The organism is Pseudoalteromonas sp. NEC-BIFX-2020_002, assembly GCF_013002825.1.
GTDB classification, from domain to species: Bacteria; Pseudomonadota; Gammaproteobacteria; order Enterobacterales; family Alteromonadaceae; genus Pseudoalteromonas; species Pseudoalteromonas neustonica.
Genome location: NZ_JABEPJ010000008.1, coordinates 173014 through 215025, shown reverse-complemented (window position 1 = coordinate 215025; position 42012 = coordinate 173014). Strand labels below are relative to the sequence as shown.

Genomic DNA, 42012 nt, shown 5'->3' with positions numbered 1-42012 from the left:
ATTTATTTAATATCTTTCGATATTGAATTGACTGTGCCGAATAATTATTAAAAATAACTATTCTGTTGGTCACTCAGTTTCTCTTTCGAGAAATCACATTGAGACTCTAAATTTTTTGCCTTGCTTACCTATCTAAAAAGAAAGTTAAGCTCGGCTGTTAGAACTCAATCTGTACGAGTGCCCACACAGATGATTGCTTTATATTGTTAAAGAACGTTGCGATTAAAGTTAAACTTTATCTCGCTAGGGCTGCGGATATTACGCTTTCCTATTTTTTTGTCAACACTTAAATTTAAACTTTATAAAAATTCAAGTTTTACTCGACTCACTGATTAACTCTTGCCCCGCTAAGCGTTGCTGTCTGCCGTCTCAGTGGGGTCGCATTATAGGGCGCGGCTGATTTTACGCAAGCGTTTTTTAAAGAAAACTTGAAATAACACACCGTTCGTTCAGTTTATGAGCTAAACAGCATGAAACCCTAAGTTATCTGTATAAAATACATACCAACGTTCTCAAAGAGGATCTTCAGTATTGTCGATTATTAGTATTTCGCAAGTTTTTAATACAAAAAAGCGCCATCCACTTTGGCGCTTTCTAAAATTCAGCTATAAATTGATTAATATAAGATACTGTATAGCTTTCTTCTGTATTTAGCAGCCAAACTATCACCATCGGGTAAAGAGGCTATAATAGCTAAGTAACTTACTTTGGCATCGGCAAAGTTCAAATCTCTTTTCAATACAGTAAAGAGTAATTCTAATGCAGGCTCTTTCTTGCCAGCTTGATCGTATACTGCACTTAACTCTACTTTTAATTCAAGATCATTTGGGTATTTTTCAACTTTCGCTTGAAGTGCTTTTAGCTCTGGCGATTCTTGTGCTTGAAGAGCTTGCTCACACTTTGCTTGAATATTTGTAAAATATGCATCTCGGTCTGTTTCGTCCACCGAGCCTAATAATGCATGTGCATCATCGAGCTTATGTATTTGAATGCAGATATCTGCTAATACTAATTTTATACGCGCATTGGTGTTATCCAATTCATACGCTTGTTTAGCAAAATTAAACGCTTGATTTAAATCTTGTGCAATGAGTGCTTGCTTGGCTTGTTCTAACAACATTTCGTGAGGTTGTGGTAAGTGCTTACTTAATGCTTCTCTTATTTGAGTTTCAGCTTGTGCACCAGCTAATACATCGACTGGGGCTGAATCTTTCAATAATACTAATGTTGGTAACGTTTGCAGCCCAACTTGCTGTGCTAGTTGTGCTGCGAGTGCTTGCTCTGCATCACAATCTAATGTGGCGATCAAAATATAGTCACCATAATCTTTTGCTATTGTTTGTAAAATAGCAACTTGAGACTGACACTCAGGGCTTTGTGCTGAGAAAAAGCTTAATAGAACTAGTTTTTGTTGTGATGTTTCACCCAGAACTTGCTGAAGATTTTGCGGATTAACATTTACCATATTATTCATTGCGATTGATTGCCATATCAGACTATTTAGGGTTTTATATGGAGGCAAACATAATAATTACAAGCCATAAACCAAAAAGGTATTTTATGAAATTTCATAGTCTATATGCTGCACTTATACTGCTTAGTCCACTTGCAAGCTCAACAACGTTAGATCTGGAATTAGATAAAACGATGCCTGCTATTGAAAAGTTTTACTTAGATTTACACCAATCACCCGAACTTTCATACCATGAACAACAAACGGGAGCTAAGCTTGCAAAGAGATTACGAACGCTTGGCTTTGAAGTAACCGATAACATAGGCGGCTACGGTGTCGTTGGCATGTATAAAAATGGTGATGGCCCAACAGTTATGATCCGTACTGATACCGATGGCTTGCCAATTACAGAACAAACGGGCAAAGCTTACGCATCAAAGGTCACAGTAATAAATGACGAAGGGGCTAAGGTTGGAGTAATGCATGGTTGTGGTCACGATATTCATATGAGTTCGTTTATCGGCACTGCACAACAGTTAATGCTGCATAAAGGTGCTTGGCAAGGTACTTTGATGATGGTGGCACAACCTGCAGAAGAAGTAGGTGGCGGCGCAAAAGCGATGCTTAAAGAAGGTTTATTCACCAAATACCCTACTCCTGATCATGTAATTGCTTTACATGTTAGTGCCGGTGTTCCTGCTGGTAAAGTAAGCATGAAGAATGAATATACTATGGCAAGTGTAGATTCAGTGGATATAACTGTCAAAGGTAAAGGTGGTCATGGCGCTTATCCACATTTGACAGTTGACCCTGTGGTGATTGCATCACGAATAATTTTGGCGCTGCAAACAATTACTAGTCGTGAATTATCTCCTCTTGAACCATCAGTAATTACGGTAGGCTCAATCCATGGTGGATCAAAACATAATGTCATTTCAAATGAGGTGAAACTACAACTAACATTACGTAGTTATAACCCTAAAATTCGCGAGCAACAAATTGCAGCGATCAAACGTATTAGTAGTGGTATTGCGTTTAGTGCGGGCTTAACTGAAGAGTTATTACCCGTTGTTTATGTACACGAAGATGAGTCGATCCCTTCAACTTATAATAATCCAGCTCAAACTGATCTTGTACGCAGTGCGATTAGCGCCGCAATTGGCCAGAGTAATGTACTAGAAACAGAAGCGGTTATGGCTGGGGAAGATTTTGGCTTATATGGCCGCACAGATAAAAAAATTCCTATTACCTTATTTTGGTTAGGTGGTGTAGAGCAAGGCCACTATCTAGCAGCTCAAAAATCAGGGGCAACTTTACCTTCTCTGCATTCCAGTAAATTTGCTCCTGACTATAAAACTGCAATCCCAACGGGTATTACCGCGATGAGTAATGCAGCGGTGGCTTTATTTAACCAATAAACTTATGCAGTTTTGGCTTTTCTTTTAAAACGTCGCTTTGGCGACGTTTTTGGTAATTGCGCAAACACGTTGCTGTTACAATTTTTGGCTAATTCAACAAATCCTACTAAATCAGCTAATAAAGGATTTAAAAATTGTTGATAACTCATTTGTTGTTCTGCAATATTGCTCAGTGACGCTTCCCATTTTGCAGTTAAATCTGGACTGGCTAAACCGTGTGGCAACGCACTGATCAATGCCTTACCTGTATCAGTTGCTAAAATAAGTTTGCCTTGGCGCTTTAAAAATTGCCTTTTAAATAACAATTCTAAAATACCCGCTCTGGTTGCTTCGGTTCCTAAGCCATCCGTTTCTTTTAATATTTTTTTAATCTCTGGATCTTTAACATAACGGCTAATGCCTGTCATCGCGCCAAGCAATGTAGCATCATTAAAATGGGCCGGTGGGCTGGTCATTTTATCGATAACTTCGCCCCGCTCACAATGTAACTTTTGACCTTTTCTTAAAGGAGGTAAGATCTGCTCATCTTTTAATGCTGTTTTTCCCATCAGTACTTTGAAACCTAAACTCACATCTTGCTTTGCGTTAGCTTTAAAAACACCACCATTAATTGTTATTTCTGCTTTTGTTTCGTTATAAATATAGTCAGGATAAAATTGGATTAGATAATGACGACAGATCAATCCATACACTTTACTTTCTTCCGCATTCAAACTTACTGACTTTAGCTGCTTAGCTGTAGGAGTAATGGCATGATGCGCCGCAACTTTACTGTCGTTAAAACACTTACCGCGTTTGCTAATATCAGCGCCTTGGCAATTTGCATCACTTTGACCACCATTAATAACAATTGCCTTTATTATACTCGCAGCTTCTTGATGATGATCTTTAGGTAAATAACGATTATCTGAACGGGGGTAGGTAATGAGCTTATGACGCTCATATAAATTTTGGCAAATATCCAATACCTTTTGTGCAGGCATTGAAAATGCTTTGGCAGCATCTATTTGTAATGCTGATAAATTATATGGCAAAGGGGCCTGTTGTTTTTTCTGCTTTTGTTCAAGCGCTGTAATTTCACCAGGTTGATTAGAAATACGTGACGCAACATTTTCAGCAAGTCCACGGTGAAGTACTCTTCCCTCTTCATCTTGATAAGGTTCACAGGCTTTACTTGGTTGCCACTTTGCAGAAAATATCTCTTTATTTTCTGTGCTTAGATGGGCAAATACTTCATAAAATGGCTTCGCTATAAAGTTAGCTATTTCATTATCGCGATTTACCACTAAACCTAAAATAGGCGTTTGTACTCTACCTACCGATAATACATTACCAAACCCTGCTTTTTGACCTGCAAGTGTATAGGCACGCGTTAAGTTCATACCGAACAGCCAATCTGCTCGAGAGCGGGCTAAAGCAGACACACTTAACGGAATAAAATCTCGATTTGAGCGCACATTTTGCAATGATTTTTTAACTGCGCTCACATTCAAATCACTAATCAATAAGCGTTGAATACTCTGCTTTTTAGTTTGTGATAATTTTACTTGTTCGATTACTTCATCCACCAGTAACTGACCTTCGCGGTCCGGATCGCCAGCGTGAACAAGCTGTTCAGCTTGTTTGATTAACTTTTTAAGTATCGTAAGTTGTTTGCGGGTTTTTGGTTTAGCTTTTAATTGCCATTGTTCAGGGACTATGGGTAAATCATCAAAGCGCCATTTTTTATACTGCTCGTTATAATCATCTGGTTCTGCTTGCTCTAGCAAATGGCCTATACACCAAGAAACACAATCACCATTAGCAACTTCAATATAGCCGTCATGTTTTTTATGGGGTTTTGGCAACGCATCGGCAATTGCACGACCAAGTGAGGGTTTTTCAGCAATGTATAATTTCATAATAACGCGCCACAACAACTGTTTATATAAACAGTATTTTAGCACAGGTAAATTAGATGGGGAATTATTAAGCCTGTGAGGTCATATCGCGTTTTTTTAAAACTAAATATATTAATGGTAGATAACACACAACCACCGTAGCTATGTTTATAATAGGTAATAATGTTTTATACATCATAGTACTATATGAAAGATCCCAAAGGTGGCGATCAAGCAGCCTAAACAACTGTAAAATTGGGGCCCCTAAAACCACTAATTGCCCCAATATGCTTTGCCATAAATACACTTTATCTTTAATGGCTAGATATGCAATTAATGCCATCCAAGCTAGATCATTGAATGCCCAAACGACATACCGATATACATATATACCGTCATCTAAATTTTTTAAAGGATCGTGTATAAGCGTACCGTAAAGAAAAAAAGCGGCGGTTATCGAAACAAAACGAAGTGCAAAAAAATCTTTACGCAAATAGAAAACAAAAATAGCTGGGCTTAAAATAAACACCCAGCTATTTTCCAAAATTAAAATAAACTTCAAAAACCAATCAGCCATAGCTATTTTTTATCTGGTTTCTTATCATCATCGTCATTGCCACCGCCATTACCTGGCATATAGCTATACTTGTCTATTTTTCTCATAAGTCACTCCGTTACACTTGTTAAGGAAAATTTACTTTATGCTAAAAAAAGTACTTTGCCAAGTATCATTAACGAACTTCTATTGGATCTGATTCTTTCGCTTTACCTTGCATTATAGAAATCTCAACACGCCGATTACGGCGTCTATCAGTATCCGTTTCATTTGGCACTAATGGGCGGGTTTCTGCGTGACCAACAACCATCATTCTTGTTTTATCAAACCCTTGTGCTTTTTGCATTTCTGTGGCAACGGCAACAGCACGCTTAGATGACAAGTCCCAATTATTGGTATATAACTCATTAGAAACTTGAAAATCATCGGTATGCCCAGAGACTGTAATTTCACCTGGCACATCTTTTAATAACGTCGCAATATCACGAATAATTGGTTTAAATTTAGGTTGTAAAAATGCGCTACCTGAAGGAAATGAACCATTTTCACGGATCCGAATAATAATTTGCTGACCAAGTGATTCAAGCTCTATTGCACCATCTATGATTTGCTGCTCCAACTGTTGAGCAATTTTTTTAACGAGTTCATTTACTTGTTCTTGATCAGCCGCCGCTGTTGATTGCTCTGATGACTGCTCTTGTGCAGTACTTTGAGATTCACCACCACGCTTATCGCCGCGCTGCTCTTGACGACCACCTGCAGAGCTTTCATCGCCCGCTTGAAACTCTAGCATTTGCTGTGTCATTTCGACGGTTTGTTGCTGAATTGTCTCTATAGGTGTTGGCTCAGGTTTACCGGGGGTAAACTCCATGGCAATCACGGACGTTCCTTTTGGAATATCTTTAACTTCTATTTTATTTTGAACACCAAAAGCAAACTTCATCGAACCCGCAATTTGCTTAAACTTGAGGACATCCATTTCTGAAAACGCGAGCAAAAGTACAAAGAAGCACATCAACAATGACATTAAATCAGCAAAGGTTCCCATCCATGCGGGCAGACCAGGTGGTGGGCATTTGCACTCTTGATCAGACATGCTTACTCCTCAGTATCCACTTTACGTTTTGACTCTGGTAAGTAGTTTTTCAAAATACCTTCTATTACTTTTGGGTTTTGGCCATCTTGAATACCCAAAACTGCATCTAGAATCAAACGCTGGTTCATTGCTTCTTCTTCTTTACGCAGCTCTAATTTCACTTGAATTGGAATTGCTACAACGTTCGCTAAAAATGCGCCGTATAATGTGGTCAAAAGCGCTACCGCCATTGCAGGTCCTATCGCTTTTGGATCATCCATGTTTGACAACATTGCCACTAACCCAATGAGCGTACCAATCATACCCATTGCAGGGCCTATATCAGCCAGTGATTTAAATAAACCGGCCCCCGTTTCATGGCGAGTAAGGGTTAAAGAAATATCTTTTTGTAATGTAGCGCGTACAACATCAGCATCGTGGCCATCTACAAGCATATCGACACCTTTGCGCATAAATCCGTTAGGGATTTCAGCCTCTTCAAGCGCTAAGAACCCTCCTTTACGTGCTGAATCAGCAAGTTCAACTGCTTTTTCAATAAGTTCTTCAGGAGATTCAATCTTAAACATGAATGCTTTGGTTACAACTTTACCTATTCCAAGAAACTGAGACATTGTAAAGTTAGATAAAACAATAAACAGTGAACCGCCAAATACGATAACCACTGACGGTGTATTGTAAAACATCGCCATTTCACCGCTACTACTCATAAACATGGACATGACAATTAAGCCAATAGCTCCGAGAATACCTATTATGGTTGCTAAATCCACTTATCCCTCCAGAGGAATCGATACATTGCTGCCACTGACAACAAATTTTTATTATTAAGCGCTTATCGGCAATTTATTGAAATACTTAAATCATTTCATATAAATAAATTAAGAATATCGAGCTGTATTTTGTTCAATTTAATTAAGTATTACAGTAAATCTCGCATTAACCTATTCTTATACTCCAATGTATTTACGAGCAAAACCAATTATTAATTAAAAAAAACACATCAGTCTTTGACCTAGTTTAGCATTCCCCCTAAAATTGGCCTCAAATTTCTATCATCTAAGTTAAATTCTGTATGGCGACTAAAAAACCAGAAAACCTCAGTTTTGAGCAAGCACTCGAAGAACTTTCATTAATCGTCACACAAATGGAGCAAGGAGAGTTATCTCTTGAGCAGTCATTAAAACAGTTTGAACGTGGGATTTCACTAGCGGGGGCATCATCGAATAAACTACAACAAGCAGAGCAAAAAGTAGCTATTCTAATGGGTAATAATAACCAATCAGCGCTTACAACTTTTGATAATGATTTGGATTAATCGGTGCCATTAAAAGAACAAATAAAACAGGCTCAACACGATGTTGAAACAACCCTTAATCAGTATTTTAAACAGCCTCTAGATACAGACGAAACCATTAAAAATGCAACTCATTATGGTGTTTTAAATGGTGGCAAACGTATACGCCCATTTTTGGTATACGCCACGGGGAAAATGCTAGGCGCAAACAAACAAGATCTTGATATTCTCGCAGCTGCCATAGAATGTATTCATAGTTATTCGCTTGTACATGATGATTTACCTGCAATGGATGATGATGACTTGCGCCGTGGTCGGCCAACATGCCATATAATGTATAGTGAGGCACAAGCTATATTAGCAGGTGATGCACTACAAACATTAGCATTTGAATTAATTGCCAATCATCAATTTAAAGTGTCTGCTCAGCAACAATTAAAAATGATTGCCGTATTGGCTAAAGCATCTGGAATTGAGGGTATGGTTGGTGGGCAAGCGTTAGATATTGCTGCTACGGATAAAGTGATTAGCTTATCTGAACTCGAACGCATGCATAATTTAAAAACAGGTGCATTATTAAACTGCGCTATAGCGCTAGGTGCCATGTGTTCTATAAATACAAATGAGCGTACACTACAACAGCTAAGAATTTTTGGAAATGCAATTGGGTTGGCTTTTCAGGTACAAGACGATATCCTAGACGTTGAAGGCGATACATACACACTCGGAAAACCACAAGGCTCTGATATCGCAGCAAATAAAGCAACTTACCCTGCAATATTGGGCTTAGATGGCGCAAAAGAAAAAGCACAATCATTACTCAATCAAGCACTCAATGCGCTAGCTGAAATTGATGCTGATACACGTGAGCTCGAAAACTTGGCAAAATATATTGTTGAACGCGATTATTAAATATAGCTCAACAATGAGTAAACAATGACGTACAAAATAACTAAAAAATCAGAGTAACATTGCGCTATAATGACCTCTGGTTAGCGAAGGATGTATTAAAAATCATGACACTTGATAGTAGCAAGTATCCATTATTAGGTTTGGTTGATGAACCAGCCCAACTGCGTGATTTAGCGCAAGAAAAATTACCTGCATTTAGCAATGAGTTGCGTGAATATTTACTTAATTCAGTCTCGCAAAGCAGTGGCCACCTTGCGTCAGGCTTAGGCACTGTAGAACTTACAGTAGCACTTCATTATGTTTATAACACACCTGATGATCGTTTAGTCTGGGATGTAGGCCATCAAGCCTACCCGCACAAAATTTTAACTGGTCGGCGTGACCAAATGCATACCATTCGTCAAAAAGATGGCTTACACCCTTTTCCTTTTCGCGAAGAAAGCCGATACGATACTTTTAGTGTTGGTCACTCAAGTACTTCAATCTCAGCAGCATTAGGAATGGCGATTGCTGCTCAAAAAGAAGGGAAAGGCCGTAAAACCGTCGCTGTTATTGGCGATGGGGCAATTACTGCGGGTATGGCATTTGAAGCAATGAATCACCTAGGTGATGTTAAATCTGACATGTTGATCATTTTGAATGACAACGAAATGTCGATTTCGGAAAATGTTGGCGCACTAACTAATCATTTTGCACGGATTTTATCTGGCAGTTTTTATACAAATATTCGCGAAGGTAGTAAAAAACTTTTATCTGGTGTGCCACCAGTGAAGGAATTAGCCAGTCGAATGGAAGAGCATCTTAAAGGCATGGTTATCCCGGGAACTTTCTTTGAAGAACTCGGTTTAAACTATATTGGCCCAATTGATGGCCATGATGTGAATATGCTGGTTGATACACTACGTAACATGCGTAATTTAAAAGGCCCGCAGTTACTGCATATTAAAACTCAAAAAGGCAAAGGCTATAAACCAGCTGAAGCTGATCCTATTGGCTATCATGGCGTACCTAAGTTTGACCCTGCTATTTCAAGCCTACCAAAATCAAAACCAAGCGCAGCCACGTTCTCTAAAGTATTTGGCGATTGGCTATGTGATATGGCAAGCCAAGATGAAAAGTTGATGGCAATTACCCCGGCCATGCGTGAAGGTTCAGGCATGGTTCGATTTTCAAAAGAGTATCCGGAACAATATTTTGATGTTGCCATTGCTGAACAACACGCTGTTACTTTAGCGGCTGGTTTTGCATGCGAAGGGCTGAAACCGGTTGTTGCAATTTACTCTAGTTTTTTACAGCGTGCGTATGATCAGCTCATTCACGATGTTGCGTTGCAAAATCTCCCTGTACTATTTGCTATAGACCGTGCGGGTATTGTTGGCGCTGATGGTGAAACCCACCAAGGCGCATACGATTTAAGTTTCATGCGTTGCATTCCAAATATGATTATCATGACACCTAGTGACACCAATGAGTGCCGTCAAATGTTGTATACCGGCTATCGTTGTAACAGCCCTGTTGCGGTTCGTTATCCTCGTGGTAGTGCTGGCACGACTGAGATCAGTGAGCAAATGAGTGAACTTGAGATTGGTAAAGGCCGAGTCATTAAACAAGGGACTAAAATCGCAATTTTATCTTTTGGTACGTTACTTGAAAATGCACAATTAGCCGCAGATGAACTAGGTGCTAGTCTCGTTGACATGCGCTTTGTTAAACCGCTTGATACCGTCTTAATAGACACATTATTAGCAGAGCATGATGTTATCGTTACACTTGAAGATAATGCGATTGTCGGTGGTGCTGGCTCTGCGGTTAATGAATATTTAGCAGCTATGAAAGCAACCGCTAACATTTTAAACTTAGGTATTCCAGATGAATTCATCAAGCATGGTACACAAGAGCAAATGCATGATGAAATGGGGCTAGGAGAGCAAGGTATTCTCACTGCAATTAAACAGTTTATTGATTAATTACCTGATTAATCTCCTCATGTCACAGAAATAAAAAAGGAGCCTAAGGGCTCCTTTTTTATATTTTAAATTGCCTTATCGCATCCAAATTTTTATATCGGCGAGACCATTTGCCTGTAAAACACTGAGTTGTTGTTCAACATTATGAGTTTGTTCAAATTCAAATGCATCAAGCTGTTCATCAAACGTAATATTAGCAGCCCCGTCACCACCACGCTTTTTGACCTGCTGTAGAGCAATATCTGCTAGATTGACAGAGGTTTCCCAGCCAATTACTTGCCCACCTAAAAGTGGTAATGGGTAAAATGAAAAACCGATTGATGCTGTTAAATTTATATTACTGCCATTGGGTAATTTAAAGGTATGAGAGGCAACGGCTTTGCACAACTCTGATACGTAACTATCAATTGATGCACGTTTGAAATCTCGTAGTAATAATAAAAACTCATCACCACTCCAACGAGCAACATAATCAGAGCCCTGTGTACGGGTATTCAATAATGCAGCCATTTGTTGTAAACAACTATCTCCACCTAACGGGCCATAAGCATCATTTATGCGGCTAAAATTATCAAAATTAATAATAAGTAAAACTAAAGATTTCCCCTGTGCTTGTAACGACTGAGAATTACGTTGGAAATGCTCAATATCTTTTGGTAATTGATCAAACAAAAAGCGACGACTCCTAAGCCCTGTAAGTTCATCTGAGTGACTTACAAGTTTTAGCTGGGAGTTAACTTGGTTAAGCTTATCATTAGCTTCACGTAGCTCTGTTGTGCGCTCAGTTACCTGACTTTCAAGAGCTGCTTGCTTACGTCGTTCTTGCTTTCTAAACACCCAGAACACAAGGTAGAATAACAAAATAAAGCTGCTGGTAATGAGTAACCTAAAATAAATGGTTTCATCAAAACGTCTTGGTACTACAAACGCGTATTCGGTACTTTGAGCCTTAACCCAATCTTCACCTTGTCGCTTTGCTTCAAGTTGAAATAAGAATGGCCCTGGCGGTAAATTAGTATAAATGGCTTCACGACGAGTATTGGCATAACGCCAATCACTATCTAAACCACTAAGTCGATACCTAAATTCAATACTCGTCGGCGCAGAATAATCAATCGCTGTGTATTTAAGCGTAATATCCCGCTCATCGGTTTCAAGCTCAGGATTATCTCCTAAAGCTGCCGTAGCGAGTGTACGTAACCCAGTATTTAAACTTTCGACTTTTGGACGTAAAGGTTTAATACCGAAGAGTTCAATATCTTTAGGTATTTCAACAACACCCTGTAAACTCGGATACCACATTGAATTACCTGATTCAGCAACAGCATCATGACCTAAACCAGTGCAACACTGACTTGCTTTACCATCTAATTGGCGATCAAAAGAAGATATCACTTGCTCTACTTTTAAACTTTCAATGTCGCCACTAAATTGCTCAACCGGCATTCGATACACACCTTTCATGGTGCTAACCCAAATACGCTTTAGTTTTTCATCGTAACGCAAACTAAAAATCGACCCATATGGTAAGCCATTTGACGCATCAAGTTGATGCCACTGCCCTTGAGTGCTGCGATAAAATAACCCATCATTTAACGAACCTATTAATATACCTACACCATCAATATGTAAGATACTCGTAATATAGGCGCTTTCTAAGCTTGTTTGATCACCTATTTTTTCAATACCACGATCGGTAAAATAATATGCCCCTTTACTTGTTCCTATAAGACCAAAGTTTGCCTTATCGAGCACATAAGTAATAAACTTACTGCCTAAAAATGCATTGTAAGCAAAGGGTGTTAAACCACCGTAGCTCAATCTATACATACCTCGGCCTGTCCCAATCCAAAAGCCTCCCTTGTTGGAGCGACTGATCGCAAATACAGGGTTATCTTTTAGTGCTCGCCCAGGGACTGTGTATAAGGTTTTATTTTCATAGAAAAAAACACCTCGCCCTGTCGCTATATAAAGTCTATCGCCATCAAACTGTAAATCATGAACTGCCGCGCGGCCATATTGATTGCTCGGTATTTTATTTATAAAGTTTTTATCTAAATCAAAGTAGCCTACGCCACTTCGATTAGCGACCCATAATCGTCCATCCGGTGCTTGGCTAATAGCCATAACGGCTTCTGTCATTTGTGATATTGCAGAATGACGTTCAATCCTCCCTTCATGAGCAAGCCATAACCCCTCACTAAAGCTGGCAAGCCAAATGTTGTTTTCTTTATCACGGTATAAGTCCGCAAACCAAATACTTTGGTCAAGCTGACTGGGTTCAACCCATTGCCAGTCGCCCGAATTATCCCTAAACAATAAACGTCCGTACGTTGAAATCCAGAGCGCCCCATCAGAGTCACTCATAAATTTATAAACAGCAGAATTATTTGCATTTGGGAGGGGAAAAGATCTTAGTTCATCATCAAGGTCTAAAAAGTAAGCGCCTAACTCGGAAGCCAAATACAAGTTACCTTCAAGCCAAGCTAAGTCGTGAATAATCGTTTGTGCTAATCGTTCAGGTAAGGAGACTTTAGCAGTAAGTTCTAAGCGTAATTTAGCAAAATCAGAGGATGAGTTAGTTAACCGTAATAAGTGACGTTCATTTACTAGCCATATCCCATCTGATGACAAGGCCATTTTACTGACTGAACCAACAATTTGTGTGATAGGGGTAGCGTTTGCTGCTAAGACTTGATTACTTGTATCTAGGCTTAAACTAATTTGGTTTCGAGGCACATAATATAAGCCATTAGCAGCAATCCAGATGCTCCCTTTACCATCTTCGAGTACATCTCGTACAGGGCCTTTAACATTAAATTGTTGCGCAGCCATGGTGGTTGGATCAATAACAACAATACCATCTTTGGTACCAATCCATAAATAACCATCGCTATCGACTAACAATTTATTAATACCATTACTTGGCAAAAAGTGGCTATTTAAGGTGTTGTAGTTGGTGAAGGTGTTACCATCAAAGCGGCTCAGACCAAATTGAGTACCCAACCACATATAACCCTGCTCATCTTGCACAACACTTTTAAGTGATTGTGAAGGCAAACCATTTTGTGTATTCCATTGCTTTACAACATAGTCTGTAATTGATGCCTTGCTCGGCATACTGCATAGCAGCACGGTAACAACCAATAAAAATCGCATCATAACGTCAACACCTTATTGCAAAGAACGAATACCAATTGTATTAAGCAAGTGGTCGATTATAGTGATCAAAAAATAATCCTAAAACAATTCGACTATTGCTCCTGCACCGCCATTTCCCCATCCATGTGATTCTATAAACGCCAACGCTGCTTTGTTTAATGAACTATTTAATATAAAGCTTTAAACCTAAGACGATCAGAGCGGTAAATAGCCCAATTTGAACAATGCTTGAACACAAATTAATGAAAATATACCCGCTAAAATATCATCAGCCATTATGCCAAAACCACCATGCACACGCTTATCAAGTAAACGAATAGGGCCAGGCTTAAAAATATCAAAAAAGCGAAACAATAAAAAACCAACTAACAGAGATTGCCAACTCAGCGCAGCACCAATCATGGTAATGTAAAACCCGGCAACTTCATCCCACACAATCGCAGGATGATCGTGCACACCTAAGTCATCTGCGGTTTTGCCACATGTCCATATCCCAAAAACACTTATAACTACAGCAAAAACTATTTGTAACCACAGTGGATAATGCATAGTGATAAAAATAAACGGCAATGCTGCAAACGTGCCAAAAGTACCGGGGGCTTTAGGTGCTAGTCCTAAGCCAAAACCCAAACCAAAAAATTGATGTGGACGTTTTAAATTAAATTTTGAGGGGTTATTCAAACCGACTCCTTGGTAAAGTGTTCAAAGCCTGTACGGTCATATTCTAATTTATTACCGTCGAGCATTAGCTCAATTAGCCCTTCACCACTTTTTATTTGACCAATACAGCTCGCATCGACACCATATTGACGTAATTTCATTTCTAGCATGCTTTTATTACTGTCAGGTACAGTAAATAACAACTCATAATCATCGCCATAATTAAGAATAAAAGGCAGCTGTTGATCTCGCTTTAAAGTAGCGCGCATTGCATCTGAGGTTGGAATATTATTAACATTAATGCTCGCATTGACCTGTGACATACCAACTATATGGCCAAGATCAGCTAATAAACCATCAGAAATATCTATCGCTGAAGATGCAAAACCACGTAAAACTTGACCTGCAGCAACGCGCGGAGTTGGATAATCAAACCGTTGATTAACATATCTTAGGTGTTCTGGCGCTATATTTAAACCTTGTTTTCGAGCCTCTATAGCCAAACCCGCATCGCCTAGAGGTCCAGTAACATAAATCCAATCACCTATTTTAGCACCACTACGACGTAGCGCTTTACCTTCTGGCACAATACCTTTGGCGCAAATAGTAATACTTAAAGGGCCTTGTGTAGTGTCACCACCGATAATTTGTACATTAAAGTACTCAGCAATTTCATGCATGCCCTCGGTGAACTCTTCCAACCACTCGACGTCTATATTTGGCAATGTTAAAGCAACCGAAACCCAGGTCGGCTCAGCGCCCATTGCCGCTAGATCACTTAAGTTTACAGCAAGTACACGATGGCCTAGCGCGCGCGGAGCTATATCATCAAAAAAATGCACGCCCGCAACAAGTGTATCTGTGGTAATAGCTAACTGGCAATTTTGCGGCACAGTCACCAAAGCACAGTCGTCACCAATCCCTAAATTAACATCGCGACGAGTTATACCGCGACCTTTAAAGTAGCGATTAATTAATTCAAATTCCTTCATACACAAAAAAGCCGGCCTATGCCGGCTCTCCTCTTTGCAGTCGCATTACTTACGTAAATGCTTTACTGCTTTATCTAGTACACCATTAACAAACTTATGACTGTCTTCTGCGCCAAAGATTTTAGCAAGCTCAATACCTTCGTTGATAGCAACTTTATAAGGTACATCTTCACGAAATTTCAGCTCATAGCTGCTTAAACGTAAAATAGCGCGTTCAACTTGGTCTAACTCGTCGAAAGGACGCGTTAAATGTGGAGAGACTGCTTCGTCTAGTTGCTTATGATTTATAGCAACACCACGCGAAAGATCTTTAAAGTATTCAACATCAATTTTAGTCACATCATTTTCGATCAACATTTGTTGTTCGATATCGGCAATTGCATTGCCACTTAATTGCCAAGAATAAACGGCTTGAAGTGCTAAAATACGTGCTTTACGCCTTGCTGCTGGTTTCACAAAAATTCCTTAAACTTAAATTTTATCTAACACATTAACCATTTCAAGTGCACCTAGAGCAGCTTCGCCGCCTTTGTTGCCCATTTTAGTGCCCGCGCGTTCAATCGCTTGCTCAATGCTTTCTGTGGTTAATACGCCAAATGCAACCGGGATATCATACTCAAGCGACACTTGCGCTAAGCCTTTATTTGATTCGCCAGCAACAAGATCAAAATGTGGCGTACCACCTCTGATCACGACGCCTAAAGCGATGATTGCATCATACTCTTTTTTTGCTGCAACGCGTTTCGCTGCTAAAGGTAATTCTACCGCACCTGGTACATAAACTACGGTAATATCATCATCAGATACACCACCTGTACGTTTCAATTCATCAACAGCGCCTGCCAAAAGGCTGCTACCAATAAAGTCATTAAAGCGAGAAATAACAATTGCGAATTTCTTACCCGGAGCGTATTTATTACCTTCAATAATTTTCATTCGATAACCCTAAAAAATAAGTTTAAGCGGCTGCGATTGCGCAAAAATTGCTGCGCATCATACCATATAAATAAAATAATAGCCTAGAGCCTGTTTGCCTTTCATAATTAAAGTTTATTAATCTAAAACCAGAAACAGGCCTGAGCTTATTCTGGTTCTACGTAATCAACTACTTCAAGGTGAAAGCCCGACAGCGCATGGTACTTTTTAGGGCGACTCATTAAGCGCATTTTTTCAATTCCCAGATCAGCCAAGATTTGTGAGCCGACACCTACAGTACGCGATGTACCTTGAAACTTACGGTGTGCAACAGTTTCGCCAGCATCTTCTGCTGCAAACGCTTTAACCGTGGCTTCTAATTCATCAGTGCATTCTTGCTTACCAAGAATTACTAACACACCTTGGTGCTTAGCAATATAGGCCATAGCATCTGATAAGCCCCAACTTCTATCTGCACTGCGATCTGATAACAAAATATCATTAAAAGTACTTTGCAGATGAACACGTACTAAAGTTGGTTCATTCGCTTTAACGTCACCGTTTAATAGTGCGTAATGCAGCTGGCCGTCAATAGTATCTTTATAGGTTACTAAATCAAACTCTCCATGCTCTGTTGGCAATTTACATTTCGCGACTTGTTCAATAGTGGTTTCGTTAATGTTACGGTATTCGATAAGATCAGCAATGGTGCCAATTTTGATGCTATGTTGCTCGGCAAATATTTCTAAATCAGGACGGCGCGCCATAGTGCCATCGGCATTAAGAATTTCAACAATTACTGACGATGCTTCAAGCCCAGCTAAACGCGCTAAATCGCAACCAGCTTCAGTATGACCTGCACGGGTTAACACCCCACCCGGTTGCGCCATAATTGGAAAAATATGACCCGGTTGCACGATATCACTTGGCACAGCACCTTTGGCTATCGCAGCTTGTACAGTACGCGCGCGATCTGCAGCAGAAATCCCCGTGGTAACACCTTTAGATGCCTCGATAGACATTGTAAAGTTAGTCGAAAATGCTGCACCATTGTTTTTAACCATTAATGGTAAATCAAGCTGCTCACAACGTTCTTGTGTCATTGTTAAACAAATTAAGCCGCGGCCATGAGTGGCCATAAAATTAATCGCTTCAGCACTTATATGTTCGGCTGCGATAATTAAATCGCCTTCATTTTCTCTATCTTCATCGTCCATCAAAATAACCATTTTACCGGCTTTAATGTCATCAATAATTTCTTGTGCGCTGTGTAAATTCATAATCTGCTCGTGTAAGTTGTGGAGTTGGGGCTACTTAATAAAACCCGCTTGGGCAAGTAAATTCATCGAAATATCTGAACCGGCAGGTTGTTCTGCCCCTTTGATCAAGCGCTCTAAATAACGAGCAATTTGGTCAACTTCTAAATTCACTTGGGTGCCAATTTTAAAATCAGCAATGGTTGTTTGTTCACTCGTATGCGGCACGATAGTCAGTTTAAATTTGTTATCTTCTATCGCATTAACCGTTAGGCTAATACCATCAATACATACCGAGCCTTTATACGGGATATACTTCATCAGTTGCGCATCGGTGCTTAACCAATATTCAACAGCGCGCGCATTGGGCGTAATAGCTGTAATAGTCGCAATACCATCAACGTGCCCAGAGACTAAGTGCCCCCCTAAACGAGATACAGGTTGCATGGCTTTTTCAAGGTTAACCGTTTGCCCTTGTTTATAATGAGCAAACCCGGTTAAGCTTATCGTTTCGTTTGACAAGTCAGCACTAAAACCATCACTGTGCTTTGCTACAACCGTTAAACATACGCCGTTGGTTGCAATACTGTCACCTAAATTCACATCGGCCATATCAAGGTTGCTACTTTGAATGCGAATGGCTAAATCACCTTGTTTTTGTTCTAATTTACTAATTGTGCCTGTTGCTTCTATTATACCAGTAAACATAAGGTTGCTCTTCAATAGTAGGTTAAGGCGCTGTATTTAAACACCGCGCAGCTGTGATACGAATATCATCACCAATTAGTGCACATTCGCTAATTGTTAAGTTGTCCACATCTTGCATATTTGTCTGTTCTGCAAAATTTAATAAACTTTTGGCATCGTTACCTAACAATTTAGGTGCGAAATAAATAATGTATTCATCAATAAGCCCCTGCTCTGTCATTTTTCCCGCAAGGGTTGCACCGGCCTCTAACCAAATATGATTAAATTGGCGTTGTGCTAAAAGCTTGAGAGCGGCCAGTACATCAACCTTATTATTTTGTTTTGGCACTACAATATGGCTTACGTAATAAGGCCATTGCTTTGATTTATCAAGCTCAGTGGTAAGAATAATTATCTCACTTTCTATACTAAACAAAGCCAGTTCAGGAGTTAAACGATTTTGTGAATCAATAATAATTCTTACTGGCTGACGCAAAGGTAACTCTGTGGGTAATGATTCTGGCAATTCATCAATACGAACATTAAGCTTGGCGTCATCAACTAAAACGGTATCTGCCCCCGTTAAAATAGCGCAGCTTTGTGCACGATAAAGTTGCACATCTTGACGAGCTTTAGAGCCCGTAATCCATTTACTTTGACCATTTTTAAGGGCCGTTTTACCATCAAGACTTGCCGCCATTTTACAGGTAATAAATGGCATGCCTTGTTCCATACGCTTTAAAAAGCCACGGTTTAATAGTTTAGCTTGTTGCTCTAATAGCCCTGATGCAACCTCAATTCCTGCATCAGCTAAAATTGCGAGACCTTTACCTGCCACTTGCGGATTTGGATCAACCATCGCGGCAATCACTTTTATCACGCCCGCGGCTTTTAGGCCTTCGGCACACGGAGGTGTGCGACCAAAATGACTACAAGGCTCAAGTGTGACATACGCAGTGGCACCTTTGGCTTGGCTACCTGCCATTGCTAACGCATTGACTTCAGCATGACCTTGCCCAGCTAATTGATGAAAGCCTTCACCAATAATCTGACCACCTTTAACTAGCACACAGCCAACATTAGGATTTGGTGTTGTTGTAAAGCGTCCTTGCTTGGCAAGTTCAATAGCCCGTGCCATAAATTGATGATCTTGCTCTGTGAATAATACGTTTTGACTCATTTTACTCCCCTAAACGGGCGATTTCTTCACCAAATTCACGGATATCTTCAAACGAACGATACACAGAAGCAAAACGTACATAGGCGACTTTATCGAGTTTTTTAAGCGCTTCCATAATACACTCACCAATTAAGTGGCTGGATATCTCACGCTCACCCGTTGCTCGTAGTTGAGATTTGATAATATTGACAACTTCGTCAACCTGCTCAGTACTAACGGGACGTTTTTCTAATGCGCGGTGTAGACCATTGAGAAGTTTATCTTCGTTGAAAGGTTCGCGACTGCCATCTTGTTTAATTACCCGAGGCATCACAAGTTCAGCGCCTTCAAAGGTGGTAAAGCGTTCATGACACTCATTGCATTCACGGCGTCGTCTAACTTGGTGGCCACCACCAACTAAACGCGAGTCAATTACTTTGGTATCTTTTGCGGTGCAAAATGGGCAATGCATAGGTATCAGCTTCCATTAAAAACAAAAAAGGCCGCTTTAAGGCGGCCTTTATAATAGCAAAAAACGTCGCTATTGTGATCTAAATTACAGTGGGCTTAATAATTAAGCGTAAACAGGTAATTTTTTACAGATTGCTTTAACTTTTTCTTTAACTTGTGCTTGTACAGACTCATCAGTGATGTTGTCTAGCACGTCACAGATCCAGCCCGCTAGCTCTTTAGATTCAGCTTCTTTAAAACCACGGCGTGTGATTGCAGGTGAACCAATACGCAGACCAGAGGTAACAAATGGTGAACGTGGATCGTTTGGTACTGAGTTTTTGTTCACTGTAATATTCGCATTACCCAGAGCTGCATCTGCATCTTTACCAGTGATGTCTTTATTGATTAAATCAAGTAAGAACAAGTGATTTTCTGTTTTATCAGACACGATTTTGTAGCCGCGCTCTTGCATTACTGCAACCATTGCTTGGGCATTTTTAACAACTTGAGTTTGGTATACTTTAAACTCTGGTTGTAGTGCTTCTTTAAATGCCACTGCTTTTGCAGCAATAACATGACATAAAGGACCACCTTGGCCACCTGGGAAAACAGCGCTATTAAGCTTTTTATAAATAGCTTCGTCGCCACAGGCTGAAATAATCAAACCGCCACGTGGACCTGCTAATGTTTTATGCGTAGTAGTAGTTACAACGTGTGCATGTGGTACTGGGCTTGGGTAAACGCCTGCAGCAATAAGACCAGCAACGTGAGCCATATCTACGAACAAGTAAGCGCCTACTTTATCAGCGATTTCACGGAATTTAGCCCAATCAACAATACCTGAGTATGCTGAGAAACCACCGATGATCATTTTTGGTTTATGCTCAAGTGCTAGCGCTTCAACTTGTGCGTAATCAATTTCGCCCGTTGCTTCGTCAAGTCCGTATTGGATTGCATTATAAAGCTTACCAGAGAAGCTCACATGTGAACCATGCGTTAAGTGACCACCATGAGCTAAGCTCATACCAAGTACCGTATCGCCAGCATCTAATAGCGCTAAAAATACAGCGGCATTTGCTTGTGAGCCAGCATGAGGCTGAACGTTTGCGTATTCAGAACCAAACAATTCATTTGCACGGTCAATCGCTAGTTGCTCAACCACGTCAACGTGCTCACAACCACCGTAATAACGCTTGCCCGGATAACCTTCAGCATATTTATTTGTTAACTGTGAACCCTGCGCTTCTAGTACGCGTGGGCTACAGTAGTTTTCAGATGCGATAAGCTCAATGTGTTCTTCTTGACGAGCAGTCTCTTTGTTGATTGCGTCAAATAACTCTGGATCAAAATCCGAAATATTCATGCTACGTTCTAACATGGGGGCTCCTAGGGCAACGTGTATGGTGTTTTTAAAGGCAATATTGTACGCTGAAAACGTCAATTTGACTACGGTGTAAAGATGAACATATTTAAACAGGGATTGAATTTAATTCACAGTGTTTTTGTAATGATATTTTTTTATAGAAACATAAATAATACTAATAAATAAAACAACTAAATATTTGTATTTTTAATGTGTTAATTTATTGCATTTGTTTCTATTTACACTACTATTGTACGAAATGTAATCATGGATGATCATAGGCTTATTATGTTAGCTAAACCTATTTACGAATTTATTCCCTACTGCTATTTTATTTTTGGTGGGTTTTGCATTCTTTTCTCGACTACCCTATTGCCGACGGCTATCGGCATTGCTTTGTTCTTAAATGGCGCAAACATTTGGCGTCTGCGATCTAATGCGCGCCGTATAGATCATAAAGTAAACCGAAAAAAAGTAAGGAAACACTATTATTATTATGAATTTAAGCCCTTCATTCTGTTGCTTACTGGTCTAATTCTAGTTAGTCGGGTACCCAATCAACTCGTTACACTTGCTGGCGCGATGATCTGTTTGATTGGCATTTTAATTTTATGTTTACGTATTTTAAATCGTCGTTCACGGTCCATGGTTTAAATTTAAATATTTTTACAATAAAAAAGCGATATACGTAATGTATTATCGCTTTTTTGTTTTAACTTTATCTAATTATAAAAATTAGCCTAATTTAGCTAATAAAATATCGCGAAGCACACTGTAGTCATCTGCAATATCTTCTGCCAAACATGGCTTAGCTAATGCATCCGCTAATGGTTTTGGCATATCGAGCTCTATATTTAAAATCTCTTCTACGCTATCTTTAAACTTAGCTGGATGCGCTGTAGCTAAGAACACCCCTGCCGCTCCTTGTGCTAAATTAGCTTTAAGTCCCTGATAAGCTATTGCTGTGTGAGGCTCTGCAACATAGCCCGTTTGTTGAATTTTTTTCATCACTGTTTGTGTATTGCTTTCATCAACGCTGGTTGAATAAAAGTCATCATAACTAAACCAATTATTATCTAACATGGTTTGCACTCGTGGCCAGTTATTAGGTTTGCTCACGTCCATTGCGTTTGAAAGTGATTCTATCGTCGCATTAGGTGCCCAGTTTTTATCATGGATAAAGCGCGGTACAGTATCATTCTGATTCGTTGTTGCACTGAGTTTAGCGACAGGCAAACCAATAACAGCACCGATCATTGCCGCACACACGTTACCAAAATTACCACTTGGCACAGAGATATGCGCGTTAGCACGTTTTTCTTTCGGTAATTGTGCAATTGCTTCAAAGTAGTAACAAACTTGTGCAACTAAACGGCTGATATTAATTGAATTAGCCGAGTTTAAACCTAGTCGAGATTTAATTTCCTCATCTAAAAATGCATTTTTTACCATCGCTTGGCAATCATCAAAACTACCATCAACTGCATAACAATGAATGTTATTCCCCAATGTAGTGAACAGTTTTTGCTGCGCTAGAGAAATTTTCCCTTTTGGATAAAGGATCACCACATCAATATTTGGTTTATTATAAAACGCATGAGCAACAGCTGCACCTGTGTCACCAGAGGTTGCTGTTAGTATTGTAGTTTTTTCACCTTGGCTAAATTGTGCTAAGCACTCAGCCATAAAGCGGCCACCAAAGTCTTTAAAGGCAAGTGTTGGACCGTGGAACAATTCCAAACAATAAATATTTTCTTCTACTTCAACCAGTTTTACCGGAAAGTTAAACGCATTTTGCACCATTTGCGCAACAGTATCTGCGGGCAACTCATCGCCAATTAAATGCGATAAAATTTTACTACTACGACTAACAAAGTCCATATCAAGTAAAGCATCAATGTCCGCCAGTGGCGCTAGGGATTCAGGAAAGAATACGCCTTGGTTTCGGCCTAAACCTGTTTTAACTGCATCAACAAACGACACTTTTTGTGAATCATCTTTTAAATTATGTAATTGCATTATTTATTCCTTAAATTCTTATAACTGACGCGTGCCGGCGTTATCAAGCTTACAAATGTGGCAAAAGCCTTGTTCATTGATATAATTTTGTTCAAGCCACTGTGCGCATTGCTGTGCAGCTTCAAGCGTTTTACACACGGTAAATAAAGTAGGGCCTGCACCAGAAATACTGACTATTTCAGCACCTAGCTCCGGCAGTGCCGCTTTCGCTTCACTAAACCCGGTAATAAGCGGTGCGCGATATGGTTCTGCTATTTCATCACTCATAATTGATAACGCGTTATCAAAACGACCGGTTAACAACAATGTACTAAACGCTGATAAGCGCTGTGCAAATTCAACACTGGCATGCATGCTTAGCTGCCTTGGTAGTACTGAACGCGCTTTTGCGGTATTAAGCGAAAAACCAGGAAAAGCGGCTACGTAGTACCAGTTTTTATCTACCGGTAAGCTAATCGACTTATCTGGGATCAAATCACCCGTCAACTGTAAACCACCTAAGTAACAAGGTGTGATGTTATCGTAATGACGACCACCACTTACAATAGCTTCAAAATCAGCCATTAATTCAATCAGCTCTACTTGGCTAAGCGCAGTGCCTGCAAATTGATCAAGTGCCGCAAAGGTCGCTACAACTGAGCACGCACTAGAACCGAGCCCTGAACCAATCGGTAAATTCTTTTTAAGCTCTAATTTTACGCATGGCATACTTGGCGCAACATGTGTACGAAAATGCACTAAACACTGATACGCTAAGTTTTCATTAGCGTCACTTGGCAATTTATGTGCATACTCGCCCGAGCAAATAAACTCATCTCTTGTTGCAGGACTTACTGCAACAATGTCGCCTAATAATGTGCCATCAATAGGCGCAAGTGCAGCGCCTAATGAATCAAAACCAACGGCAAAATTCCCAATAGACGCTGGAGCATATACTTCAATCATTGTCCCCTCCTAGCGCGATAACGTTTTTAAGATATCAGCAAATACACCCGCAGCAGTCACTGCAGATCCTGCACCATAACCACGAATTACAAATGGACGTGGTTGGTAATATTCACTCAAGATTGCTAAGGCATTTTCACCATCACGAATAACTGCCAATGCATGTTTTGTATCAACCGCTTCAATACCGACTTTGCAGTGACCCGCATTGATTGTGCCCACATAACGCAATACTTTACCTTCACTGGCTGCACTTTGAATGCGATCACTAAATGCGGCATCTAAACTCGGTAGTTTAGCCATAAACTCTGCAACATCATCACCTTGTGCAAAACCAACAGGCAGGACCGATTCAACTTCAATATCACTAAGCTCTAACTTCATGCCAGCCTCACGGGCAATGATCAGTAATTTACGCGCAACATCTGTTCCCGATAAATCATCTCTAGGGTCTGGCTCAGTAAAACCACTCTCTTTTGCTTTAATGGTTGCTTCAGATAACGATAAACCATCTTGCAAGGCACCGAATATATAAGACAATGAACCAGATAAAATACCACTGAACTCAAGCAACTCATCGCCTGCACCAAACAGCGATTGTAAGTTATCTATTACCGGAAGCCCTGCTCCTACATTTGTTTCGTATAAAAACTTACGGTTATTCTTTTGGGTTGCTGCAATCAGGTCTTGGTAATAAGCATATGAACTCGTTGTCGCTTTTTTATTTGCAGCCACAACGTGAAAACCCGCATTTAAAAAGTCAACGTATTGCGCAGCCAATGCATCTGATGAGGTGCAATCAACTAATACTGGGTTGATTAAATGGTTTTGCCTAACAAATTGCTCAACCAGTTTTAAATCAAAAGCTTGTTCAGATGCGGCTAATTTTTGTTGCCAATCATCAAAAGCAATACCTTCGCCATCTAGGTGTAATTGACGAGAGTTAGCAACACCGTATAGATTTAACTTAATATTGCGCTTTTCCAGCCACGTTTGCTGGCGCTCTAATTGCTTTATAAGTTCTTGACCAACTAAGCCGCAGCCTAATAAAAACACGTCAATTGATGGGATATGAGTAAAGAAATTTTCGTGACACACTTTTACAGCATCATTACACAGTTCACCGTCGATCACCGCGGAAATAGCACTTTCAGTTGAATCTTGTGCAATAGCAACAATATTCACTTGCGCTTGAGCAAGCGATGCAAAAAACTTAGCGGCCAAGCCTTTATGAGCACGCATGTTATCACCCACTAACGTAACAATGGCTAAGTTACGTTGTACTTGCACAGGCTCAATAAGCCCTGCTTGTGATTCAAGCTCAAACGCTGTTTGCAGTGCATCAAGCGCTAATGGTAAGTCCGATTCATGGACACAAAAGCTAATACTAAATTCACATGACGACTGAGTAATAAGTACAATCGATACATTATCATGAGCAAGGGCATTAAATACTTTTGATGCCATGCCTACCTTACCTTTCATGCCAGGGCCTGAAACTGTTAGCATCGCAAGGTTTTGTAAACTGGATAACGCTTTAACTGGCTCCGATGATACATTATCGTTACTGATCAATGAGCCTTGCGCCTCTGGGTTATGAGTATTTTTAATTTCACATGGCACGCCCGCTTTAGCACACGGTAAAATTGTTTTAGGATGAAGAACTTTGGCACCAAAGTAAGAAAGCTCCATCGCTTCTTTATATGATAAAAAATCAACCTTAGTGGCTTTTTTGATATAACGAGGATCTGCACTGTATACGCCGTCCACGTCAGTCCAGATTTGGCAAACTTCTGCTTCTAAACACGCTGCTGCAATTGCGGCTGAATAATCAGAACCATTGCGCCCGAGTGTAGTTAACTGACCTTGTTCATTGCTAGCTGTAAAACCCGGCATAATATAAATAGTTGCAGGGCTCACTTTTAAAGCCGCTTGGAAGCGAATTTTGCTCGCTACTAAATCAGCTTCCGCATCAATGTGGCCATTGGTTGATGCGATGCAATCAGTTGCTTCAAGGTAACGAGCGTTGTGCGAGCTTAGCAAACACTGCATCAGTGCCACACTCACGCGCTCACCAAAACTAATAATAAAAGCACGAACCTGATCAGGACAGCATTGGATTAATTTGACACCAGCAAGTTTATTTTTCAGCTCATCTAAATCAGGCCAATTTTGTACTTGCCCACATTCAGCTTCAACAGCTACTTTTAAGCTGTCACAACGAGACGCGAGTGCATCCCACTGTTCGCTATAATCAAATCCCTGTTCAGCGCTACTTGCAAGTGCGACTAACGAATCAGTCATTCCACCTGGCGCTGAAAGTACCAATAACATTTCATCTTTTAACTGTGCTTTAACTAACTGAGCTACCTGCTGTAAACATGCCAAGTCGGCAAGTGATGACCCGCCAAATTTTAATACTCGCATTTTTATGTTCCTCATCCCATAAAACGAAAAAAGGCCTGTGTTCGTTGTGAACACAGGCCTTTAAATTTGTTGCACCGACCTATGCCACTATCCAGTAAGAATGGTGGTTGTAATAATAATGGTCAGTACGTTTGTATTTATTTTCATAGCCTTTAGACTGCCTTAAACAAGGCTATTCTGTCAACCCCACATAAAAAGATAAATTATGCCATTTGGTTATAAAGAGCTCTAATGAATGCCAAATTTATGCAATATTTCATTAAGCCTTACTTTATCTATTGGCTTATTTATAAAATCGATAGCCCCTAAATTAGCGACTCGCTGTTTCATTTCAGCCTGAATATCCGCAGATATAACGAGAACAAAACATTCAATACTGCTTTTTTTAATGCATTCAAGCACCTGAACACCGTCAACTTCTGGCATAGTTAAATCAAGACACAATAAATCAAAGCTATGAATTTGCATTAATTCCAATGCCTCTCGGCCATTTTTTGCCTGCATAATATTTGCGCTTAGGCATTCATTTATACATCGCACGACTTGTTTACGTGCTACTGTTGAATCATCACATACTAATACAGAGAAATTCATACTATTAACTACTAGCTCACATGGTTATAAATGACGGGTGGGTTCTCAGTAACTAAGAAACATTACTCTAACAGCAATATAGTGATTTTATAACACAATCATTCCGGTGAAATAAACATAAGTTTTTGCTAAAAAAAGAAAAATGAATAAATTTGTTGAGGAAAAGTAGATTATTTTATTTATTTTTAGGCGTTTATTAGCTAACTTTACAGATGAATGTACTCGCTGCTTGGGTATTAAATGATGAATAAAGGAGCTATGGGAAATCCATGCTACAAAAAAGCCTATCTAAAAAGCTGCTAACAAGCGTTTTATCCGTCTATTTTTTGCTGACTTTTGTTGTCACATGCGGACAAGTAATTGCTGAATATGTAAATACTAAAGATTACATTCGTGATGAACTGACTACGCTACAAAAAACATTTAGTCGCAGTTTAACGCGTGCTATCTGGGAGCTAAACACTAAACAAACAATCACCACAGCCGAAGGTTTACTCGCTATTCCTATGATTGAAGGCATTATAGTGCGTGACGATAGCGGCGAGATTATTTCTCAATTAGGTCGTTCTCTTGATATCCGAGAATTATACAGCCAGCAGCTGGTTCAAGAAGAAGCAATTATTGAAGACACCCCATCCGGTTTATTTGGGTACACTTTCCCATTAATTTTTGAGTTTTCAGGCCGAGCCACGCAAGTAGGCGACGTGACTTTATTTTCCAGCCGCGAAGTTGTATTTAGCCGTATTATGCTGTCAATTTATTTTCTAATTGGCAACGCAATGATCAAAACAACCTTTTTGATCATCTTGTTTTTAATGGCATTTAGAAAATTGCTTACCGAACCACTTGCGCAATTGACAGAGCAAATTGAAGACCTTGAACTCAACGATCTTGAAGGCCAACATATTGAAATAGAAACAACAGAACACAATGAACTAAAAGTAATGGAGCAATCATTTAATAAACTCATTGATAAAGTTGTGCAGTATCGCCAAGAACTCGAGCATACACAAAAAGAACTCATTCTAAGTAACGAAAAACTTGATCAGCAAAACCTACAACTTGAACAAGAAGTTGCACGTAAAACTTCAAACCTGAGTCAAGCAATGATGGATTTACAGCAGCAAAAATATGAACTCGAAAAGCAAAAGTTAACACTTACCGAAGAAATTGATCTACGTCGTCATACCGAGCATGAGTTACTTACCAAACAAACAGAATTACAGCGTTATGTAGATGAACTAAATATAGCTCAGGAGCGCCTAGTAGGCTCTGAAAAAATGGCTGCGCTAGGTGGTTTAGTTGCCGGGATCACGCATGATATCAATACACCAGTGGGGATTGGTGTAACCGCCACGTCTTTTTTACAAGAACGGTTATTACAAATCGAAAATGCATATAAAAATAAAACCCTCTCGCCAAAAGCACTTGAAGAGTTCATTAATGATGCCAAGCAAAGCACCAGTTTATTAACCACTAATTTAGATCGCGCATCTGAATTAGTGGCTAGTTTTAAACAAATCGCGGTGGATCAAGCCAGTGAAGCTGTTAGGACGATTAATTTTAAAGAGTATTTAGGTGAAGTGATCCGCTCTTTGCATCCTAAAATTAAAAATACCACGCATCATATTAATTTAGATTGCCCAGAAAGCTTGACCTTGAATTTACCCGCAGGCGCGATCAGCCAAATTTTTACAAACTTAATAATGAACTCCCTGATCCATGGGTTTGAAGGCATTACAAATGGCGTTATTAATATTGATATTAAAGATGATGACGATAATGTAATTATCAACTTTAACGATAACGGCAATGGCGTTACAGAACAGCAACTCGAAAAACTTTTCGACCCTTTCTTTACAACAAAACGTGAACAAGGTGGCAGCGGCTTAGGTACCCACATTACATTTAATTTAGTAAAACAGACTCTCAGTGGTGAAATTGATGCAACAAGCTCACCGGGTAATGGCTTAAGCTATGTGATCAGTTTCCCCAAAAACATGCCAAAGCCACTGTCAATTTTTAGTAATTAGATTAGGGCGTGTTGACCTTTTGTGATTAATTTTACACCAGTATGTTTGGTATTTAGGCTAGGCAGCGCCTATGCTGTGTGGTTGTTCCTTATAAATAGGCGATAACGACGCAGTATAAATTCCAAACATGCGCTGCCCAAAGGGTTCTTCCTAGAGGCGATTAACTCTTTGTTACCTAAATGGATGTAGGTAAAGGAAATGAGCAAACGAGGAAGCTTTGCTCTATTTTACTTAGCCCGTTAAACCTCATACTGAGATTAAATCGCCTGTAGATTGAACATATTTCAATCCTAAAAAGTCAACTGGCCTCAGTTAAAACCCTTTTAAGTTACTTCTTCTTATATTTAGCTAATGCTTTGCTCAATTGCTAAGCATTAGCTAAATCAGTCATTTCGACATCCGATTTTTATTGCTATGATTGAACAAATTTACCAATTGGATCAATCAACCTATGTGGTTTAGTAACCTTATTTGTTATCGCTTTAAACAAGACGTTTCGTATACTCAAGAAGACTTTGACAAAGCGTTAGAGCAGGACCTATTTCGCCCTTGCGGTAGCCAAGATTTAAGCACATTTGGCTGGACCAAAGCCTTTGGTAAGCACGGGGATACCCTTTCTCACTTTTCGCAAAAAAGTATTTTAGTCTGCGCTAAGCGTGAAGAAAAAGTACTTCCGGCCGCTGTGATCAACGATATGGTTGCAGAAAAAATTGAGCTGATCGAAGCTGAAGAAAATCGCCCAGTTAAGAAAAAAGAGAAAGATGAGCTCAAAGAAAATATCCTGCATAGCTTATTGCCGCAAGCATTTAAAAAATCGAGCTTACAGTTTGCCTTTATCGACCAAGAAAATGGTTGGGTAGTCGTTAACAGCGGCAGTTTCAATAAAGCTGAAGAGCTATTAGCATTACTTCGCAAGTCTCTGGGTACATTACCTGTCGTCCCTGCTTTTGCTAACTATGACTTAGATGTGTTTTTAACTGACTGGCTAACCAACTTTAGTACGCCTGAGGGCTTTGCAATTGGCTCAGACGCCGAGTTAGAAGAAGCAGATGACAGTGGTGCACAAGTTAAACTTAAAGGCCACGACCTTGCATGTGATGAAGTAAAATCACACTTAGAAAGTGGTAAGCGTGTCACTAAGCTTGCGCTTGATTGGCAAGAACGTCTTAAATTCATGTTACAAAATGACGGTTCAATTAAACGCTTAAGCTACTCAGATACACTCAAAGAAGAAAATGCTGATATACCAAAAGAAGATATGTTAGTAAAACTAGACGCTGATTTTATTCTTGCTTCAGAAGAAATTAAATTACTACTAGAAGAACTAACACAAGGTTTAGGCGACGTTGAAGACTTAGCCTAGAGTTTGATTTTCAAAAAAAGCGCCGAGGCGCTTTTTTCGTAATAATTAACTAAATACAGATTTCACATCATCAAGCATTTTATAATAGTCATCACTTGAGAAAATATCAGTTGATGAAATAACACCTTTATCAATATACATTTGTAAAGCAGCTGATTTATCCGACACTTGTAAAATCCCTTCCATGATCGCACCAATGCGAATAAAATCTACATAGCTTATGTTTTCAGGTCGATAATTAGGATTTGCCCAACTTTCTGACACTTCAACAAATTCATCTGTAAAATCCCATGCGCGCATAATAGCACCACCGACTTTACCACTGAGTTTTTGGATTGCATGAGCTAAAAAACTCGGATTAGCAAATACTTCAGGGTGACGCTCAGCTTCTGTTAAAATAGGCAATACACCAATATTATAAACTAATGACGCTAATGTAATCGTATCGCGATTTAATGACGTTTGCTTATTCTCTTTAAGAAAAAACTCCATTAGCGTAATTGAATGACATGCAACTTTTAAGGTTTTTTGCCATGCTTTATCCATGTAACCTTTTATTAATTCATTGTTTGAAACAAACAGTTGTTCCATTGCCATTGCTGTCGCAATATTTTTAATTTGTCTTAAACCAATGCGAGTAACGGCCTGATTGATATTAGAAACCTTAACCGAACGCCCCATAAACGCACTATTTGCAACCTTTATCATCCGCGCAGCCAAAGCGGGATCATGAGATATTACATCAGCCATTTGCGCTAAATTTACATCCGGATTATCTGCAGCTTGACGAACACGTACAGCAATCTCTGGCAAAGTTGGTAAAACCAAGGTGTCATTATTTATTCGATCGACCAAAATGGTCAGTAGTGCGTTTTCTGTTGACATAGATGTGCCATCCTTCTGTATTGGTTTTTAATATATCTAAACCATGGAATGTTTGTTTATTATAGATACAGTATTGTCTAACTTGCCGCTAAAGTTAAGAAAAAACAAAGAAATTATCTTAATTTATTTATTCTAGCGGTTTTACTCTTTCAGAAGTAACGGCGAATGATTCGGTAAGCTTGCTATTTACGCTCAAGGTTTGCTTTAATGCTGACATAACAAGTAAGCGTTAGTCTCCTTTTAGCAGAGACAAAAATTAAACACACTTTTAATGGGCAACATAATGACTCTCAATAAAATTAGCCAAGCACTTATTCTCGCCAGTAGCGTTTTTATTGGTGCATGTTCTGAGCAAGCAACAACCACACAAACAGCAGAAAAAACCAAAACAACACATGCTGATGTAACACAGTTAGTTAACGCTGAGGAAAATCGCTTAGATATCTACACTGATTTCACGCTTACCACAGACTTATCTCACCTTAGTACAAATCAACAAGCCATGGTAGCAAAGCTAATTGATGCATCTAAAATTATGGATGACCTTTTTTGGCGCCAAGCCTTTGGTGAAGATAAAGCCGTATTTTTAGCTAAAATAAACGACCCAAAAGTACAAAAATTTGCTGATATAAACTATGGCCCATGGGATCGTTTAAATGGTGACCAAGTATTTCTATCTCGCTATGAAGAAAAGAGTGCTGGTGCACAGTTTTACCCAGCAGATATGACCAAAGAAGAGCTTAATAACTCAAGCGTTACAGACAAAAATGGCCTGTACTCAATCATTAAACGTGATGAAAATGGCAAGCTATACAGCGTCGCTTACTCTATTGAGTATGCACAAGCACTTGAAAAAACAGCGTCTTTATTACGTGAAGCAAGTAAACTTGCAGATGACAAAGAATTTGCAAACTACCTCAACTTACGTGCGGATGCCCTTTTAAATGATGAATACCAAGCATCAGATTTTGCTTGGATGGACATGAAGAATAACCCGATTGATGTCGTTATCGGCCCAATTGAAACCTACGAAGACCAATTATTTGGCTCTCGCGCAGCGTTTGAGTCTTACGTATTAGTTAAAGATTTAGCATGGTCTGAGCGTCTAGCAAAATTTGCCGCATTTTTACCTGAGTTACAAAAAGATTTACCCGTTGATGCTAAATACAAGCAAGAAGTACCCGGCTCTGACGCGGACTTAAATGCCTACGACGTTGTTTACTACGCAGGCCACTCCAATGCGGGCAGTAAAACAATTGCTATCAATTTACCAAATGACGAACAAGTGCAACTAGAAAAAGGCACGCGTCGCCTGCAACTTAAAAATGCAATGCGTGCAAAATTCGACAAAATCTTAGTACCAATTGCACAGCAACTCATTGTGCCTGAGCAGCGTAAACACATTACTTTTGATGCATTTTTTGCTAATACAATGTTCCATGAAGTAGCACATGGTTTGGGCATAAAAAACACCATCACAAATAAAGGCACTGTACGCCAATCATTGCAAGAACACGCCAGCGCATTAGAAGAAGGTAAAGCCGATATACTAGGTTTGTATATGGTTGAACAGTTACTTAAAAAAGGCGAAATCACTGAAGGGACTTTAGAAGATTATTACACAACCTTTATGGCTGGCATCTTCCGCTCAGTACGCTTTGGTGCATCAAGCGCTCACGGTAAAGCCAATATGATCCGTTTTAACTTTTTCGCCCAAGAAGGTGCATTTTCTAAAAACGAGCAAGGTCTTTATAGCGTAAACATGGAAAAAATGGGCCTGGCGATGGCCAAATTATCTAGCTTAATTTTAACTCTGCAAGGTGATGGTGATTACCAAAAAGTGGACCAGCTAATTGCGACCCACGGTGATATCAAAACTGAGCTTGCTAAAGACTTAGAAAAACTCAGCCAAGCAAATATCCCGGTAGATGTAACCTTTAAACAAGGTAAAGCTGTATTAGGGTTAAACTAAACCTAGGCTTTGTAAATATAAAACCGCTGCGGCGGTTTTATATTTAACCAGAACTCAAGTTGCGCTGTTACACATACTTAAAATAAAGCATGCTGATAGTTAACACTGTGATTAACAAATAAGGGTGATCCGATACTGCTTTTCTCGCTGGCATACCTTTGGGTGAGTAATTTCTGATAAATACTGTTTACCCTGTTTTGAAATAAAAACGAAAGGCACTTTCAGCCAACGCGGTGAACCTAGTTGTTGCCAAATAGCTGGTTCAAACGTTTCTACTAACTGATAATATTTATACTTAGCAACAAGCATTACCATCATTAAAACAACCAAAATAACAAGCAACACTAAAACACCTAAAAGTGCTCTTTTAAGAGTGTAATTTGCGCATCACTATAAGGCACAGCTGAAAACTTCCCCCACACAGGCGCAGGCCACGCAACGTCTGTTTTAAAACGTGCAATGTGGTGGATATGTAGCTGTGGCACCATATTACCAAGCGCTGCAACGTTAAGTTTATCTGGATTAAATATGCTTTGAAGTAAGCGACTAAGTTTCGCTGATTCTTTCATCAGCAGAATTTGATCATCATCACTCAAATCGATACTTTCTTTTAAACCAGCCTGACGAGGCACTAAAATAAACCATGGGTATTGGCTGTCGTTCATTAGCAACACTTTGCACAATGGCCAATCAGCAACCTCTATACAATCGCGCACAAACTCTGGGGCCAAAGAAAATTCAACCGTCATTTTTATTCCTTTTAAATTAAACACAGTGCATTTTCGCTACTTTATAGCATTTAGTTGCAGTTGCCCACGCTTGGCTTTACCATCATTGCAGTTTTTATTCGAGCGAAGGTAAATACGTGTTAAAAAAAATTAAACACCTCTCATACTTGCTACCTCTAGTAGCAACAGCCATTACAGTCCAGGCCGAACCACTGACGTTAGAGCGTGTCTTTGATGACCCTAGTTTAGCAGGCAAAGCGCCCGTACAACTTAAATTCTCGCCTGACGGCAGTCGCGTTACTTACTTGCAAGGTAAGGTAGATGACTACAACCGTTACGATTTATGGGAATACAATTTAAAAGATAAATCTAATCGTGTATTAGTTGACTCTGCACAGTTATTTTCAGGCCCAGAAAACCTCTCTGATGAAGAAAAAGCACGCCGTGAACGTCAACGTATTTTTGGCAAAGGTATATTAGAATATAAATGGTCTAAAGATGGTAAAGCGCTGCTTTTCCCACTCAATGGTGATTTGTATTACTATGATTTAGCCTCAGCAAAAAGCCGCAAATTAACCGATACCGATACATTTGAAACGGACGCACGCTTTTCACCTAAAGGTAATTTTGTATCCTTTATTCGTGAACAAAACTTGTATGCGTTAAATCTTACATCTGGTAAAGAAATTCAGCTTAGCAAAGATGGCGGCGGCGTAATCAAAAACGGCATGGCTGAGTTTGTTGCGCAGGAAGAAATGAGCCGTATGACGGGTTACTGGTGGTCGGGTGATGAATCTAAAATTGCCTTTACTCGCATTGACGAAAGCCCAGTAAAAGAAGCGATCCGTAACGAAATTTACGCAGAAGAAGTTAAGTTGTTTAACCAACGCTACCCATTTACAGGGACTAACAACGTTAAAATCCAATTGGGCGTCGTATCCCTCAATGATCAAGCCGTTGATTGGATTGATTTAGGCAAAGACGAAGATATTTATATCGCCCGTGCTAATTGGCTAAAAGATGATAAAACTCTTGCTTACCAATGGCAAAATCGTTCTCAGCAAAAACTAGAACTGCGTTTTTATAACAGCGAGACCAAGAATCAAAAAGTTGCATTGACCGAGACCAGTGATACCTGGATCAACCTGCATTTTGACCTGCAATTCTTAAACGATAAAAAACATTTTGTATGGGCATCAGAGCGTAACGGCTTTAAACATTTATACTTGTACCGTACCAACGGTAAATTAGTTCGTCAAATTACAGATGGCGAATGGGTTGTAGATGGACTAAAAGGGGTTGATGAGAAAAAAGGTGTCGTGTATTTTGCAGGCAGAAAAGACACGCCGCTTGAAAGTCATTTATACAGCGTACCATTATTTAAAAAAGGTAATATTAAACGTATCACTGAACAAGGTGCATACCATAAAGTTGTACTGGCAAAAGACAACAAAACCTTTATTGATAATAGCTCGTCTGTAAAAAAACCAAACTCTGCTGCACTGCGTAAAGTAAACGGTGAGTTTATTACGTGGCTTGAAGAAAATAAGCTTGATAAAAACCACCCTCTTACACCTTACCTAGCTGACCTTGCTGAGCCAGAATACGGCACATTAAAAGCTGAAGATGGCCAAATAATGCATTATCGCTTATTCAAACCAAGTGATCTTAGCAATGGCAAAAAACACCCTGTTATTGTTAATGTGTACGGCGGTCCCCATGCACAGCGTGTTACTAATAGCTGGCGCAGTAAAAACCTGTATTTCCAATATATGGCGCAACAAGGCTATGTCATTTTTCAATTAGACAACCGAGGCTCGTACAATCGAGGTAAAAAGTTTGAAGACGCTATTTATAAAAACTTGGGTGTTGTAGAAGTGGCAGACCAAATTAAAGGCGTTGAATTTTTACGAACGCTTGATTATGTAGACCCACAACGTATTGGTATTTATGGTCACAGCTACGGCGGCTACATGGCGCTAATGACCATGTTTAAAGCCGGTGATTACTTTCAAGCAGGTGTATCGGGCGCGCCAGTAACTGATTGGGCATTATATGATACTCACTATACTGAGCGTTATTTAGGCCACCCAAACACTAATGCAAAAGGCTACACGGACAGCGCTGTATTCCCATATTCAGATGGCTTAAAAGGTCCATTAATGATTTATCACGGTATGGCTGATGACAACGTGCTGTTTACGCATGCAACAAAGTTATTTAAGCAATTACAAGATAACGAAAAGCAGTTTGAAATGATGACCTACCCAGGCTCAAAACACAGCCTTCGTGGTAAAAATGTGCAAACACATTTGCACCAAACCATTACCAGCTTCTTTAATCGTCATTTTGATGTTAAATAAAACGTATTAGTAATTTAATAACTAAAGGCTGATTGTAAAATCAGCCTTTTTTATGTTTAATAATAAACGCTATAAAACCCTTGATTCGATTAAGAAAAGAATACCTTAACTAGATTTCTACTCTTTTTTTACTACGCTTAATAGTACTCGCAATAATTGCGGCCTAACTAAGGAAGTACTATGTCGTATCTACGTCGCTTTACAATTTTTCAGCGTTTGGCTATGCTTGTCGGTGTCGTAGTCGTTGGGTTAATACTATTAAGTGTCACCAGCCTCGCTCAGCAATATAGTTCGCTCAAAACTGAGCAATATATAAAAACTAAAAATCTAGTCGAGACTGCCCATAGTATTATTGTGCATTATCACTCATTGCAGCTCAATAACTCTCTGAGCGAATCTCAAGCACAAGCTAGAGCACTAGAAACCATTGCTGCTATGCGTTATGACGACAGTAACTACTACTGGATTAATGACTTTCAACCAGCGATGGTTATGCACCCAATAAAACCACAGTTAAACGGTAAATCGCTATCTGAAACAAAAGATCCTGATGGTACGCGTCTGTTTGTTGAAATGGTTAATATTGTAAAACAACATGACAGTGGCTATGTCCCTTACAAATGGCCCAAACCAGGTAAAGATAAACCCGTTGATAAAATTGCTTATGTAAAAGGCTTTACGCCTTGGCAATGGATTATTGGATCGGGTGTGTATATCGATACAATTGATGAGTCGTTCGCTTCATTAAAAAGCCTAATGATTATTAATGCCAGCATCATTATTATATTGTTAATTAGTTTAAGTTATTTTATTGGTCGCAGCATTTTACGTCCTACGCAGCTTGCAGCCGATATGATGAAAGACATATCTCAAGGTGAAGGCGACTTAACCCAAACACTGGATGAAAGTGGCAATGATGAAGTATCACGCCTATCTCGTTACTTCAACTTGTATACAAAAAAAATGCGCGAGTCACTCAAGCAAGTCGCTCATAATGCAAATGAAGTAAACCAGCATGCTCACACCGTAGACGATGCCAGTAAAACAAACCACTCATTTATAGAGTTACAAAACGATAGCTCAACCCAAGTTGCTACTGCAATGGAGCAAATGACCCACCAAATACATGATGTAAGCCGTAATGCGGAAGCTGCCGAGCAAGCAGCATCACAAGCCGCAAGCAACGCATCTGACGGTAAAAATGTGGTTGCTAAAACAATCCAAGCCATCGAAACTTTATCCAAAAACATTGAAACGGTCAGCCAAGTAACTGCTGATTTAGCGCAAGAAACTAACAATATTGGCTCTGTACTTGATGTGATCAGAGGAATTGCTGAACAAACCAATTTACTTGCCTTAAATGCAGCAATTGAAGCAGCTCGCGCAGGAGAGCAAGGTCGTGGCTTTGCGGTGGTTGCCGATGAAGTTCGTACTCTCGCTAGCCGCACAGGTAAAAGTACCGATGAGATTCAGGCTATGATAGCCAAACTGCAAACAGGCGCACAAGCGGCTGTTGATGCCGTGACCGCAAGTCGGCAGTTATCAACAAATACAGTGCAGCAAGCAGAAACAGCCAACATATCGCTAAGTGAGATTGAGCGTTTAGTATCAGTGATCACCGATATGAACGGCCAGATCGCTCGTGCTACTGAGCAACAATCAAGTGCTGCAGATGAGGTGAATTTACGCATTGGTGAATTATCGCAATCAACTGAACAATCTCTAGCTAACACATCGCAACTCTCTGGCGCGAGTGATAACTTAAAGCGCAGCAGTCAAGCTCTTACCGAGGTCGTTAACCGATTTAAACTTGATTAGTTCTAGGCTCTTATATGGACTCCCTCTAAATAAATAGACACAAAAAAGCCCCGTTACATTATCAAACGAGGCTTTTTTGTATAATTGTGAATATTATAGGCAATAGCGTGCGAATAAGCTACTTAAGCCCGCCGCAGTTGGTTTACCATGCTGCCAGTCACCACCTTCAACACCACTGCCAGCAATATCCATGTGAACGTATGGAATTGGCTCTGCAGAATCAGTACCGTGTTTATCAAGGCCACCAACAACAGCTAAAAATGCCATCGGGAACTGGTGCCCACGGGCTGTGACAGCTGAAGCTGCATTATTACTTGAAAGCACATCATCAGCGAGTGTACGTGGCTTGATAAAGTCATAATCTTCACGGCGACTACGCGAAACTTCTGCGCCATCAGCCCATAAATCACCACAATCAGCTAGCTTGCGCGACACATTTGCAGCACGTGCTGGTCCATTTTCAACATACGCGCTGTAAGGGCCCATCGCACGTGCAGCGTGGCCTGTTAACGTGGCGACAGTGAATAACTCAGGATTCACTTCGCCTTTAGCTAAATCTTTCATTTCACTGAGTAAATCCCCCATTGCTAGGCGGCCTTCTGCATCCGTATTACCAATACGTACACGTACACCTTCACGGCTAGTAATTATTTCATCTGGTACAAAACAATCTGAGCCAATTGAATTACGTACAACGGCCAAGTAGGCAATTACTTTTACGCCTTGAGGCTGAAAATCAGCAACTGATTTCATAAGGCCAGCAACAGAAGCTGCACCACCTTTATCACGGCTCATACCAGCCATGTAACCGCCTACTTTTAAGTCTGCACCGCCTGTATCGTAAACCAAGCCTTTACCAACAAACATCAGCGTACGAGTAACATCACCTTGCGGAATATACTCAAGTTTAACCACGCGTGGATGATGACGCTCAACGGCATAAGATGCACGCGCAACAGTACTTAACATTGGGTAATCTTTATCAATTTTTGCGATATCAGAAATCACTTCAACACTCACATTACTGCCTTTGAATAAATCAACGCAGTAGTCAGCAAAGCGCGGTGGCGCCATACGCTCAGGCTCGGTACCACATAGATCGCGAGCCGCATATTGGCCAGCGGCCATGGCATCAACAGCTTTCGCCGTTTTTTCATTTGCACCAATTAAAGTAATTTGAGTAATTGGTTCAATGTTTTGACCATGAAACTCACGCGCTTCAAGTGGTTGCCACAAGGCTTGGCAAGCACCTAAATAAGCAACTTCAAGGGCATATTGATAACGGCTTTCTTGACTTGCTTGCGGTAAATAAATAGCAGGCTGTGTGCAGCCTGATGCCTTAGCTTCATTAATCGCAAGTTTCGCTGCATCAAAATAACGGCGTACGTCGTCGTAATCACGATTAAGCGGACCCGTAGGGGCTAAAATAACGCGCTTAGAATCGATTACTAATAGGGTAACTTGTTTGCCAATGCGTGCATCTACAGCCATCTGCGCTGCAATTGACTGGCTTAATGAGCTATCAGCTAAGTGTGAGAAGTCATTACCGATAATAATTAACGCATCATGTGCTGCGTCATCAAATGTTGCTGCTGCAACTGCGTGAGGATATGCCATAAAAAAGGTCCTGTTGTCAAAAAATAGGACCTTATTATCATTTATTTAAGTACCCATTGCCAGCAAAGCGAGACAAGCTAATACACCGCTGGCAACTTGTGGTTACAGTGTAAAATAAATCATCTATTCACTACTTGCTGATTTACTCTCTGCTCGGTGCTTAGCAATTACAGACCATGCCTCAAGCATCACTAATACACTGATAATCAATACCACAACATCAAGCGTCACGAGCAACCAATTACCTTGTTGATAGTATTCACCCAGCTTTATTACACCTGCAAAAAAGGCCATCACTAATACAAAACTCATAGGGATCAATGTGTACTTAGCTGGACGGTTTGCTTTAATAAGCATCACAGAAATGACTAATAACGTTAAGCTTGCAAGAATCTGATTAGTTGATCCAAATAATGGCCAAATAATCATACCGCCACTTCCATCAGCGCCACCAGCACCAAATGCTAATAACAAGCAGCAAACGACAGCTAACAGCGTTGCAATAACGCCATTTTTTATAATCTTAATATTATAAATATCACCCCACTCCTGGATAATATAGCGCTGTAAGCGAACCCCAGAATCCATGGTTGTACCAGCAAAAAGTACAACCATAACGGCTAGTAAAGTAGACGCTATTTCGTGTGAGATACCCCAGCCACTTTCAATTAAGTTTGCGCCACCATTAACAAATGCACCTACACTGCCAGCTCCTAAGTGACTATATATTTCATGCCACTCTTCAGGGGATACAGCCAGTGCAACACCACTTACGGCGACTAACGTAATAAGTGCAAGCATACCTTCGCCAACAGCCCCTAAGTAACCCACAAAACGGGCATCTTTGTCTTTATTAAGCTGTTTAGAGCTAGTACCCGATGACACAATGCCGTGAAAGCCTGATACCGCGCCACACGCGATTGTTACAAATAACAGTGGGATTATACTGGGTGTGTCCATCGCAACTTGGGTATTAAACGCCGGCGCCGTAATGTCTGGCATAGAGATAAATACGGCTCCATATAACAGCACTAAACCTACAAGCAGTTGCATACCATTAATAAAGTCACGAGGCTGTAATAGCATCCATACAGGTAACAATGACGCAATTGCAGCATAGGCAAATAAAATTATAATCCAGTTAGCATTTGCGCTTAAACCAAATAATTCATCAGGTAATGAAATTGGCATGCTGCTGCCCAGGTAAATAGTGTAATACAAAATTCCAACACCAATAAAGCAAAGCGGTATTAGCGATACTTTTTTACGCAATAACTGGCCAATAACCAATGCCACTACAATTGCGGCCCAAGCAGGAAAAACAGCATTAGGACTACTGATAAATGATTTAGCAATCACCACCCCAAATACCGCGTTAACCATTAGTAGCACTAAAAAAACCACAATCATGAATAATGCACGCGTACGCTTACCAATCACGCTTTCAGACAATGCGCCCATTGATTTACCTTTGTTACGCGCACTTGCCCAAAGTGCGCCCATATCGTGCACACCCGCAAAGAATATTGTTCCAAAAACAACCCATAAAACCGCAGGCACCCAGCCCCAGTAAACAGCAATAGCAGGACCAACAATAGGTGCAGCACCTGCAACAGAGGTAAAGTGATGTCCCCAAAGGACGACTTTATTAGTGGGTACATAGTCCACACCATCTTCAAGTTCATGGGCTGGCGTGACAAAGCTGTCATCCATTTTGAAAATCTTCTCGGCGATAAATTTAGAATAAACAAACCAGCCAAAAAGCATCCCAACCATACCCAGCAGTACAATAACAACCGATTGCATAGCCTTCTCTCTTATAGTTAAAATTATTATTAATTAGGAAGCAACCAAACTATTGCGTATTTAAAAACAATGTTTTATCTCCCATCATCTACACTAACAATATTTAAACAACGCTGACTGTAAACCTTTAGTCTAATATGCTCAATTGCACATGCTGTTGAGGCTCACTTTTCACTCCAACACCAATGCCTAGTAACCTAACGGGTTGTTGTACACCAC

34 protein-coding genes (1 of these 34 only partly in view) are annotated in these 42012 nt (G+C 40.0%); 9 read left to right on the top strand and 25 right to left on the bottom strand.

Translation table 11 applies throughout. The features are described 5' to 3' along the window. Positions 1-616 precede the first annotated feature (616 nt). Positions 617-1474 (bottom strand): tetratricopeptide repeat protein, encoded by an 858-nt coding sequence (locus tag HJP15_RS11365; protein ID WP_170173807.1) that lies wholly within the window; start codon positions 1472-1474, stop codon positions 617-619. A gap of 86 nt (positions 1475-1560) precedes the next feature. Between HJP15_RS11365 and HJP15_RS11360 the strand changes: the two genes are divergently transcribed. Beyond that, positions 1561-2871, top strand: coding sequence for a M20 metallopeptidase family protein (locus HJP15_RS11360; protein ID WP_054206141.1), 1311 nt, complete (start codon positions 1561-1563; stop codon positions 2869-2871). A 2-nt stretch (positions 2872-2873) separates the two neighbouring features. On the opposite strand, the gene HJP15_RS11355 is transcribed toward HJP15_RS11360, so the two are convergent. The 4 genes from HJP15_RS11355 to pomA form a co-directional block, all read right to left on the bottom strand. After that, positions 2874-4772 carry a DNA topoisomerase III gene (locus tag HJP15_RS11355; RefSeq protein WP_170173806.1) on the bottom strand — a complete coding sequence of 633 codons (1899 nt, stop codon included), beginning with the start codon at positions 4770-4772 and terminating at the stop codon, positions 2874-2876. Between the two features lie 67 nt (positions 4773-4839). Beyond that, complete coding sequence (locus HJP15_RS11350; RefSeq protein ID WP_054206143.1) at positions 4840-5328, bottom strand: hypothetical protein; 489 nt, start codon at positions 5326-5328, stop codon at positions 4840-4842. Between the two features lie 154 nt (positions 5329-5482). Then, a complete protein-coding gene (locus HJP15_RS11345; RefSeq protein WP_054206144.1) occupies positions 5483-6403 on the bottom strand; it encodes a flagellar motor protein MotB in 921 nt (306 codons plus the stop codon). 2 nt (positions 6404-6405) lie between these two features. Then, on the bottom strand, positions 6406-7173 hold the full coding sequence (gene pomA, locus HJP15_RS11340) for a flagellar motor protein PomA (protein ID WP_054206145.1): 768 nt from the start codon (positions 7171-7173) through the stop codon (positions 6406-6408). Positions 7174-7475: 302 nt separating this feature from the next. On the opposite strand from pomA, the gene HJP15_RS11335 reads away from it, so the two are divergent. From HJP15_RS11335 to dxs, 3 genes are all read left to right on the top strand, one after another. Further along, complete coding sequence (locus HJP15_RS11335) at positions 7476-7718, top strand: exodeoxyribonuclease VII small subunit (RefSeq protein ID WP_054206146.1); 243 nt, start codon at positions 7476-7478, stop codon at positions 7716-7718. 3 nt (positions 7719-7721) lie between these two features. Further along, positions 7722-8609, top strand: a complete 888-nt coding sequence (ispA, locus tag HJP15_RS11330; RefSeq protein WP_170173805.1) for a (2E,6E)-farnesyl diphosphate synthase — start codon at positions 7722-7724, stop codon at positions 8607-8609. A gap of 104 nt (positions 8610-8713) precedes the next feature. Then, entirely contained in the window at positions 8714-10576 is a 1863-nt protein-coding gene (dxs, locus tag HJP15_RS11325) for a 1-deoxy-D-xylulose-5-phosphate synthase (protein ID WP_169326805.1), read from the top strand. Positions 10577-10651: 75 nt separating this feature from the next. Here the strand turns inward: dxs and HJP15_RS11320 are convergent, their stop codons facing one another. The 14 genes from HJP15_RS11320 to HJP15_RS11255 all read right to left on the bottom strand — a co-directional run bounded on the left by HJP15_RS11320 (position 10652) and on the right by HJP15_RS11255 (position 27208). Further along, the gene (locus tag HJP15_RS11320; protein ID WP_054455238.1) at positions 10652-13738 is read right to left on the bottom strand and encodes a ligand-binding sensor domain-containing diguanylate cyclase; all 3087 of its coding nucleotides are present in this window, start codon (positions 13736-13738) and stop codon (positions 10652-10654) included. Between the two features lie 195 nt (positions 13739-13933). Continuing rightward, complete coding sequence (locus tag HJP15_RS11315; RefSeq protein WP_170173804.1) at positions 13934-14419, bottom strand: phosphatidylglycerophosphatase A family protein; 486 nt, start codon at positions 14417-14419, stop codon at positions 13934-13936. Further along, entirely contained in the window at positions 14416-15390 is a 975-nt protein-coding gene (thiL, locus tag HJP15_RS11310) for a thiamine-phosphate kinase (RefSeq protein ID WP_054206151.1), read from the bottom strand. The genes HJP15_RS11315 and thiL overlap by 4 nt, the downstream gene beginning before the upstream one ends. Before the next feature lie 45 nt (positions 15391-15435). After that, positions 15436-15846, bottom strand: coding sequence for a transcription antitermination factor NusB (nusB, locus tag HJP15_RS11305; RefSeq protein WP_054206152.1), 411 nt, complete (start codon positions 15844-15846; stop codon positions 15436-15438). 15 nt (positions 15847-15861) lie between these two features. Further along, entirely contained in the window at positions 15862-16326 is a 465-nt protein-coding gene (gene ribH, locus HJP15_RS11300; RefSeq protein WP_016708079.1) for a 6,7-dimethyl-8-ribityllumazine synthase, read from the bottom strand. A 146-nt stretch (positions 16327-16472) separates the two neighbouring features. Continuing rightward, entirely contained in the window at positions 16473-17585 is a 1113-nt protein-coding gene (gene ribBA / locus HJP15_RS11295) for a bifunctional 3,4-dihydroxy-2-butanone-4-phosphate synthase/GTP cyclohydrolase II (protein WP_170173803.1), read from the bottom strand. A gap of 30 nt (positions 17586-17615) precedes the next feature. Beyond that, positions 17616-18269 (bottom strand): riboflavin synthase, encoded by a 654-nt coding sequence (locus HJP15_RS11290; RefSeq protein ID WP_054206154.1) that lies wholly within the window; start codon positions 18267-18269, stop codon positions 17616-17618. 22 nt (positions 18270-18291) lie between these two features. Next, positions 18292-19428, bottom strand: a complete 1137-nt coding sequence (gene ribD, locus HJP15_RS11285; protein ID WP_170173802.1) for a bifunctional diaminohydroxyphosphoribosylaminopyrimidine deaminase/5-amino-6-(5-phosphoribosylamino)uracil reductase RibD — start codon at positions 19426-19428, stop codon at positions 18292-18294. A gap of 1 nt (position 19429) precedes the next feature. Further along, complete coding sequence (nrdR, locus tag HJP15_RS11280; protein WP_016708083.1) at positions 19430-19879, bottom strand: transcriptional regulator NrdR; 450 nt, start codon at positions 19877-19879, stop codon at positions 19430-19432. 102 nt (positions 19880-19981) lie between these two features. Then, on the bottom strand, positions 19982-21238 hold the full coding sequence (gene glyA, locus HJP15_RS11275) for a serine hydroxymethyltransferase (protein WP_054206156.1): 1257 nt from the start codon (positions 21236-21238) through the stop codon (positions 19982-19984). Positions 21239-21958: 720 nt separating this feature from the next. Further along, positions 21959-23242 carry a threonine synthase gene (gene thrC, locus HJP15_RS11270; protein ID WP_170173801.1) on the bottom strand — a complete coding sequence of 428 codons (1284 nt, stop codon included), beginning with the start codon at positions 23240-23242 and terminating at the stop codon, positions 21959-21961. An 18-nt stretch (positions 23243-23260) separates the two neighbouring features. Further along, a complete protein-coding gene (gene thrB / locus HJP15_RS11265; RefSeq protein WP_054206158.1) occupies positions 23261-24187 on the bottom strand; it encodes a homoserine kinase in 927 nt (308 codons plus the stop codon). 9 nt (positions 24188-24196) lie between these two features. Beyond that, entirely contained in the window at positions 24197-26614 is a 2418-nt protein-coding gene (gene thrA / locus HJP15_RS11260) for a bifunctional aspartate kinase/homoserine dehydrogenase I (RefSeq protein ID WP_170173800.1), read from the bottom strand. A gap of 228 nt (positions 26615-26842) precedes the next feature. After that, positions 26843-27208: a response regulator gene (locus tag HJP15_RS11255; protein WP_170173799.1), complete on the bottom strand. Its 366-nt coding sequence runs from the start codon at positions 27206-27208 to the stop codon at positions 26843-26845. A 269-nt stretch (positions 27209-27477) separates the two neighbouring features. Here HJP15_RS11255 and HJP15_RS11250 point away from each other — a divergent pair, with 269 nt between their 5' ends. Both HJP15_RS11250 and rdgC read left to right on the top strand, forming a co-directional pair. Next, a complete protein-coding gene (locus HJP15_RS11250) occupies positions 27478-29241 on the top strand; it encodes a sensor histidine kinase (protein ID WP_170173798.1) in 1764 nt (587 codons plus the stop codon). A 451-nt stretch (positions 29242-29692) separates the two neighbouring features. Next, positions 29693-30604, top strand: coding sequence for a recombination-associated protein RdgC (gene rdgC / locus HJP15_RS11245; RefSeq protein WP_054206162.1), 912 nt, complete (start codon positions 29693-29695; stop codon positions 30602-30604). A gap of 45 nt (positions 30605-30649) precedes the next feature. Here the strand turns inward: rdgC and HJP15_RS11240 are convergent, their stop codons facing one another. Further along, positions 30650-31489 carry an HDOD domain-containing protein gene (locus tag HJP15_RS11240; protein WP_054206163.1) on the bottom strand — a complete coding sequence of 280 codons (840 nt, stop codon included), beginning with the start codon at positions 31487-31489 and terminating at the stop codon, positions 30650-30652. A gap of 283 nt (positions 31490-31772) precedes the next feature. Between HJP15_RS11240 and HJP15_RS11235 the strand changes: the two genes are divergently transcribed. Next, the gene (locus tag HJP15_RS11235) at positions 31773-33461 is read left to right on the top strand and encodes a DUF8614 domain-containing protein (RefSeq protein WP_170173797.1); all 1689 of its coding nucleotides are present in this window, start codon (positions 31773-31775) and stop codon (positions 33459-33461) included. A gap of 111 nt (positions 33462-33572) precedes the next feature. Here HJP15_RS11235 and HJP15_RS11230 read toward each other — a convergent pair whose 3' ends face one another. Continuing rightward, positions 33573-33806, bottom strand: coding sequence for a hypothetical protein (locus HJP15_RS11230; protein WP_054206165.1), 234 nt, complete (start codon positions 33804-33806; stop codon positions 33573-33575). An 8-nt stretch (positions 33807-33814) separates the two neighbouring features. After that, entirely contained in the window at positions 33815-34210 is a 396-nt protein-coding gene (locus HJP15_RS11225; protein WP_054455245.1) for an HIT domain-containing protein, read from the bottom strand. A 116-nt stretch (positions 34211-34326) separates the two neighbouring features. Here HJP15_RS11225 and HJP15_RS11220 point away from each other — a divergent pair, with 116 nt between their 5' ends. Together HJP15_RS11220 and HJP15_RS11215 are read left to right on the top strand one after the other, a co-directional pair. Continuing rightward, entirely contained in the window at positions 34327-36552 is a 2226-nt protein-coding gene (locus HJP15_RS11220; RefSeq protein WP_170173796.1) for a DPP IV N-terminal domain-containing protein, read from the top strand. A gap of 180 nt (positions 36553-36732) precedes the next feature. Continuing rightward, positions 36733-38370 carry a methyl-accepting chemotaxis protein gene (locus HJP15_RS11215; protein ID WP_054206168.1) on the top strand — a complete coding sequence of 546 codons (1638 nt, stop codon included), beginning with the start codon at positions 36733-36735 and terminating at the stop codon, positions 38368-38370. Between the two features lie 93 nt (positions 38371-38463). Here HJP15_RS11215 and HJP15_RS11210 read toward each other — a convergent pair whose 3' ends face one another. The 3 genes from HJP15_RS11210 to dinB form a co-directional block, all read right to left on the bottom strand. After that, on the bottom strand, positions 38464-39987 hold the full coding sequence (locus HJP15_RS11210) for a M17 family metallopeptidase (protein WP_054206169.1): 1524 nt from the start codon (positions 39985-39987) through the stop codon (positions 38464-38466). 123 nt (positions 39988-40110) lie between these two features. Next, the gene (locus HJP15_RS11205) at positions 40111-41793 is read right to left on the bottom strand and encodes a carbon starvation CstA family protein (protein ID WP_170173795.1); all 1683 of its coding nucleotides are present in this window, start codon (positions 41791-41793) and stop codon (positions 40111-40113) included. A gap of 127 nt (positions 41794-41920) precedes the next feature. After that, on the bottom strand, positions 41921-42012 hold the final stretch of the coding sequence (gene dinB, locus HJP15_RS11200; protein ID WP_170173794.1) for a DNA polymerase IV. It continues 961 nt past the right edge of the window; only the last 92 of its 1053 coding nucleotides appear in the window; the start codon falls outside the window, past its right edge; its stop codon occupies positions 41921-41923.

What these genes read in the sequence shown, in the direction of transcription:
- HJP15_RS11365 (WP_170173807.1), bottom strand. Translation starts at nt 1,474, where the DNA reads ATGAATAATATGGTAAATGTTAATCCGCAAAATCTTCAGCAAGTTCTG.
- HJP15_RS11360 (WP_054206141.1), top strand. Translation starts at nt 1,561, where the DNA reads ATGAAATTTCATAGTCTATATGCTGCACTTATACTGCTTAGTCCACTT.
- HJP15_RS11355 (WP_170173806.1), bottom strand. Translation starts at nt 4,772, where the DNA reads ATGAAATTATACATTGCTGAAAAACCCTCACTTGGTCGTGCAATTGCC.
- HJP15_RS11350 (WP_054206143.1), bottom strand. Translation starts at nt 5,328, where the DNA reads ATGGCTGATTGGTTTTTGAAGTTTATTTTAATTTTGGAAAATAGCTGG.
- HJP15_RS11345 (WP_054206144.1), bottom strand. Translation starts at nt 6,403, where the DNA reads ATGTCTGATCAAGAGTGCAAATGCCCACCACCTGGTCTGCCCGCATGG.
- HJP15_RS11335 (WP_054206146.1), top strand. Translation starts at nt 7,476, where the DNA reads ATGGCGACTAAAAAACCAGAAAACCTCAGTTTTGAGCAAGCACTCGAA.
- dxs (WP_169326805.1), top strand. Translation starts at nt 8,714, where the DNA reads ATGACACTTGATAGTAGCAAGTATCCATTATTAGGTTTGGTTGATGAA.
- HJP15_RS11320 (WP_054455238.1), bottom strand. Translation starts at nt 13,738, where the DNA reads ATGATGCGATTTTTATTGGTTGTTACCGTGCTGCTATGCAGTATGCCG.
- thiL (WP_054206151.1), bottom strand. Translation starts at nt 15,390, where the DNA reads ATGAAGGAATTTGAATTAATTAATCGCTACTTTAAAGGTCGCGGTATA.
- ribH (WP_016708079.1), bottom strand. Translation starts at nt 16,326, where the DNA reads ATGAAAATTATTGAAGGTAATAAATACGCTCCGGGTAAGAAATTCGCA.
- ribBA (WP_170173803.1), bottom strand. Translation starts at nt 17,585, where the DNA reads ATGAATTTACACAGCGCACAAGAAATTATTGATGACATTAAAGCCGGT.
- HJP15_RS11290 (WP_054206154.1), bottom strand. Translation starts at nt 18,269, where the DNA reads ATGTTTACTGGTATAATAGAAGCAACAGGCACAATTAGTAAATTAGAA.
- ribD (WP_170173802.1), bottom strand. Translation starts at nt 19,428, where the DNA reads ATGAGTCAAAACGTATTATTCACAGAGCAAGATCATCAATTTATGGCA.
- nrdR (WP_016708083.1), bottom strand. Translation starts at nt 19,879, where the DNA reads ATGCATTGCCCATTTTGCACCGCAAAAGATACCAAAGTAATTGACTCG.
- glyA (WP_054206156.1), bottom strand. Translation starts at nt 21,238, where the DNA reads ATGTTAGAACGTAGCATGAATATTTCGGATTTTGATCCAGAGTTATTT.
- thrC (WP_170173801.1), bottom strand. Translation starts at nt 23,242, where the DNA reads ATGCAATTACATAATTTAAAAGATGATTCACAAAAAGTGTCGTTTGTT.
- thrB (WP_054206158.1), bottom strand. Translation starts at nt 24,187, where the DNA reads ATGATTGAAGTATATGCTCCAGCGTCTATTGGGAATTTTGCCGTTGGT.
- thrA (WP_170173800.1), bottom strand. Translation starts at nt 26,614, where the DNA reads ATGCGAGTATTAAAATTTGGCGGGTCATCACTTGCCGACTTGGCATGT.
- HJP15_RS11255 (WP_170173799.1), bottom strand. Translation starts at nt 27,208, where the DNA reads ATGAATTTCTCTGTATTAGTATGTGATGATTCAACAGTAGCACGTAAA.
- HJP15_RS11250 (WP_170173798.1), top strand. Translation starts at nt 27,478, where the DNA reads ATGCTACAAAAAAGCCTATCTAAAAAGCTGCTAACAAGCGTTTTATCC.
- rdgC (WP_054206162.1), top strand. Translation starts at nt 29,693, where the DNA reads ATGTGGTTTAGTAACCTTATTTGTTATCGCTTTAAACAAGACGTTTCG.
- HJP15_RS11240 (WP_054206163.1), bottom strand. Translation starts at nt 31,489, where the DNA reads ATGTCAACAGAAAACGCACTACTGACCATTTTGGTCGATCGAATAAAT.
- HJP15_RS11235 (WP_170173797.1), top strand. Translation starts at nt 31,773, where the DNA reads ATGACTCTCAATAAAATTAGCCAAGCACTTATTCTCGCCAGTAGCGTT.
- HJP15_RS11225 (WP_054455245.1), bottom strand. Translation starts at nt 34,210, where the DNA reads ATGACGGTTGAATTTTCTTTGGCCCCAGAGTTTGTGCGCGATTGTATA.
- HJP15_RS11215 (WP_054206168.1), top strand. Translation starts at nt 36,733, where the DNA reads ATGTCGTATCTACGTCGCTTTACAATTTTTCAGCGTTTGGCTATGCTT.
- HJP15_RS11210 (WP_054206169.1), bottom strand. Translation starts at nt 39,987, where the DNA reads ATGGCATATCCTCACGCAGTTGCAGCAGCAACATTTGATGACGCAGCA.
- HJP15_RS11205 (WP_170173795.1), bottom strand. Translation starts at nt 41,793, where the DNA reads ATGCAATCGGTTGTTATTGTACTGCTGGGTATGGTTGGGATGCTTTTT.